62 protein-coding genes, 1 tRNA gene and 3 pseudogenes (2 of these 66 only partly in view) are annotated in these 55,284 nt (G+C 68.9%); 44 read left to right on the forward strand and 22 right to left on the reverse strand.

The genetic code is table 11. The annotated features are described in order from the left end of the window. From AB852_RS00690 to AB852_RS00710, 5 genes are all read right to left on the reverse strand, one after another. Positions 1–305, reverse strand: the start of a protein-coding gene (locus AB852_RS00690) for a phage tail tube protein (RefSeq protein WP_245876549.1). Its footprint begins 328 nt before the window's first position; only the first 305 of its 633 coding nucleotides appear in the window; it begins with the start codon at positions 303–305; the stop codon falls past the left edge of the window. 85 nt (positions 306–390) lie between these two features. Further along, complete coding sequence (locus tag AB852_RS39150) at positions 391–771, reverse strand: hypothetical protein (RefSeq protein WP_143201154.1); 381 nt, start codon at positions 769–771, stop codon at positions 391–393. A gap of 2 nt (positions 772–773) precedes the next feature. Next, on the reverse strand, positions 774–1,130 hold the full coding sequence (locus tag AB852_RS00700) for a hypothetical protein (protein ID WP_073782512.1): 357 nt from the start codon (positions 1,128–1,130) through the stop codon (positions 774–776). Then, positions 1,112–1,438 carry a hypothetical protein gene (locus AB852_RS00705; protein ID WP_079184202.1) on the reverse strand — a complete coding sequence of 109 codons (327 nt, stop codon included), beginning with the start codon at positions 1,436–1,438 and terminating at the stop codon, positions 1,112–1,114. The genes AB852_RS00700 and AB852_RS00705 overlap by 19 nt, the downstream gene beginning before the upstream one ends. 10 nt (positions 1,439–1,448) lie before the next feature. Further along, positions 1,449–2,000 (reverse strand): hypothetical protein, encoded by a 552-nt coding sequence (locus AB852_RS00710; RefSeq protein WP_073782514.1) that lies wholly within the window; start codon positions 1,998–2,000, stop codon positions 1,449–1,451. 210 nt (positions 2,001–2,210) lie between these two features. On the opposite strand from AB852_RS00710, the gene AB852_RS39155 reads away from it, so the two are divergent. Further along, positions 2,211–2,426, forward strand: a complete 216-nt coding sequence (locus tag AB852_RS39155) for a hypothetical protein (RefSeq protein WP_143201156.1) — start codon at positions 2,211–2,213, stop codon at positions 2,424–2,426. Between the two features lie 41 nt (positions 2,427–2,467). Here the strand turns inward: AB852_RS39155 and AB852_RS00715 are convergent, their stop codons facing one another. The 7 genes from AB852_RS00715 to AB852_RS41575 form a co-directional block, all read right to left on the reverse strand. After that, a complete protein-coding gene (locus AB852_RS00715; protein ID WP_073782516.1) occupies positions 2,468–3,559 on the reverse strand; it encodes a hypothetical protein in 1,092 nt (363 codons plus the stop codon). A gap of 70 nt (positions 3,560–3,629) precedes the next feature. After that, complete coding sequence (locus AB852_RS00720) at positions 3,630–4,151, reverse strand: hypothetical protein (RefSeq protein ID WP_073782519.1); 522 nt, start codon at positions 4,149–4,151, stop codon at positions 3,630–3,632. A 46-nt stretch (positions 4,152–4,197) separates the two neighbouring features. Then, a complete protein-coding gene (locus AB852_RS00725; protein WP_079184203.1) occupies positions 4,198–5,655 on the reverse strand; it encodes a phage portal protein in 1,458 nt (485 codons plus the stop codon). Positions 5,656–5,664: 9 nt separating this feature from the next. Then, on the reverse strand, positions 5,665–6,528 hold the full coding sequence (locus AB852_RS00730) for a phage terminase family protein (RefSeq protein WP_245876550.1): 864 nt from the start codon (positions 6,526–6,528) through the stop codon (positions 5,665–5,667). A 115-nt stretch (positions 6,529–6,643) separates the two neighbouring features. Next, the gene (locus AB852_RS00735; protein ID WP_073782521.1) at positions 6,644–7,279 is read right to left on the reverse strand and encodes a hypothetical protein; all 636 of its coding nucleotides are present in this window, start codon (positions 7,277–7,279) and stop codon (positions 6,644–6,646) included. 14 nt (positions 7,280–7,293) lie between these two features. Further along, positions 7,294–7,716, reverse strand: a complete 423-nt coding sequence (locus AB852_RS00740; protein ID WP_073782541.1) for a phage terminase small subunit — start codon at positions 7,714–7,716, stop codon at positions 7,294–7,296. A gap of 196 nt (positions 7,717–7,912) precedes the next feature. After that, complete coding sequence (locus tag AB852_RS41575) at positions 7,913–8,320, reverse strand: HNH endonuclease (protein ID WP_079184204.1); 408 nt, start codon at positions 8,318–8,320, stop codon at positions 7,913–7,915. A 271-nt stretch (positions 8,321–8,591) separates the two neighbouring features. On the opposite strand from AB852_RS41575, the gene AB852_RS00750 reads away from it, so the two are divergent. From AB852_RS00750 to AB852_RS00850, 23 genes and pseudogenes are all read left to right on the forward strand, one after another. Further along, the gene (locus AB852_RS00750) at positions 8,592–9,074 is read left to right on the forward strand and encodes a hypothetical protein (RefSeq protein ID WP_073782545.1); all 483 of its coding nucleotides are present in this window, start codon (positions 8,592–8,594) and stop codon (positions 9,072–9,074) included. Positions 9,075–9,460: 386 nt separating this feature from the next. After that, positions 9,461–9,661: a hypothetical protein gene (locus tag AB852_RS39160; RefSeq protein ID WP_143201157.1), complete on the forward strand. Its 201-nt coding sequence runs from the start codon at positions 9,461–9,463 to the stop codon at positions 9,659–9,661. Then, positions 9,658–10,455 (forward strand): PD-(D/E)XK nuclease family protein, encoded by a 798-nt coding sequence (locus AB852_RS00760; RefSeq protein WP_245876552.1) that lies wholly within the window; start codon positions 9,658–9,660, stop codon positions 10,453–10,455. Before AB852_RS39160 ends, AB852_RS00760 begins: the two co-directional genes overlap by 4 nt. Before the next feature lie 119 nt (positions 10,456–10,574). Continuing rightward, positions 10,575–11,009: a P-loop NTPase family protein gene (locus AB852_RS40355; RefSeq protein WP_245876553.1), complete on the forward strand. Its 435-nt coding sequence runs from the start codon at positions 10,575–10,577 to the stop codon at positions 11,007–11,009. Positions 11,010–11,019: 10 nt separating this feature from the next. After that, a complete protein-coding gene (locus tag AB852_RS40360) occupies positions 11,020–11,370 on the forward strand; it encodes a hypothetical protein (RefSeq protein ID WP_245876554.1) in 351 nt (116 codons plus the stop codon). 114 nt (positions 11,371–11,484) lie between these two features. Next, entirely contained in the window at positions 11,485–11,784 is a 300-nt protein-coding gene (locus AB852_RS00770; RefSeq protein ID WP_073782549.1) for a hypothetical protein, read from the forward strand. After that, positions 11,781–12,209, forward strand: coding sequence for an endonuclease VII domain-containing protein (locus AB852_RS41250; RefSeq protein WP_073782551.1), 429 nt, complete (start codon positions 11,781–11,783; stop codon positions 12,207–12,209). Before AB852_RS00770 ends, AB852_RS41250 begins: the two co-directional genes overlap by 4 nt. Further along, positions 12,206–12,355, forward strand: coding sequence for a hypothetical protein (locus tag AB852_RS39465; RefSeq protein ID WP_178390917.1), 150 nt, complete (start codon positions 12,206–12,208; stop codon positions 12,353–12,355). The genes AB852_RS41250 and AB852_RS39465 overlap by 4 nt, the downstream gene beginning before the upstream one ends. Continuing rightward, positions 12,327–12,524, forward strand: a pseudogene (locus AB852_RS41580) (CHC2 zinc finger domain-containing protein); the annotation flags it as partial. The gene AB852_RS39465 and the pseudogene AB852_RS41580, both read left to right, overlap by 29 nt. Positions 12,525–12,570: 46 nt before the next feature. Continuing rightward, positions 12,571–13,245: a toprim domain-containing protein gene (locus AB852_RS00785; RefSeq protein ID WP_245876556.1), complete on the forward strand. Its 675-nt coding sequence runs from the start codon at positions 12,571–12,573 to the stop codon at positions 13,243–13,245. A gap of 20 nt (positions 13,246–13,265) precedes the next feature. Then, positions 13,266–13,694 carry a DUF3310 domain-containing protein gene (locus tag AB852_RS40370; RefSeq protein WP_245876557.1) on the forward strand — a complete coding sequence of 143 codons (429 nt, stop codon included), beginning with the start codon at positions 13,266–13,268 and terminating at the stop codon, positions 13,692–13,694. Beyond that, the gene (locus AB852_RS00795) at positions 13,691–13,912 is read left to right on the forward strand and encodes a peptidoglycan binding domain-containing protein (RefSeq protein WP_073782559.1); all 222 of its coding nucleotides are present in this window, start codon (positions 13,691–13,693) and stop codon (positions 13,910–13,912) included. Before AB852_RS40370 ends, AB852_RS00795 begins: the two co-directional genes overlap by 4 nt. Next, the gene (locus AB852_RS00800; protein ID WP_073782561.1) at positions 13,909–14,721 is read left to right on the forward strand and encodes a metallophosphoesterase; all 813 of its coding nucleotides are present in this window, start codon (positions 13,909–13,911) and stop codon (positions 14,719–14,721) included. Before AB852_RS00795 ends, AB852_RS00800 begins: the two co-directional genes overlap by 4 nt. Next, complete coding sequence (locus tag AB852_RS00805; protein ID WP_245876558.1) at positions 14,718–15,275, forward strand: hypothetical protein; 558 nt, start codon at positions 14,718–14,720, stop codon at positions 15,273–15,275. The genes AB852_RS00800 and AB852_RS00805 overlap by 4 nt, the downstream gene beginning before the upstream one ends. Before the next feature lie 15 nt (positions 15,276–15,290). After that, positions 15,291–17,333, forward strand: a complete 2,043-nt coding sequence (gene nrdJ / locus AB852_RS00810) for a ribonucleoside-triphosphate reductase, adenosylcobalamin-dependent (RefSeq protein WP_073782562.1) — start codon at positions 15,291–15,293, stop codon at positions 17,331–17,333. A gap of 58 nt (positions 17,334–17,391) precedes the next feature. Further along, positions 17,392–17,895 (forward strand): hypothetical protein, encoded by a 504-nt coding sequence (locus AB852_RS00815; protein WP_073782564.1) that lies wholly within the window; start codon positions 17,392–17,394, stop codon positions 17,893–17,895. Between the two features lie 103 nt (positions 17,896–17,998). Next, positions 17,999–18,679: an FAD-dependent thymidylate synthase gene (thyX, locus tag AB852_RS00820; protein ID WP_425444145.1), complete on the forward strand. Its 681-nt coding sequence runs from the start codon at positions 17,999–18,001 to the stop codon at positions 18,677–18,679. Positions 18,680–18,865: 186 nt separating this feature from the next. Next, positions 18,866–19,051: a hypothetical protein gene (locus AB852_RS00825; protein ID WP_073782568.1), complete on the forward strand. Its 186-nt coding sequence runs from the start codon at positions 18,866–18,868 to the stop codon at positions 19,049–19,051. Then, a complete protein-coding gene (locus AB852_RS00830; RefSeq protein WP_073782570.1) occupies positions 19,044–19,262 on the forward strand; it encodes a hypothetical protein in 219 nt (72 codons plus the stop codon). Before AB852_RS00825 ends, AB852_RS00830 begins: the two co-directional genes overlap by 8 nt. An 8-nt stretch (positions 19,263–19,270) precedes the next feature. Then, on the forward strand, positions 19,271–21,109 hold the full coding sequence (locus AB852_RS00835) for a DNA polymerase (RefSeq protein WP_073782572.1): 1,839 nt from the start codon (positions 19,271–19,273) through the stop codon (positions 21,107–21,109). Between the two features lie 8 nt (positions 21,110–21,117). Continuing rightward, entirely contained in the window at positions 21,118–21,333 is a 216-nt protein-coding gene (locus AB852_RS00840; protein ID WP_073782574.1) for a hypothetical protein, read from the forward strand. A 21-nt stretch (positions 21,334–21,354) separates the two neighbouring features. Continuing rightward, on the forward strand, positions 21,355–21,600 hold the full coding sequence (locus AB852_RS00845; RefSeq protein WP_073782576.1) for a hypothetical protein: 246 nt from the start codon (positions 21,355–21,357) through the stop codon (positions 21,598–21,600). Next, positions 21,587–22,045 carry a deoxycytidylate deaminase gene (locus AB852_RS00850; RefSeq protein WP_073782578.1) on the forward strand — a complete coding sequence of 153 codons (459 nt, stop codon included), beginning with the start codon at positions 21,587–21,589 and terminating at the stop codon, positions 22,043–22,045. Before AB852_RS00845 ends, AB852_RS00850 begins: the two co-directional genes overlap by 14 nt. Positions 22,046–22,168: 123 nt before the next feature. Here AB852_RS00850 and AB852_RS00855 read toward each other — a convergent pair whose 3' ends face one another. Continuing rightward, entirely contained in the window at positions 22,169–23,791 is a 1,623-nt protein-coding gene (locus tag AB852_RS00855; RefSeq protein WP_073785209.1) for a recombinase family protein, read from the reverse strand. A 156-nt stretch (positions 23,792–23,947) separates the two neighbouring features. Here AB852_RS00855 and AB852_RS00860 point away from each other — a divergent pair. Continuing rightward, positions 23,948–24,301, forward strand: a pseudogene (locus AB852_RS00860) (MBL fold metallo-hydrolase); the annotation flags it as partial. An 8-nt stretch (positions 24,302–24,309) separates the two neighbouring features. Here the strand turns inward: AB852_RS00860 and AB852_RS00865 are convergent. Then, a pseudogene (locus AB852_RS00865) lies at positions 24,310–24,501 on the reverse strand (ABC transporter permease); the annotation flags it as partial. Between the two features lie 431 nt (positions 24,502–24,932). Continuing rightward, complete coding sequence (locus AB852_RS00870; RefSeq protein WP_073782580.1) at positions 24,933–25,268, reverse strand: trypco2 family protein; 336 nt, start codon at positions 25,266–25,268, stop codon at positions 24,933–24,935. 61 nt (positions 25,269–25,329) lie between these two features. Between AB852_RS00870 and AB852_RS00875 the strand changes: the two genes are divergently transcribed. The 15 genes from AB852_RS00875 (at position 25,330) to AB852_RS00945 (ending at position 45,040) form a co-directional block, all read left to right on the forward strand. Then, positions 25,330–29,448, forward strand: a complete 4,119-nt coding sequence (locus tag AB852_RS00875) for a tetratricopeptide repeat protein (RefSeq protein ID WP_073782582.1) — start codon at positions 25,330–25,332, stop codon at positions 29,446–29,448. Next, on the forward strand, positions 29,445–31,127 hold the full coding sequence (locus AB852_RS38255) for a hypothetical protein (RefSeq protein WP_073782584.1): 1,683 nt from the start codon (positions 29,445–29,447) through the stop codon (positions 31,125–31,127). The genes AB852_RS00875 and AB852_RS38255 overlap by 4 nt, the downstream gene beginning before the upstream one ends. After that, positions 31,124–32,404, forward strand: a complete 1,281-nt coding sequence (locus AB852_RS00885; RefSeq protein WP_073782586.1) for an ABC transporter substrate-binding protein — start codon at positions 31,124–31,126, stop codon at positions 32,402–32,404. Before AB852_RS38255 ends, AB852_RS00885 begins: the two co-directional genes overlap by 4 nt. A gap of 259 nt (positions 32,405–32,663) precedes the next feature. Beyond that, positions 32,664–35,384, forward strand: coding sequence for a sensor histidine kinase (locus tag AB852_RS40375; protein WP_073782588.1), 2,721 nt, complete (start codon positions 32,664–32,666; stop codon positions 35,382–35,384). A gap of 161 nt (positions 35,385–35,545) precedes the next feature. Further along, positions 35,546–35,986, forward strand: coding sequence for a roadblock/LC7 domain-containing protein (locus AB852_RS00895; RefSeq protein WP_073782590.1), 441 nt, complete (start codon positions 35,546–35,548; stop codon positions 35,984–35,986). 2 nt (positions 35,987–35,988) lie between these two features. After that, positions 35,989–36,360, forward strand: coding sequence for a DUF742 domain-containing protein (locus AB852_RS00900; protein WP_073782592.1), 372 nt, complete (start codon positions 35,989–35,991; stop codon positions 36,358–36,360). Beyond that, a complete protein-coding gene (locus tag AB852_RS00905) occupies positions 36,338–36,937 on the forward strand; it encodes a GTP-binding protein (RefSeq protein ID WP_073782594.1) in 600 nt (199 codons plus the stop codon). The genes AB852_RS00900 and AB852_RS00905 overlap by 23 nt, the downstream gene beginning before the upstream one ends. Beyond that, the gene (locus AB852_RS00910; RefSeq protein ID WP_073782596.1) at positions 36,934–37,515 is read left to right on the forward strand and encodes a GAF domain-containing protein; all 582 of its coding nucleotides are present in this window, start codon (positions 36,934–36,936) and stop codon (positions 37,513–37,515) included. Before AB852_RS00905 ends, AB852_RS00910 begins: the two co-directional genes overlap by 4 nt. Positions 37,516–37,825: 310 nt before the next feature. Continuing rightward, complete coding sequence (gene tdh / locus AB852_RS00915; RefSeq protein ID WP_073782598.1) at positions 37,826–38,854, forward strand: L-threonine 3-dehydrogenase; 1,029 nt, start codon at positions 37,826–37,828, stop codon at positions 38,852–38,854. A gap of 146 nt (positions 38,855–39,000) precedes the next feature. After that, a complete protein-coding gene (locus AB852_RS00920) occupies positions 39,001–40,230 on the forward strand; it encodes a glycine C-acetyltransferase (protein WP_073782600.1) in 1,230 nt (409 codons plus the stop codon). A 96-nt stretch (positions 40,231–40,326) separates the two neighbouring features. Further along, positions 40,327–41,244: a LysR family transcriptional regulator gene (locus AB852_RS00925; protein ID WP_073782602.1), complete on the forward strand. Its 918-nt coding sequence runs from the start codon at positions 40,327–40,329 to the stop codon at positions 41,242–41,244. Positions 41,245–41,531: 287 nt separating this feature from the next. After that, positions 41,532–42,173, forward strand: a complete 642-nt coding sequence (locus AB852_RS00930) for a helix-turn-helix domain-containing protein (protein ID WP_079184207.1) — start codon at positions 41,532–41,534, stop codon at positions 42,171–42,173. Beyond that, positions 42,170–42,841 carry a GNAT family N-acetyltransferase gene (locus AB852_RS00935; protein ID WP_079184208.1) on the forward strand — a complete coding sequence of 224 codons (672 nt, stop codon included), beginning with the start codon at positions 42,170–42,172 and terminating at the stop codon, positions 42,839–42,841. Before AB852_RS00930 ends, AB852_RS00935 begins: the two co-directional genes overlap by 4 nt. An 80-nt stretch (positions 42,842–42,921) precedes the next feature. Continuing rightward, positions 42,922–43,278 carry an MmcQ/YjbR family DNA-binding protein gene (locus AB852_RS00940; RefSeq protein ID WP_073782606.1) on the forward strand — a complete coding sequence of 119 codons (357 nt, stop codon included), beginning with the start codon at positions 42,922–42,924 and terminating at the stop codon, positions 43,276–43,278. A gap of 445 nt (positions 43,279–43,723) precedes the next feature. Continuing rightward, positions 43,724–45,040, forward strand: a complete 1,317-nt coding sequence (locus tag AB852_RS00945) for an MFS transporter (RefSeq protein WP_425444153.1) — start codon at positions 43,724–43,726, stop codon at positions 45,038–45,040. Positions 45,041–45,166: 126 nt separating this feature from the next. On the opposite strand, the gene AB852_RS00950 is transcribed toward AB852_RS00945, so the two are convergent. Both AB852_RS00950 and AB852_RS00955 read right to left on the reverse strand, forming a co-directional pair. Next, the gene (locus AB852_RS00950) at positions 45,167–46,123 is read right to left on the reverse strand and encodes a transketolase family protein (protein ID WP_073782608.1); all 957 of its coding nucleotides are present in this window, start codon (positions 46,121–46,123) and stop codon (positions 45,167–45,169) included. A gap of 20 nt (positions 46,124–46,143) precedes the next feature. Then, on the reverse strand, positions 46,144–46,866 hold the full coding sequence (locus tag AB852_RS00955) for a transketolase (RefSeq protein WP_073782610.1): 723 nt from the start codon (positions 46,864–46,866) through the stop codon (positions 46,144–46,146). 125 nt (positions 46,867–46,991) lie between these two features. Here AB852_RS00955 and AB852_RS00960 point away from each other — a divergent pair. From AB852_RS00960 to AB852_RS00970, 3 genes are all read left to right on the forward strand, one after another. Beyond that, positions 46,992–47,065: transfer RNA gene (locus AB852_RS00960), tRNA-Pro, on the forward strand. 417 nt (positions 47,066–47,482) lie between these two features. Beyond that, the gene (locus tag AB852_RS00965; RefSeq protein ID WP_073782612.1) at positions 47,483–48,721 is read left to right on the forward strand and encodes a cytochrome P450 family protein; all 1,239 of its coding nucleotides are present in this window, start codon (positions 47,483–47,485) and stop codon (positions 48,719–48,721) included. Between the two features lie 528 nt (positions 48,722–49,249). After that, on the forward strand, positions 49,250–50,461 hold the full coding sequence (locus AB852_RS00970; protein ID WP_073782613.1) for an MFS transporter: 1,212 nt from the start codon (positions 49,250–49,252) through the stop codon (positions 50,459–50,461). An 80-nt stretch (positions 50,462–50,541) separates the two neighbouring features. Here the strand turns inward: AB852_RS00970 and AB852_RS00975 are convergent, their stop codons facing one another. The 5 genes from AB852_RS00975 to AB852_RS00995 form a co-directional block, all read right to left on the reverse strand. Next, complete coding sequence (locus AB852_RS00975; protein WP_073782615.1) at positions 50,542–51,333, reverse strand: ABC transporter permease; 792 nt, start codon at positions 51,331–51,333, stop codon at positions 50,542–50,544. Further along, entirely contained in the window at positions 51,330–52,370 is a 1,041-nt protein-coding gene (locus AB852_RS00980; protein WP_178390918.1) for an ATP-binding cassette domain-containing protein, read from the reverse strand. Before AB852_RS00980 ends, AB852_RS00975 begins: the two co-directional genes overlap by 4 nt. 324 nt (positions 52,371–52,694) lie before the next feature. Then, entirely contained in the window at positions 52,695–53,024 is a 330-nt protein-coding gene (locus AB852_RS00985) for a DUF1048 domain-containing protein (protein WP_073782619.1), read from the reverse strand. 1 nt (position 53,025) lies between these two features. Beyond that, positions 53,026–53,382 (reverse strand): DUF1048 domain-containing protein, encoded by a 357-nt coding sequence (locus tag AB852_RS00990; protein WP_073782621.1) that lies wholly within the window; start codon positions 53,380–53,382, stop codon positions 53,026–53,028. Continuing rightward, complete coding sequence (locus tag AB852_RS00995; RefSeq protein ID WP_073782623.1) at positions 53,379–53,705, reverse strand: PadR family transcriptional regulator; 327 nt, start codon at positions 53,703–53,705, stop codon at positions 53,379–53,381. Before AB852_RS00995 ends, AB852_RS00990 begins: the two co-directional genes overlap by 4 nt. 670 nt (positions 53,706–54,375) lie before the next feature. Between AB852_RS00995 and AB852_RS39470 the strand changes: the two genes are divergently transcribed. Then, on the forward strand, positions 54,376–55,284 hold the 5' portion of the coding sequence (locus tag AB852_RS39470; RefSeq protein WP_073782625.1) for an NsdA family TPR-like regulatory protein. The gene runs 441 nt beyond the window's last position; 909 of the gene's 1,350 nt are visible here — the first part of the coding sequence; the start codon lies at positions 54,376–54,378; its stop codon lies beyond the right edge, outside the window.

Below are 55,284 nucleotides of genomic sequence, written 5' to 3' on the forward strand. Positions count from 1 at the left end.
AACAGCTCGGTCGTGAGCTGGTTGAACTCCATCAGCGTGGCCTTGATCTGGAAGGCCGCAGACTGGACGTTGTAGAGGACGGGCACCGCGGACTGCCACACATTGACCGGCTGGGTCTCGATCGAGGGCGTGATGGTCACACCGCCCTCGTCCACGTAACCCAGGGCCGTGTAACCGACCGGCGCGGTCTTGCCGTCGCCTACGTCAGTGGGGAGGGTCGTGGTCGACCCGGTCGTGCCGGGCGCTGGGGCCATGAACAGTCCACCATTGGGGGCGAACCGGATCTTCTTGGCGTCATTTGCCATAGATGAACTCCTTGGTGCGGAAACAAAAAAGGCCCCCAACGAGGGGGCCTTCGGGCCAAGGCATTTCTGACCTGGCAAGGGGGGCTTACGACTCCACGAAGAAGACGGAGACTTCTCCGCCGTACATGTGCTCGCGCGAAGTGCTGTCGGGGTAGTACCGAGGAGAGGTAATCTCCTCCACATCGAGCACTTCGGCAGGGCCGACCGTCAGACCGGGTAGATCCTCAAGGAACTTCTCCCGTACCAAGAGCGCCAGTTGGACGGCGCGTTCCCGGTCGGCGTGGTACACGTCGTACTCGATATCGAAGCGGTCCATCCGGTCCCGCACCATGCGGAATCCTCCGGAATGCTCCAGATAGATTGTGGTATCTCCGGCTTCACGGCCGGCCAGATCCCCGGTCGGTGCACGAGAGAGAATGTCAGGCTGGGAGCGGAGATACGAATTTAGGAAATCGACCGGGTCCACTTTCATTCAACCCTCGCCCTCAGCAGCGCACTCTTGATGTAGCGCCGCCCTGCGATGCGTCGGCCCTGAGCGGTGAAACCCCGCTCCTGCAACATGGCGTGCCGAACACGGGGATCGTCCTCGATCGTCACGTTGGCCCGCCACCCGTAGGAATCGGCTTCGACGTGCACCTCAATGTGCTTCCGGATCTCATTCCAGTAGCTCTTGGCCGTCCTCCGCTTGGGCGCGTTCTGACGAGCGCCGATAGCGATCCGTGACGCGTGGAGTGTCAACACGTCCCGGACTCCGCTCTGGTGGAACACCAGGCGTTCCCAATCCCGGGAGAAGGAAAAGTCAGCCTTCATCGCCTCACCCTCCATGCCCGCACCTGAATGTGGCCAAGAGAGCCGTGAGTCCACGGAAGGGGCTCGCCGTCGATGTCGTAGAACACGCCGCCGATGAGAATGCGGTCCGTCGCCTCGACTTGCGCACCCGGAGGCAGGTACACCACCTGCCGAATCTGGGAGGTCTCCCGCTCCGGGGACCGGTACTCAAAGGAGCGGTCGGGATGCACAGCGGCGCACCCCGACCACACCAGCGAGGCGTTCTCCCAGTCACGGCGGCTGGTGTAGGCACCCGCGATCATCTGCGCGCGGTGCACTTCCACCCGGTCCTTGAAATGGAGCACGGTCCCTCCTCTACGTTCGGCGGAGGGTGAGAGAACCTGCCCTGCGGCGGTACCGGCGCAGGGAGGCCATGGCGGCAGGTGAGAGGGCCTGGGTCACGGATGACGACCCGAACTCGATCTCAAGGTCGCCGACTCGTTCCGAGACAACTCCGGGGCTCACGGCCAGCCAGCGAATCACCTCCGCGCACACGATCGCCTTCACGGCAGCCGGGGGCTTGTCGTGCCCCCACGAACCGATGACGGAGACGGCCGATCCCTCGGCCCAGCCGCGCGCCCGCCAGAGCGAGGAGCCGTTCCGGGACCAGTCGGCCAAGGGCTTGCCGCGGTCGAAGCGCACGGCTCCGACCACGAGGTTGGGCAGGTATCGCGGCGGGATGACGAGCAGGGTCTCCGCAGTTGGCACCAGGACGAAGGTCTCGTCCTGGTGCTGGTTGAAGTCCCGACCGCAGTAGTCCTCCACGAAGGCCGAGACGTCCGTCAGAAAGGCTTCGATCCGCGGCCGTTCCTCAATGGTTGCCGGCCGTCCGAGCCGGGCGGCAACGTCATCGACGGTGGCGAGCATGGCGTCAACTCCTTGAGCGCACCGCGCACATCGTCGGCTTCGGTACACTGATTCGGCACCCTCCTGGTAGGCGCCAGGCGGGGACACACGTCATCACCAATTCGGAAGGGCTACTTGTGCGTTCTCACGAACCGCCACGACCTCGCTCAGAGGTCGAGCCTTGGCTAGGTCGGCTGGCGACCTGGCATGTCCTGGATTGGTCAATTTCCTATGAACACTGCACAGCAGGAATGCAGCAACAACCACCGCGTCTATGAGGTGGTGATCGTCTTCGAGGCGTCCGCCATTATCGGACTCCTTGCGGGCATCTTCATGGTGGCTCTCGGCATGGCGGCGCTGCCCGCTATGGCGGTTGGTGGTGGTACCGCGGTGGCCATCTTCACCGGAGGAATGACGGCCTTCGCCTATATCAACCGCCACCAGTAGGCCGCCTTGGGGCGGCTCGTGAGAGCCGCCCCAAGCGCAGGTCAGCCGGCAACGGGGGCCTTCTCGGTGATCGACACCTTCAGGCCACGCAGAAACGTTTCCCCAAGACCGACGCCGCGCACCGAGTACTCCGGGTCTTCCTTGACGGTGGCCAGGCCGTACATCGTGTCCAGCCCGATCGTGTCCGCCTTGAGGTTGTAGTCGTAGTCCACGAGCATCCGGGTGGCGATGCCGTTGATGTTCTGGATGCTGCCGTTCACCGCGCCCATCGGGATCGCGGGGCAGGCGGAGACCAGGAGCATCGCGCTCTTGTGAAAGAGGTACATCTCCAGCCCGAAGGAGTTGTGGACAACGATGTCAAAGCCGTAGATGCGACCGACGACCGCGCGGCGGAGTGCGCTGGTGTCACCGGAGTAGTCGACTGCAACGAACTCGGGGTCCTTGAGCAGGATCGCCTCGACCTCGGGACCCGCGATCAGGTAGCGCTCGGAGGCCGGCACGTTGGCGAGGTTCATTGCCATGCGTGCATCGACCAGGGCGGTGCGGAGGGCCAGGGCGCGGGCCGCCATGTTCGCCCCGGTCCCGTCAGCAGTGGGGATGGTGACCTCGATGTCGCCGCCGATCACCTTCTTCTGCGCGGGAGTCAGCGCGGAGCGGGTGATGTTCGCCTTGATGAAGTCCGCGGTGGTGTCATCGAAGTACTCGGCGAAGCCCCTCGTGAGCTTCGAGAGCACCTGAGAGCCGAACCGGCGCAGATCGAAGGCCACCTGCTCCATGGACAGCGTGGTCGCGTTCTGGGCGAGAACACTGAGCTGCACCGGGAAGCGCGACTCGCGAATGAAGCCGTTGGGCGCGCGGCGCGAAGCGGTCGGCAGCGGGCGGTCCGAGGACGCGGCGAGGGTGGTCTTGCTGCCCTTGATCGGGTTCTCGATCGGGGCCGAGATGCCGGCCGCCTGGACCGGGATGCCGCGGGACTCGCGGTTCACGTTGATCACGTCACCGAGGCCACCTGTGAAGGACAGCTCCGAGTATCGGGCCGGAATGCCGCCAAGGGTGAGCTGCCGGTCGAGGAGGCCGAGGGCCGCGATCGTGACCTGCTTGGGATCGAGATTAAAGTGGTGCGTGGTAGCCATAGACTTGCTCCGAGGGCATAAAAAAAGCCCCCCGGCAGTCAAGCCGGAGGGCTAATTCATAAATGATGGATCATATGAACCGCCCGTTCGCGATGATGTCCGCGAGTTCGGTAGGGTCCATGGTGGAAATATCGCCGCCACCGGACGAGTAATGCCCTGCACCCTTGAGGGGAGGGAATTCCGGCTCCGGGGCTGCTGGCTTGGGAAGAGAGGCGATGAAAGCAGTCACCTTGTCGCGGTCCGCACGGCCGTCCTCGGAGAGGAAGCGGCCCAGGTCGAGATAGTCGGTCGGCACCGAAATGCCTGCGGTCGCGGCCTGAGCGCGGATCTCCGCCTCGGCGAGAGATGTGCCGAACTCGGTGAGAGCCGAGCTACGGGCCTCCTCCCGGGCCTCGCTGATCGCACGCTCCTGGTCCGACATCTGCGACTCGCGGAGCTGGTCCAGCTCTCGGCTGGCAGCCTTCCACCGCTTTTCGTTCTCTCGGGAAAGCGCCTTCCACTTCTCTGCGTCTGAGTCATTGCCCGATGCGGACTGGATGGCCGGACCCTCCTGCTCGGAGGTGTCATTCTCGGCGCTCTGCGTCTCAATCATTAATGAATCCATTTCGGATGACGAGGCACACCCTTTCGGCGTGCCACTACTTCTGTTCGGCGAGCTTACGGTTCACGTTGCCGGAGTTTCCCTGGGGAAGTTTGCTGGCCATACGTGCGGCCTTGGCTTCCTGCGGTGTGTTCCCGACCCCGCTGATCCGTTCAGGCTGGGGGCCCAGACGCTGGACTTCCGCAGCAGCCAGCGCGTCTTCCTTCCGCATTTCACGGAAGGAGCTGATCTGGGCGGGGGTGTAGCCTGCATCGCTCCATAGCTGGACCTCGGGTACATTGAGTTGCTTGAGCTTGAGCAGGGCGTCAATGTGCTGTGCTTTGGTCCTGTATTCAGGGTCCCGCCATACGGTCTCCATCGAATATGCACGGGCTCGCTTATCACGCTTTACGGCGAAGCACAGCCTGATGACCTTTTCCCAGGACTCCCCGAAGTGCAGCATTCGCTCGTTCACCTTGGCGACCAGCCCGACTTCTGCGCTGGTAATGGACTCGCCCGAGGGTGCCGTTCCACCGTTGACGAGGAAATAGTGACTGGGGGTCCGGGATATGGAACTCATGTGCTGAAGGAGGAGGCCCACGAGGTCGCAATAGTTACTGAGGCTGGCGGCCTCGAATTGGCCGAAACGGGCTGCTGGGTCCTCGGCCTGGAGAAGCTTGTCCACAGCGACCTTAAAAGGCTCGACCGGATTCCCGTGATCGTCTTCCACGATCTCAAGGCCAGTCACATATCTCTGCGGCCAGGCAGCGAATTCCGAAGCCGTCAGCGCGTCCGAGACCGTCTTGTTGATCGCGTCCTGAATGGGGATCACGTTCGACAGGTCGGAGTGCGGGTTGCCCACCAGACGGGACCGGTTGTAGAAGGGGACCACCGGAACGACGCCCAGGGGGTTCTTCCGCCGTGTCCCCTTCTCCCAGTCCGTCTCGCCGCGCTTGGTCTCGTAGACGTACGCCTCGGTCCAGAGCGTGACCCACTGCTGTCCCCAGTCGTCCCGGTAGAAGCGGGCTGCGGCCTCCAGCTTCGTGCGGGAGCCGGGCTTGAACTGGACCACCATCTCCTCGGCGGAGACCGGTTGGATCGAGGGCTCACCGTCAGTGCCGGCCCACACCGTGACGTACGCACGGCCCTGGATCATGGCGTCCAGATGTACAGCGTTGGACAGGGCGTCCATGCTGCTGCGCTGCCAGAACTCCCGGGCCTCCGTGTCGGTGCCGGGGGAGTCGGGGAGCCGGAAGGCGTCCACCGTCATGCGCTCGGTCGCGGAGTCGATGATCAGGCCGCAGAAGTTGTCCCGCCAGTTTTCGAAAACTTCGCGGAACTCGGCCTTGAAGCGGGCCTGGGAGAAGGCGAGCCGCTGGTGCTCGCCCTCGTAGTACTCGCCGTAACGGCGCAGTTCAGGAAGCCTGCTGGTCAGCCGTCCATGAAGATATGCGAGCCAATCGGCCGGGGATTCAGGGGGGCCGACAGCGGCGTATCCATTCGGAGGGATGATCATTAAGCCTCGCTAAAAGCCGATCACGCGCCTCCTGCGGGCATTAAGACGGCCGTCAGCGATTGCATCTGCCCTGGCCTCGAACGCAAGAATGGCGCACACGGCCAGGTCGATCTTCTTTTTGGAACGCGGGGAGTCTTTCGTGATCAAGATTCCCTGCGGGACTTCTCGGGTTACGGCGTTGAGGACGTGACGGCTCAGGTCCGGATCGTTCTCATGCTTCAGGTCCTGCATGGCGACTGCGGAATGGAACCGTTCGGTCGCCTGGGCCATGCGGGTGGGGCGGTTGGTCCAGTACTCGAAGACGCGGTCTTCCCCGAACTCCATGGCCCACCGGCCCAGAGCCTCTTGCCAGTAGGGTGGATCGCCGTACATCCATTCCACCTTGTAGGTACGGAATGCGTTGTGCACCGCGGCCTCGACCGAAAGGACGTCCACTTCCCATTCGGGGTCCGTCCTCGGGTTTTCCCACAGGCCGAGTTTGAAGAGCTTCCCGTCCCGCAATCGGCAACCGATGATCCCCGACGAGTCTCCCCGCAAAGATCCATCGAACCCGATGGATATCTGTTCGCCGGGCTGGATCGGGTCTTCTTCGGAGAAGCAGAGTTCCCAGGAATCTTTGGTGACCCATCCGTCCGCGTTTTCCTGGATGTTGTTCAGGTAGAATCGATAAGCGACACCGGCTGGGGTGCGTGGGTCCTGGATGGCGTCAACGATGCCTTCGACGTCCACCCAGTGGGAATCGCCGTATGCGTCGCGGACGCCCCGGGTGATCGCGTCGCGGTCCTTGAGATCGAGGTCCGCAGTCGCCTCAACGCAGTCGTAGAGGATGCGGCCGGCCCCGGCCTCCGCCGCTTCGTGCGTCCTCTGCGCCACGCTGTTCTCCAGCGGATTGAACGCATTGGTGCTCTCAGCGAGCCGACTACCAGCGCCAGCCGTTTTCTGGACGTTCCGGTCCAGAGTCTCGAATACGTAGACCCCGTGGTTCGACTCAATCCAGTGGTGGGTCTCGTCGCAAACGACAAATATTAATCAACCGGGCCCCGGTGAAACGTTTCTGCAAACGGGTTCCCCGGGGCCGGCCAAAGGTGGGCCTCGCCCCCTCAAGGCCGCGAGAAGAGGACGTGACGGGCTCGATCCGGCCTGGCCTGCCGTCCTTGAACTGGATCAGGTTCTTGCCGATCTCAATCCCGTACTCGCCCTCGGCGGGGGACTCGGCAAGCATTCCCCGGACCATGTCCCTGGTGTTGGCCGTCTGGTCCATCGAGGTTGCGGCGATCTGGACCAACGGGAGCGCCACGCGCTTCCCCACAGGAAGCCCGCTGTCGTCAAAGTGGGAGAACCTGCAAGGTCCGATAAATTCAATAATGCACAGGGCTGCCAGCAAAGGCGTTTTGCCCCAGCCCTTTGCGCGTCGCAGGGCGACCGTCCGGTAGACCCATTTGCCCTGGGCGTCGATCGCGTACATCCACAGAATGAAGCGAAGCTGCTCCTCCGTGAACGTCCACGGGTCGCCAGCGTGCTCACCGTCCGGCTGGACGATGTACCGCTGCGCCCAGCGGATGATCTGGTACCCCAGGGTGCGGGTGGGGTGGGGTACCCCCTCGGGGAGGTTTCCAGTCTGCACCTGACTGCCCCCCTTCAGCCTCCGCTCAGCAGGCGGTACAGCTCCTCGTCCATGTCGGCCGCAACGGTCATCGCGTCCTGGTCCTGGTCGTCGTTCTCGGGCAGCTCCAGCGTCATCCGGAGCCGTGCTCGGTCCTCGACGGTGCCGCCCCATTTCGCGGTCCTCATGCGGATCTCGGAGGCGTGTCGGGTGTCCCCTTGGTAGAAGGCGTCCACGAGCTTCGTGGTGATCTCCAGCTCGGCCCAGTCGGTCTCGGCCCAGCCGGCCGTCTGCGGGGACGTGGCCCATGTCTTCCAGAAGCGGCGGGCGCCGCCCGTTGAGATACCCAGGGCCTTGGGCAGGACCCGCCCCTCTAGGGGGCTGTCCTGGAGCACCTGGGCGTGGTCGTGCGTGTTGCGGCGAACAGCGTTTGCCTTCGGCCTCGGCCCTCTGGTCACAGCCTCACCGAGCCTGGATCGATGCCGTACAGGTCCGCAAGGTCATCCATGTCTGCCTGGGCCTCCGCTCTCCAACTCCGCCTCGCCGCGGCGGCCGTGGACGGCTGGCCGGGGACGGCGGTCGGGAACCATGGCGAACAGGAGCACTCCTCGCAGTTGCTTGTGCAGTCGGCGGGCAAGATGTCTCCCAAAGGTGTTAACGGTCTTCGTAGTACGTCTTGCGGCGATGGCAACTGCGACACAGCACCCAGAGGTTGTCCAGCTCCCATGAGCCACCCCGGGCCACGGGGACGATGTGGTCCACCTCCAGCTCCTTGTGGGAGCTGCACCGCTGGCAGGCGAACCGGTCACGGGCCAGGACCCTCGCTCGTCGGGAATTCCAGTCCCCGGGCCTGCCGAGCGCACGGGAGGACTTGCGGTCCCAGCCACGACGGAGCTGGTGGTCCCCGCATCTACCGTCACGCAGTGTTCTCGCGGTACACCCCGCGACCAGGCATATGGATGTGGCCCTGGGCATGTCCCGCCCCTTAAAAAGACTGAGGCCCCGACCGGTTGCTTGTCTGGCAGCCGGGGCCGGCCTTCTCGGACCTCTACCTGGATGCATAAACAGGGGATCAACAAGAAGGAAGTTTGACTAATAATTTACTGGAATAAACACGGTGAGCTTCCTGTTGTTCATAGGTGGTACCCCCAGGAACCTCACTTCGTTCGGTCTCACTTAGTATGTAGATGTAAAGGCGCAGGGTGCTTACGGCCTCTCCTCAAAGTGAGATGTGGATCACGAGATATGAGGTAGAAAGATCGAAAGTTGACATGTCGTATGCCCTGGGCTACCCTCGCTCCCCAAGATCAACAATGAAGGAGCACGTTTTGCCATGACGAGCCTCCCCAGCAACATGGAACTGTCTCGGTTGCACCGCCAGGGTGTGACCGATGTGCAGATCGCCGCGAGGTATGGTGTGACGCGCCAGGCGGTGAACAAGCGGCTTAAGCTGCTCAAGCTGAGCAGCAAGCCCCCACTCACGGCGAAGGCCAACGCACTGGTGCCCTGGAACGTCCTTGCAGGTCAGGCGGGTGAGCCCACGCACCACACCGCGTACCCGCTGGAAGGTCTCAAGATGCTTCTCAGGCTGCGCATGGGGGACGACACGCTGTCACAGCGGCAGCGTGCCGATGGGGAGCGCTTCGAGCGGAGGCTTCGCAAGAACCCGAACCTCGTCCTCGACTACGACCGCGAGAGCGTGTCGGGGTTTTTTTGGCGTGAGCGCACTCCGGAGGACGGGAAATTGATTGTCGCCTGGCCCGCTGGCGTGGAAAGGCCGGTGGAAGACATAGCGCTTCTGGAGATGCCGTCCTAGGGGGGACGTAGATTCATGCCAAGGAAGAGTAAGAAATGCTCCCTGAGCAACTAGAACACGTACCGCCAAGCAGGGCCCCTCGAACCGAGGGGCCTTTTGCGTTGCGCAACATGGTTTTCGCATGTATTGCAATCGAACACCAGTGTGAATCACCTCACGTGGAATCTGGCCCCTTGCACGGCAAAACCACGTTTAGGCTCAAGCGTGAAGGAAATGAATGCGCAGCTTGTGGGAGGTCCGCAATGAAGCGGGGCGTTGGGGCGATCCCGACTTGCAACAACAGCAGGCTTGTTGTGGCGCTAGAGGGGCTTTCGGGGACGGAGCCCCTGACCACGGGCCAGATCATTGGCACCGGCCTGTCCATCATCCAGCAGTACGGAGCCAGCGTGGGCACCTTCTGGCTGGTCGTCGTCACGGACGTCATGTCCGAAGCCGACTGGGGCGAACTGGGGGATCTGTCTGACCGGATGGGCGCCCCCTGGGACGAGCGCATCGTGGCGCACTCCCGGCTGGACCAGGCTCATCCTCTGTTCCCCGGTTCCAGCCACTCCACCATCTACACCGTCCACCCGGAGGCACGTCCTTGAGCAGTATCGAGACCCAGCCGAGATCCGTGTCCCAGACGCAGCAGTATGAGGAGTGCTCCTGGCGTTTCTATCTTCAGCGTGTCGAGCGCGTGGTGCCGAGGCCGGCCGCCTGGAGCCATCACGGCACGGCCTTCCATGCCGTCGCGGAAGCCTTTGAGCTGTCCGGGCGGACCATGTCCGAGGAGGAGGCTGTGCAGCTCTTCTCCGACCGGTACAGCGCTCTGGTGAACAAGAGCCTGGAAGTCGAACCGGACACCGATCGCTGGCTGTCCGCAGGGCGAGTCGGCGGGGGCGAGGACATCGAGCGCCGCTACGCCCTGGGCCTGGAGCAGGTGAAGCACTACGTCACCGACTGGGCGGACGGACACCCGACGAACACCTGGAGCACACCCGACGGCAAGCCCGGCCTGGAGCTGTACTTCATGGTGGAACTGGGTGGCGTGAGGGTCCGCGGCTACATCGATCAACTCGTTGACGATGGGGACGGCTCGGTCCGGCCGAGGGACTGGAAGACCGGCTCCATGAAGTCGAAGTTCCAGCTCCAGACGTACGGCGTTGCCGTGCGCAAGCGCTACGGCGTCGAGGTGAACAAAGCGGACTGGTACCTGGCGAAGGATGGCCGGCTGTCGCGGCCGGTGAGGATGGACGGGGTGCGTGAAGAGGACGTGGCCGAGCGGTTCGCGGCCATGGACGCTGGCGTGAAGAGGGGCGACTTCCCGGCGAGCCCTGCCTTCCACTGCCGGTTCTGTGACGTGAGCCATGCCTGTTCATTTATTCAAAGAGTTGCTACGTAGGAAACTGTGGCGTAGAATCGGAACTGAGGGACGGCCCGCTTGGCGAGCTTGCTTTTTCCCTCGCAAGTTGCCTAGTAGGAAGACGATGGGTCATCTACTCCCTTGCGCAGTCCATACGTATGAAGGGGTCGGCGGGGGAGCCCATTCAGCACCCCTTCCGCGGACTTTCCAAGCTGGAGGTCGAGTTCCGGCGAGGCGAACTGTCCATCGTGGCGGCGGCGGCCGGCACGGGCAAGAGTCTGCTGGCGTCCAACCTGGCCGTCCGGTCCAACGTCCCCACGCTCTACTGGAGCGCTGACAGCAACGCGGCGACCCAGCTCACCAGGGCGACCGCGATTCTCACGGGTGGCGACATCCGGGACATCAAGCGCGCGCTCCGGGAGGACGCGTTCACTCCGTACGAGGACGCGGTGGCCCAGCGCTGGTGGCTGCGCTTCAACTACAACGCCAGGCCCTCCGCAGCCGACATGGAACGCGACCTGGAGGCGTACTTACCGCGAAGTCTTCGGCATGTACCCGCACTTGGCCGTTGCGGACAACCTTTCGGATCTTGACGGCGGAAACGTGCGGGATGCCGAGTCCTACACCTTCGGGCTCGAAGGGATGCTCTCCTATCTCAACGAGATGGCTAGGGAGACCGGGGCGCACGTCATGGCCATGCATCACGTGGTGGGGGAGTACGCGGATGGTCTCAAGCCGATCCCGCAGTCCGGCCTCAAGGGCAAGGTGTCACGGGTCCCCTCCCTCGTACTGACGATCCACAAGGAGATTGACGGCATGGACTCACGCATCCTGAACATCAGCCCCGTGAAGAACCGGGAAGGCTTCGAGGACTCCTCGGGCGAGACCTTCGCTTCGTTCGACTTCGATACGCGAACCATGCGGATCAGCGACGTGCAGGAAACTTTCATGTAGTAATTTCCGTGTCCCGGAAGTTGCTTAGTAGTAATTATTCATCTAGACTGGAACCAGAAGGGCAAGGCAATGGGGCGGGACGGTAGTGGCTGCAGAGTAAATGTGGCCTTCCGGATGGATGCCGAGGAGCGGTTTCCTCAACTTCGCCAGTGTGCAGAGGAGTTGGGCGGGCCACTGGATCTCGCCCTGGTGGTCGAGGTGACGAGAGGGCGCGGGATTCCCCTTCGCCGCATCGCCCAGGACATCAGCAGCCAGGCGAAAGGCGTGCGTGTGGCCGTGGTCGCGGCGCCACTGCGCGGGGGCCAGCAGGTGACGGTTCTCTCGACTGACCGGCTCCGGGCTCTGGCCGAGAAGTGCAGCGACATGAAGGACATGGCGCGTCTTGAGTCTGCGGTCCGGAAGGCCGGGCGGTGACCGAGCCTCGCAAGGGCTACCGGAGTTGCACGCGATGCGGGAAGACCCGCCAGGAGCGCTTCTACACCCCGCGTGGCCGAGTCTGCTCGACCTGCCGCACGGCGGCGAGAAGGGCCTCTTCCCGCAATGCGCGACTTGTCGCGACGTACGGGATCTCATCGGAGGACTACGCGGTGATCTTCGCTCACCAGGGCGGCCGTTGTGCCATCTGCCGGGAGACCCGCAGCAGGAATTTGGCCGTGGACCATTGCCACCGGACGGAGGCCATACGCGGCCTGCTGTGTCAGCGGTGCAACGGGCACCTCCTCGCCCGGGGGGCGCGGGACCGGCCGGAAGTACTCCGACGAGCCGCGGAGTACCTGGAGAACTACCCGGCCTGGGAAGTCCTGGGCCCTCGATACACGTACGGCAAGGATGCGAAGTGAGTGAGCACGAGACGCGCACGGTGGTCTCCAGCGCCCGTGAGTGGCGCGGCAACAACAAGCTCTGGATCGACTCCTACCGGAAGTACAACTTCCCCGTGACGGTTCGGAAGGTCGGAGATGGCTGTCCAGAAGCCCCCAATCGCTGACCTCTTCCAGCACTTCTACCCCGAGGTGCGTATCCCCGAGACCGGGCAGTGGCGAAGGATCTGCTGCCCGGTCCACCGGGAGAGCAATCCCAGCGCGAGTCTCAACGTCGTCCTCAACCGCTGGCGTTGCTTCGCCTGCGATCTGTCGGAGGACTCGTACGCCCTGATCATGAGAGAGAGATCGATTGGCTTCCGGGAAGCCCATGAATGGGCCGATGCCCGATTCGGTACCAGCAGCCAGGGAGTACTTCAACCAGTACGCGAACAGTCCGGCTCAGGCGTACATGGAGGCACGCGGGCTGGGCGCAACGGCCACCCAGTTCGGGATCGGCTACGTCGGTTCGGCGAGAACCGGGCATGAACGGCTTGCGGGGATGCTGTCCATCCCCTACTTCCGCCCCGCTGGCGGCGACTTCGCCGTGGCGACCATCCGCTTTCGCTGCATCGCTGACCGGTGTGTGAAGGACGCGGACGGCAACTACTTGGCCCCGAACGCCAAGGAGAACCACGTGGGGCACGGAAAATACAGGAGCCTCCCGGGCGACGGTCCCCGCCTCTACAACACAGCGGCCCTCATCCGGTCCACCCCGTACATCGCCCTCAGCGAGGGCGAGTTCGACACCCAGGCGTCCGAACTGGCCGAGGTGCCCTGTGCAGGCCGGCAGGGGACATCCGCCTGGAAGGACCACTTCGAACCGCCCTTCGCCGGTTATGAAGTCGTCTTCATCATCGCTGACGACGACGAAGCCGGGCTCGCCTCCGCCGATCGCCTCGCCGCAACGATGAGGAACGGGAAACCGATCATCCTCGGCGGCGGCCACGACATTAATTCATTCGTCCATACCCATGGCGCAGAGGCGTACAGGAAGAAGCTGGGACTGTGCAACTGAAGTTCTCGGTAGGAGACCGAGTGGTCGTAGCAGAGGCTGACGGCCACGAGCACCAGGCCGTGAGCAACGCCCTCCTGCGAGGGCGACGCGGCCAGGTCACCGCCACCAACCAGGGGTTCCCGTTCCCCTACACGGTCTCCTTCGTAGACGGAGACCCCTTCAGCTTCGCCGAACACGAACTGGAACTGGACCCCGCAGGGAGCCTTCCGTCTTCTGACGCTGCAAAAGTTGCTGAGACGGAAGCTGTGTCGCCCGCGCACTACACCAGTCACCCGAGCGGGATCGAGTGCATCGAGGTGACTCGGCACATGAACTTCCCACTCGGAAACGCCATCAAGTACATCTGGCGCGCTGGCCTGAAGGACACCAACCCCGTCCCTGACCTGGAAAAGGCCAGACGGTACATCGAGATCCAGATCGAGATCGAGCGAACCCGGGAGACCAAGTGAGCAGCACGTTCAACGCGTCCGTCATCTTCGACAACGGCCAGGTCATCCCCGAGGAGATCGGCTACAGCTTCAGCGCTGACGCCACCCTCAAGGAGGTGTCTCAGGCCCTCTACGAGCAGGTCGGCGACTTCGGTCTCTACGACGACACCGTCCCCGGCGAGACTCGCTACATCCCCCTCCACCGGATCTACAGCATCACCATCGAGGAGGCTGAGTGAAGCGGATCGTGGTCATCAGCGACACCCAGATCCCGTACGAGGACAAGCGGGCGCTGCGTAATGTCATCGGCTTCATCGGGGACTACCAGCCGGACGAGGTCGTTCAGATTGGCGACCTGATGGACTACCCGGCTCCGTCCCGCTGGACGGCCGGCACCCGTTACGAGTTCGCGGGTGGAGTGCACCGGGACTCGGAGTACGCGAAGCGGAACTTCATGGAGCCGCTGCGCGCCGCGTTCGACGGCCCCGTGAGGGTGCTCAAGGGCAACCATGACGAGCGGCCCGAGAAGTACTTGGAGAAGAACGCGCCCGCCCTGGCCGCAGACGATGTCCACTACCGCTTCGAGCAGCTTCTTGACTTCGACGGTTTCGGAGTCGAGCTGGTGGCGCCCTACTACCCGATCGCTCCGGGGTGGGTCGCCATTCACGGTCACGAGTCCAAGGGGCTGAACCAGATCGCTGGCCGCACCGCGGCCTCCAAGGCCAAGAAGGCGGGAGTGTCCGTCGTCATGGGCCACACCCACCGGCTCGCGATCTCCCCGGAGTCGACCGGTTACGGCGGCAAGCTCAGGACGCTGTACGGCTTCGAGGTCGGACACCTCATGGACGTACGCAAGGCGACCTACCTGAAGAACGGGCCCGCCAACTGGCAGCGCGGCTTCGGCCTGATCTACGCGGGCAAGTACGGGGCCACCCCCCACGCGATCCCCGTCGAGGACGACGGCTCGTTTGTGGTCGAGGGCGAGCGCTACGGCCGGATCTCCCGGACCACGGGAGGGCGCTTCGCCCCGAAGGGCAAGGCAGCGTGAACGAGCCCGTAGTCCTGGACTGGGGGTACCTGGCCGACCTGGCGGACAAGGTCGCCCGTTCGATCGCGGCGAGCTGGGCCATCGTGGAGAAGGACGATGTGAAGCAGGAGATCCTTCTGCACGCCTACGAGTGCCGGCCAGCGATCGAGGCGAACTACGCCAACGAGGACTTCCTCTGGAAGATATTCAAGAAGGCCGGAGTGCAGTACGCGTCCCGCGAGCGTGACTACAGGGACCTCATGGACGACCAGTACTACTACACCCCCGACGAAGCCAAAGCCGCCGTCAAGACTTTCCTCTACACCGACGAGGAGCTGGGGAAGCTCCTGGGCAGGCGGGACGACCTGCTGCGGTGCAGGGTCAGTGACGGGCTGATGTCGGCCCGGATGGATGCCCAGGCCGCGATGCCGCGCCTCAACCAGCGCCAACAGCAGCTCCTGCTGCGCCGCTACCTCTACGGCCTGCCCATCGAGACAGGCGCGGACGAGGTGGCCCTGTCCCGCGCTGTCGTCGCACTGGCCCGGCAGATGAACCGGGTTCTCCGCACCAAGTAACCGAAGGAAACGTACTTGCCTGACTTCAACACCGAGACCGCCGAGACGGTCTTCCGCCGCACCTACTCCCGGACCAAGCCGGACGGTACCCAGGAGGAGTGGCCCGAGACGGTTCGCCGGGTCGTGGACGGCAACCTCGCTCTGGTCCCTGAGCGCTACATCGAGAACGGCGAGCGCCAGGCCCTGATCGATCTCATCGGCACCTTCGCGATGCTCCCCGCAGGCCGCCACCTCAAGAGCAGCGGAGTCAACCCGTTCGCCCTGAACAACTGCTGGGCCGCAGGCTGGAACGCGGAAGACCCCGGCGAGCACTTCACCTTCACTCTGCTCAGGCTCGCGGAGGGAGGGGGAGTGGGCGCCAACTACAGCAGCCACTACTTCGAGGACTTCCCCCCGCTCAAGATCCCCGTGGTCGTCCACATCGTGTGCGACCCTGCCCACCAGGATCACGACGACCTCAAGGCCGCAGGGCTGCTCTCCCCGGACTACTCGTACGACTGGGCCGGTGCCTACCCGGTTGAGGACAGCCGGGAAGGCTGGGCCGACGCCGTGGGCGACCTGATCCGCACCGCGCACAACGGAGACACCCGGCACGTCCAGCGCGTGTTCGACGTGTCCCGCATCCGCCCGAAGGGTGCGCCGCTGCGGTCCTTCGGAGGCACCGCCAGTGGTCCGGCCCCGTTCGCCGAGATGCTGATCAACATCGGCAAGATCCTCGCCGACAAGGTCAGCCTGTCAAGCGTGCTGTCCCCGGTCTCCTACGTCCCCGGCCGCCTCGATGGCCTGGATGCGATGGAGATGGACCATGAGATCGCCCGCTGCATCGTCAGTGGTGGTGTCCGCCGCTCGGCACGGATGAGCATCATGCAGTGGGATGACCCGCTCATCAACGAGTTCATCGACGTGAAGCGGGACGGAGGCCACTGGACGACCAACATCAGTGTCGAGGTGGACGACCGGTTCCTTCAGCAGCTCGGCAAGCTCGACGGCTCCGCCTGGCCGGCCCTCATGCGCATCGCCACCGGAATGCTCCGCAACGGCGAGCCTGGGCTATGGAACTCGGCTCTCACAGCGGTGGGGGAGGTCGACGGCACCTACACCACCAACCCGTGCGGTGAGGCGACGCTGACACCTTGGGAGCCGTGCAACCTCGGCTCGATCAACCTGGGCGCCTTCGTCAGCGAGCTGGGCACCGTGGACAGGAAGGGGCTCCACCAGGCTCACAGGTTCATGGCCCGGTACCTGATCCGCGCCACGTTCGCGGAGGTCGCCGACGAGAAGTCCGAGGTGGCGATCCAGCGATACCGCAGGGTCGGAGTCGGGCACCTCGGGTTCGCGGACTATCTGGCCTTGCAGGGCATCCTCTACTCGGAGGCCGCTCGTACCGCCACTGTCCGCGAGGATCTGGCAGCCATGGCCGAGGCCGTGGAGAAGGCCGCGGTGCAGTACTCCAACGAGCTGCGCATCCCTACTCCGGTCAAGACGAGGGTCGTCGCACCGACCGGCACCATATCCAAGTTGGCCGGCGCATCCGGAGAGGGCATCCACGCCCCGTTCGCGGACTACTTCATCCGCAGGATTCGCTTCTCGTCCCTGGAGCCGACCGAGATCGAGAAGATCGAGGAGTTCAAGCAGGCCGGTTACCACGTCGAGCCCTGCGCCTACGCAGCGAACACGATGGTCGTCAGCATCCCGACGAAGGACCCGTTGGTGGACCGCGTTCAGACCCCGTCGGTCGTCCAGCACGCGGGAATGCTGACTATCGAGGACATGCTGTCCGTGCAGGCCCTCTACCAGGAGGTATGGGCGGACCAGGCCGTCTCGTACACCGTGAACGTGAGCCCAGAGGCATACGAGCCCCTGGACCTGGCGGAAGTCCTCGCGCTGTGGTTGCCCCTGCTGAAGGGAACCACGGTCTTCCCCGAGATGTCCTTCGTCCAGCCACCGTACGAGCGCATCGCGCGCGAGGAGTACGAGCGGCTGGCGGGTGAGTTGGGGATCGAGACCTCGGACACCTCATACGACGAGGCGTGCGCCTCCGGGGCCTGCCCCGTGTGACGTTCCGCTCTCGCGGAGCCCGGTAATAAACAATCCCCGAACCTGACGAGGAGAAGCCATGAGCTACCCCGATCCCTTCGAAGACAAGTCCCCGTGGGAGGAGACACCGGACACCCCCTCGGACACCCCCGCCCCCGCCACCCTGCCCCAGGAGAAGCCCATGACTGACGGAAACAAGGTCCGCGTGACGCTCAAGGGCGGCAGCGGCTACGACGCCCCCTGGGTCACCATCGACGGAACCAGCGTTGCCGATGCCCTCGCCCAGCTCAACAACAAGGACGTGGTGAAGGACCTGGTGGACGCGGCGGCGAAGGTGGGCCGCTACTTCGCCTCCACCGGCAAGCCCGCAGGCGGAGCGGCCCCGAAGAAGTTCGAGGGCGGGAAGGTCGTCAGCGCAGGCGACGGCGAACACCAGGGGGACACCACCTGCGTCCACGGCCAGCGCACGTACCGCTCAGGCTCCAACTGGGAGGCGATGTTCTGCCCGGCTCGTGAGAAGTCTGAGCAGTGCCCCCCGGCCTGGAAGGACAAGAAGTCCGGCCGGTTTGCCGTGAAGGACTGACCTGCGCATCCGCATGTCCTAGAAGTTGCTCAGTAGTAACTCGGGGGCCGGTCCGACCGGCCGGCCCCCGGCTTCGAGGAGACCCATGGAACTCCGGTCCGACATGACCGTGAAGCTGATGAAACACAATGCCCGAGACGCCGATGTCGCCACGGCGGCCCGCGTCTCCACCATCGGGGCCGAATCAATGGAACCCGGTAAGCCCGTCGAAGGGCTCATCAACTACCTGATGCGGGACCGCCACGGGAGCCCGTTCGAGCACAACTCGCTCACCTTCTACATCGAGGCCCCCGTGATGGTCGCGCGGGAGTTCATGCGCCACCGGGCTGGCTGGTCCTACAACGAGGAGTCCGGCCGGTACCGGGAACTCCAGCCCGTCTTCTACACCCCGGACCATTCCCGGCCCCTGGTCCAAGTCGGCAGGCCCGGAGCGTATCTCTTCGAGCCCGGCTCGCCAGCGCAGCAGAGGCTCGTCACCCGGGAGTTCCGGTCGGCCTACCTCTGGGCGTACGAGCACTACACCCTCATGCTCTCGCGCGGCATCGCCCGAGAAGTCGCCCGCAGTGTACTGCCGGTCGGCATCTACACCAGCTTCTACGCCACCTGCAACGCCCGCTCGCTGATGCACTTCCTTTCGCTTCGCACCAGAGACGAGAAATCCGCTTTCCCGTCCTTCCCGCAGCGGGAGATCGAGATGGTGGCTCAAGCTATGGAGAACAAATTCCGGACCCTGATGCCGATCACGCACGAAGCGTTCGCCCGGAACGGAAGGGTCGCTCCGTGAGCCAGAACCTCACCCGATTCGAAGTGAACGGACTGGAAAACGGAGGAGCCGACCTCTTCTGCCTTGACTGCGAAGAGTGGGTGGCAGGCGGGGGATGCGTCTGCTGTTCAGGCCAGGAAGTCAGACTCGCCCAACTCGTCAAGGCGGCACAAGACCATCTGTGCCCACCCCGAAAGGAAGCGGGGGATGGCTGACAAAATTCGCGTGACAGTGGTCATGGAATACGCCCCCATGAAAGAGCACTACCGAGGTGCATCCACGGTCGCCGAAATGGCGGCATTCGATGAGGACGTGAATCACTTCATCGAATTCCCAGGGGAATATCTCGATGATGTCGTGTCCGTCACCTATGAAGGGATCGCAGATGCCTAACTTCGAAACCAACTACGCAGCAATCTACGTCGAGGCCGCGGCTCGCCCCACAATCGACCCGGCCGGGCAGCCCACAGCGACCATCAATGCCGTATATATCGTCAGCGGCTACCGCGGAACGAACTCCTGGCAGGCGAGTCTTACCGCTGCTATCCACCTGCGGGACTCGCTGACCGAAGCCATCAACGTTCACACGGAAGCCGAGGTCTAGAGACATCCTTGAAGGTAATCGAATATGCCCTCAAGGGTGAACCGGTCACTGTCAATGTAGTAGAGACTCCGGAAGACCTTCCTGCATTCCGGGACTTTGTGGAGAGCAATCCTGTCCTCGGGTTCGACACGGAAACCACTGGGCTCGAATGGTGGAGCCCCGGCTTTCATTGCCGCCTCGCGCAGTTCGGAAACGCCACCGAGGCATTCGTCCTCCCCGTCGAACTCGGCCCCGACTACAGTGACGCAACCCGGTGGGCCCTGCGGAAGGCTCACCGCCTCATCGCTCACAACGGCACCTTCGACATGCACGTTTCCGAGCGCTGTGTGGACTCACCGCTCGAAGTGCTCGCACCGAGAATCCTGGACACCAAACTGCTCGCCCACCTCGTGGACCCTCGGGCAGTTCGGGAGGCCGGCCCCGGACTCAAGCTCGAAGAACTCATCAAGTTCTATGTGGACCCCAAGGCCGCAGAAGAGGTCAAGGGTTCCATAGCCGCCCTGGCGAAGAAGTACAAAGTGAAGAAGGAGGAGATATGGTCGAAAGTCGAATTGTTCGACCCGGACTATCTCCTCTACGCAGGAATGGACCCAGTGTGGGCATACCGACTCTTCCACATCCTTCTTCCCAAGGTGCCGGCCCGATCCCTCAAGTACGGACTCGTGAGCTGGGAACACCGGCTGGCACACATCATGGCCAAGACGGAGCGGACCGGATACCTGCTCGATGAGTCCTATGCCCGAGCCCGTATATCCGAGCTGCGGGCAGACCAACAGAAGTGGGAAACCGCAGCGGCGACCCACGGCGTCGAGAACGTCAACTCCAACCAACAGCTCATCGACACATTTACCGACCTCGGTGTCAAGCTGAAGAAGCGCACGAAACCCACACCCAACAATCCGCACGGGCAATTCGCTATGGACGACGACGTTCTGTCGTCCATAGGCCACCCACTCGCGGAAGCTGTCGTTAGAGCGAAGAAGGCTGGAAAATGGCGGAAGACCTGGTTCGAACGAGCAATCAAGGGACTGGACGAGAACGGACGGGTGCACGGAAGTGTTAACTCCTGCCAGGCAAGAACGGCGCGGATGACTGTCACTGGAGCTATCCCGGCGCTGACGTTCCCGGCAGGGGACGGTTACGTGCGGGGAATGTTTCTGGCCGACAAGGGCGAAGTCAGCGTCAGCATCGATTTCAGCAACATGGAGCTTCGGGTCATGGCCGCAGCCTCCGGTGATCCCGTCATGCTCGAAGCATTCAGAAAGAATGAAGACCTTCACAACCTGACCGCGATTGCCGCATTCGGCCCCATGCCACCCGGCGTCGAGAAGCACCCCATGCGCAAGGCTGGCAAGGGAACCAACTTCACCGTCTGCTTCGGGGGAGGGTGGAAGGCGGTATCCGACCAGTGGGGTATCTCCCCCGAGGACGCCAAAAAGGCAGTCAAGGCATTCTGGGGCACCTACACCGGAGTGAAACGGTTCGCGGACAAACTCCAGCGGGAAGCACGTCGTACCGGGTACATCTACACCGCGACCGGCCGCAGACTTCCCGTGGACCGGGACAGGGCATACGCCGCCCTGAACTACTACATCCAGAGCAGTGCACGGGACATCACAGCTCGGGCCGTCATCGAACTCGATAGGGCTGGGTATACCCCATGGATTCGCCTCGTGATTCACGACGAGATCGTCTTTAGCTTCCCTCGGGAGCGGGCAGCGGAGCTGACTGAGAAGGCGGCTCGAATCATGGAAATGACATTCAAGGGTCTGCTGATACCAGCAGACGGAGAGATCGGCGAACAGTCCTGGGGATCTGTTCTCGACCTTGAAAACTCTAAGCACTGAGGAACGCAATGGCTGACAACGAAGAACTCAAAGCGACGCTGGATGAGATCGCTCTCGGGGTGGCCAAAGGAGCCCTGCACAACGGAGTCGCTGTGACCCTCCTCTTCGTGGAGTCCGCAGGGGCCGTCCGTAAGGCCGCCCGCAGGGCTGGCTTCGACCGGGACACCGCACAGCAGATGGCCTACGACTTCTGGCACGCCGCCACCCACGGCCCGAGCAACTAGACCTGGAGTCAGGAGAACGCCATGGACGACTTCGAAAATCTCGTTGGAAGCCTGGAGACCAAGTTCAACGCGGCCCGGCTGGAGAAACACGGCATCGCCGCACTGACCACAGCCAAGATCGCCGGAGCCCTCTACCTGGAGGCCGTGACCGCTGGCGTACCACACGTCCTCGCCCAGGAGATGGCCCAGGACTTCTGGCACTCCGAGACCGGAGCGCCGGCCTACGTGGTCGTGGACGAAGAGGAAGCACCCGATGCCGACCACTGAGTACGACCTCGTCCACGGCACTCTCCGCAGCTACCCGCAACAGCAGCGGCCCGGATGGGACGAGTACTTCCTTGGCATCGCAACCGCTGTCGCAGCCCGCGGCGACTGCCTTCGCAGTCAGGTCGGAGCCGTCCTCGTCGGAGGCGACCACCGGATACGGGCGACCGGCTACAACGGCAGCGAGCCCGGAGGCCCGTCCTGCCTCCGAGGCGAGTGCGCCCGGTGTCAGTCGCAGGTACCGGCCGGGACGGCATACGACGAGTGCGTGGAAACCCACGCCGAGGCGAACGCCCTGTTGCACGCGGCCTGGTCGGACTGTCAAGGGGCGACCCTCTACATCACCCGGCCGCCCTGTCAGGGCTGCTCGAAGCTCATTCGCTCCGCTGGTATCGATCACGTCTTGTGGCCGCAAGGTGCGCTGAGCTTTACCCAAGAAGTTGCGTAGTAGGAGATTGTTGTGAAGGTGTACGTGTACAAGGTCAGCGCCACAGGGGCGCGTGAGCTGGTCAAGGTCGTCCAGCGCTAGACGAGAAGGACCCCGCCAGGTGGCGGGGTCCTTCTCGTTTCTCTACACCCTCTTCTTGAAGTAATCATCCTTCACGACGAGGCGTTGCTTCACGTCCTCCGGGATCAGCAGCTCAGCTCGATCCTCGTACATGACGAAGGTGATGCCAGCCCGGATGAGATCAGACTCCATCTGATGCAGGCCCTCCCGTTCCCAGTGCTGTTGGTACGTCACGCCCTTCGAGGCGTAGATCCACCTGTCTTCGAGAGACACCGGGTCGATCCTGGATAGCTGGTCACCGATTGAGGCCAGAGTCCTCCGGGCCTCACTCTCGATGAACCCACCCACTGAGTAGGACCCCCCGGGGGCCAGCTCCTTCATGTGGTACTTGATCGACGCTTCGAGTTCCTTCTTCTTCATCAGGTTCTCGGAACCTCGCGCGTACTCGCGGTGGATGACCTCCATGGCTCCGATTTGATCAAGGACTGTAGAGGTCAGCGCACCGTAGGTGTCCTCCGGATCGAAGGTGGGGCCGCCGCAGATGCCGAGCTTGGTGGCCGACTGGCAGCGCATCTTGTTCCCGGAGATGCGATACGTCCCGTCCTTGCGCTTCTTCTTGGTGATGTGCTGGTACATGTTCTCTACCGCCCCGCAGAAGCCGCACTTGATCACACCCAGGAACTTGGTCCGCTTGCTCCGGCCAGCCGTGGGCTTGCCCCCGGTGTTCTTGGCTCGAAGGCGAAGCAATTCCTGCACCTCGCTGAACTCGGCAGGAGTGAAGACGCCGGGTGCAACGCGGATCGGCTCGCCATCAGGGCCGTACAGGATGAAGGGAGGCTGGTTTGTTGGCATCCCCGGTTCGCGCCTGGTGCGGTAGCCCATCAGTGCCGGGTTGGTCAGGACGTTCTTCAGGTTTCCAGGAGCCCACTTCCCTCCCCCAGGGGAGGGGACCTGTGCCCGGTTCAGGATGATGCAGATGTTGTTGAGCGCCCTTCGGCGCTGGAGCATCGCCTTGATCCAGTGGAGGACCCGGTACTTGAACGAGTCAACAACCAGCCGCTTGCCATCCGGGGTGTCCTCCGAGGCGTAGCCGTAGATAATCCTGCCGATGACCCAGCGTTCGACAGTACGTGCGTACTGCCACAGGGATTCCAGGCGAATTCCAGTGTTGGCGGCCTCGATGCGGGCCATGCCCGCGATCATGGTGACCATCATTTCGCCCATGGGCGAGGACAGGTCGATGGGGTCCTTGACCGCAGCAAGATCCTTCTTGAAGGTCTTGCACCACTCGATCATCAGGTGCAGGTCTGAGATGCGACGGACGAAGCGGTCGAGCTTCCAGAACAAGATCACATCGAACTCAGGGGCGCGGTTCTGAATCCAGTCACCCAGAGCCTTGCGCTTCCACGGGGGCACCTTGGTTGCGCTGACGTTCAGGTCTCTCGCTACACCAGCAACCCGGCATCGCCTGTCCAGCGCCATACGCCGAAGGTCAAGCTCCTGGCGAACGGGGGAGGTGGTCTCCTCCGTGAGGACCGATAGGCGGATAGAGAGCAGAGCCCTCGGTGCGTCAGGTGGAAGGAGGTCTTCTCGGGCCTGGAGGTCTTCCAGTTCCTTGACCTCGGCCGCAGTCCATGTGACGCCAATGGCGGGCGGTATGGCTATCTCGGTGGTGGGGCGCGACATCACTGTCCAAATTCTATCAAGATCACTTAAACCGGACAGTTCAAGGACCTGAGTCAGGCGCCCCAAGGGGTATGGCCGCTGCGGCTACATTCCGTATAGATGTAGTCACACACCCAAACGGGGTGCAGTCACAGTCGGCGGCTACAGCGCCTGTGGTTCTGGCCCGACATCCATATGACCCCCGAGGAGGGTGTCCGGGCGCATCGCGACCTCCAGGGCGGCGACGCGGCGGCGGGCGTGATGCTCCCCATCCACTGGGCCACGTTCAACCTCGCCCCGCACCCCTGGGCCGAGCCGGGGGAGGACACCCTGGGTGCCGCCGCCCGTATCGGCGCACGGGTGGCGTCGCCCGCGCCCGGTGAGCCGTTCGAGCCGGGTGCGGCCGTGCCGGGGACCCCGTGGTGGCGCGCCTCGTCGCAGCGGCCCGCCGGGGACCCGACCGCTCCCACGACGGCCGACGGGAAGGTACGCGACGGCGAACTGATGCCGTCGATGGACGACGCCCAGTAGGTCAGCGGGCCGATCAGCAGCCCGCGCAGTGCGTCGACCTCGTAGCTCAGCGGGTTGGCCAGGCTCACCGCCTTGAGCCGGCCCGGCATCAGCGCGATCGGATAGAGGGCGTTGGACGCGTAGAACAAGGGCATCGTGAGTGCTTGCCCTATGCCCATCAACCGGTCACGGGTGAGCACGATGCCCGTGATGCCCGCAGACTCCGACGCCACCCGTAATCCGCTGGAAGTCGTACCGAGCGCGTCGGAGTGAGGACGGAGAATCCCGCCCGCCCCCGCCCCGAAGAACCGGCAGAACGCGCCCCAAAGGGGCGCGGGGAACTGCGCGAAAACGAGGGCGACCCCGCACCCGACCGACAACACCAGGCAGGCAGCGCCCCGACAGGGGCGCGGGGAACTGCGCGAACCCACCGAGCGACGGCACAGCGGCAAGTACGCCCGGCCCCGAGTACCCAGGGGCGCGAGGAACCGCGCACCCGACGAGCGACCCGCACAGGAACAAGTGCGCCCGGCACAGGAACCCGGAGGCGCAAGCGAAGGCGCCCCGCAGGGGCAACGACGCAAAGGCGAGGGCGTCCGTCAGGCCGCGAAGCAACAGCAGGAGGCAGCACCCAGGAACGGACGCCCAGGAACTACCTGCGGGGGCCACCCACGCTGATCCCCGGCCCTCCCGGGTCATCCCGGTCATGCGGCTTCAGCTCGATCTCGATCCGGTGGGTGGTCTCGTGCGAGGCCGCCGCCCCCGCCTCCGCCGTGACCACACCGATACTCAGCCCGCCCCGCCCGCTGCCCTCCCGGCGGACCTGCACCGCGAACTCGACGTTGACGCGTTCCACCAGGAACCGGAGCCTGCTCCGGGAACCCTCGTGCTGCGCCTGTTCGAGCTCGTCACGGATCTTCCCGATCACCTCCGCGAGCCCGGCCGTCTCCGCGCCGTCGGACTCGCCCCGGCCGCCAATTCGCCCCATCAGGGTCCTCCTTTGGTGGGACGGGGGTGGAATGCCCCCCTCCTGGCTATTGTCATGGAGCATGAGGGAGCCCGAGGGTACTTCCAACTCCGCTGTACACGAAGGTGGTTGGCGGGTACGACTGTTCCAGGAGGATGCTCCTGGGAGCCCGCCGCTGGGAGCGGGCGTACTCCTGGCCGGGGGCCATGTGCTCACCTGCGCCCATGTGGTGCTGCTGCCGCGCCTGCCGGCGGCACACGACGACCGGGACGACGACCCGGAACCCGCCGGGTACGAGTCGCTGGAACGGGTGGTGGCGGAGTTCCCCACCGCCTCCGGTGCGCCCGGACGGCTGCCGGCCCGGGTCCTCCTCCAGCATCTGAGGCCGCCCACCCCGGGCTACAGCGCCGACCTCGCCCTGCTGAAGCTGGAACGGGTGCCCGGCGCGGAGCCGTTGCGGGTGACGCCCGCCGTGCTGCACCGGCAGATCCCCGCCCGCAACGAACAGGTGCACGCCGTCGGCTATCCCGACTACCTCATCGGCGGGGAGTACGTCAACGCCCGGATCATGGGCCGTGGCGGTCCCGGCCTCTACCCCGAGTGGGTACAGCTCGACCCCGAGTCGTCCCCCTATGTGATCCGGCACGGCTTCAGCGGAAGCGGTGTGGTCCACAGCCGTACCGGCCGGGTCATCGGCATCCTGGTGCATCAGCACGGTACGGAGCGGGTGCCCGTCCCGCTGAGTCACGCGTACATGATCCCGACCGAGACCATCCTCCGGCATCTGCGCCCCGGCGAGCACGGGCTGAAGGTCCTGGGGCCCCGTGCCGTCTCCCGTGGGATCCGGGCCGACGCCACCCCGCCGGGCGCCCAGGAACGGGCCCTGGGGCTGCGGTACCTCATGACCCGGTGGCTCGGCGCGGGCGGGACCGTCGTCGGTTCCGGCCATGGCGGTGGCACGCATCAGGGGACGACGCTGACCTGGGGGAGCGCGACCGAGGGAAGCGCGTCGGCGTCCGGCCGGCCGGTCAGGGAGGCCGGCGCAGCGGCCGAGCCGGTGGAACTGGCGTTCGTCCACGACGACGAACCGGATGCCTGGGCCGCCGTCCGTTCGACGCTCGTCCGGGCCGACCGTGAGCGCTACCCGGACCCGGCGGACCCGGGCGGGCCGGTGGAGCCCCGCGCGGGGTCCATCGACATCGCCCTGGACGCGAAGGGCTGGACGGCCGCGGAACTCGTCGACCGCACCGCCGCCCGCGCCGGCCTGGACGACCTCGAACCGACCGCCTCCGACCCCGACCCCGTACCCGTACCCACCACGGGCCGCGCACCCGACGCCGACAGCGCACCCGACGCGGACGGCGACCGCCCACCCCCCGACGGACCGCCGAACGCCGACGGACCGTCCGAAGCCGAGCGGCCGCCGGACAGCGACCGCCCGTCCACCCGTACCGACCGCCTCCTCGCGCGTATCGCCGAGGAGGGCCCGCCGCTGTCCGCCGCCTTCCTGTCCGCCGACCGGGCCGCCCACCGGCCGGACGCGGTCCTGCCCCTGCTGCACGCGCTGCTGGAGCCCGGTCACAGCCGTGTCCTGCTCGTCCTGCGTGAACGCACCTCCCCGCTGCTGGCGCGCGTGGTGCGTGAGCTGCTCGACCCCGGGTGGGCCCAGCGGCACGCGGACGCCATCGCGGCCAGGCTGAACGCCCTCGGCGGACTGGAACGGCGGGTCCGCCACGTCCGGCGCACCGCCACGGCCCCGCCCGCGCCGGACAGCGCCGACCCCGCGCCGCAGAGCCCTGAACCTCCGGCGCCGCGCGGCGCCGATCCCGTACCGGAGGTTCCCGCCCCGGCGCCGGACGGCCCCGACCCCGTGTCGGTACGGCTGCGGGCGAGGCTCGACGCGTTGCGGCGGGGCGGCGTCCTGAGCAACACCGAGGACGTGGTGTACGAGCTGTTCCGGCTGCGCACCGAGGTCGAGGACGCCGTCCAGGCGCTGCGCCTGCCGTACCCGTCACGGCGGTACGTGGTGAAGCCTCCGACGGACGGACTCACCGACCTCCCGAACGTCGTCGTCGGGCGTCCGGACCGCCTCGTGGAGTCCGAACCGGGGGAGCCCGGCGACGGCGCGGCAGGCCCCGGGCTGTCCCGGGGGCAGGAACTGCATCAGCAGTACCTGGTGATCGGCAGACTCGGCCAGGGCACCTACGGCGAGGTGTACCTCGCCCACGACCGGATGCTGGAGGACCGGGCCGTCGCCCTCAAGGGGGTCCGTGACCCCGCCGACCCGGACGCCGAGAAGACCGCTTCCACGGAACGCGTGCGGCTGGTCAGCCTCAACCATCCCGCGATCATCAAGGTGTTCAACTACGCCAGACATCCGGACCCGGACAGCAACGCCAGGTTCATCGTGATGGAGTTCGCCAACGGCGCCCCTCTCGCCTGGGTCGCCGACCAGATCGGACGCCGTGTCGCGCCGTTCCACGACTACCGGGTGCACGAGTTCATCGCCGCGTACGGGCTGCGCATCCTGGACGCGCTCACCTATCTCCATGTGGAGCGGGAGTTCGTCTACGGCGACCTCTCCCTGACCAACGTCATCCACTGCGGCGAAGGCATCAAGCTGATCGATGTCGCCGGGGTACGGAAGATCGGCGACCCGGGCCCGGTGACCTACCGGGCACCCGAGACGGGCCTGTCCACCCGGGTGACGGTCGCGGCCGAACTGTACGCCGTCGGCAAGCTGCTGGAGAAGCTGCTGGACCGGGCCCCCGAGGACCCCGCCGGCCTCGGCGCGACCTCGCTGCGCGGGGTGCTGACGCGCGCCATGGCGCCGCTGCCCGCCGCACGGTTCGCCTCCGCGGAGGAGATGTCGGTCCAACTGCGCGGGGTGCTGCGGGAACTGCGTTCACTGCGGCTCGGCGCGGAGACGTTCGAGCCGTCCCCGCTCTTCGCCACCGCGCCCGCCGCCCTCGACGGCGCGCTCGGCAAGGCGCCGCCGCTCGACCAGTGGCGGCAGGGCGGCAACCGCAAGCGGAAGCTGTCGTCCACCCGGCCGACCCCGCCCGAGGTCGCCCTGGGGCTGCCCGTACCCCGGCCGGACGACTCCGACCGGAACCGGACGGAGCTGCAACGCACGTCGTACGACGACCCGGCCGGACTGCTCCAGCTCAGCGAGGTGTGGCGCGAGTCGCCCGAACGCGCCCTGCTGCGCTGCCGTCTCCATCTGGAGATCGCCCGTGACCACCCGGCGGAGGCCGCCCGTGAACTCCGGCGCGCCGAACGGGAGCTGGCCCTGGCGGCGACGGCCGTCGGCGAACCGGCCGCCCACGACTGGCGGCTCGACTGGCACCACGGACTGCTGTGGCTCTCCCGGGGCGAGGTGACCCCCGCACTGGAGTGCTTCACCCGGGTCAACGCCGCCATACCCGGCGAGTACGCCCCGAAGCTGGCGATGGGCTACTGCCAGGAGTTCGGGGACAACCCGAAGGAAGCCGTCCGGCTGTACGGGGCGGTGTGGCAGCGCAACCGCGCGCTCGGCGGTGCCGCCTTCGGGCTGGCCCGTATCCATGTCGGGCACGGCAAGCCGCAGCTCGCCCTCGACTGCCTGGAAGCCGTCCCGGCCGACTCCCGGCACCGCACCGCCGCGCGGACCGCCATGGTGCGCATCCTCGCGGACCCGCCCGACGGTGACGCCCGGCCGACCCCGCAGGCCGCCGCGCGGGCCTGGGTGGCCATGCACCGGCTGACCCTGAGGGAGGGCCTCACCGACCGGCACGCGCAGGAACGGCTGCGCGCCGATCTCCTGGAACTCCTGCTGCGGCTGGACCCCGCGGAGGACGGCACCGGGCAACGCGCCCGTGTGCGGGTCCGGCCGGGCGGGGCACGGGCGCCGCAGCCCGATCCCCTCCAGGCCCTCCACCAGGAGCTGGCGGGCGCCCCCGAGGCCGCCCGGCTGCCCCGTACCGTGCGCGATCTGCACGAGGAACTGGCGGCCTGCTATCTGAGGCTCGCCGAACAGGTGCCCCCCGCACCCCGGGACGCCTACCGGGAGCTGGCCGGGGCCCTGGTGGACAACGCGTACCTCACCCGGCCCGTCGGTCTCACCCACAACCGGGGCGAGCCGCGCCACCGGCTCCTGCGCCCCTGGACACGGGGCCCGGCCACGACGCAACCCACCCCCGCGGAGGAGGAGCGCCGATGAGCGGCACGACCGACCCGGGCCATCCGCCCACCGCCCCGGACCCCCGGCCCCCGGCCGCCGGGCAGGCGCCCCCGACGACGGCGACGCCCGGGGACGGTATACCTGACGGAGCGGAGCAGCAGGCCCCGGCCGTCGAGGACCCGGCCCCGCCCGGCCCGCGAACGGGCGGCACGCAGCCGTCCGGCACGCGGCCACGGGACACGGGGACGGTGCCCTCCCAGGCCGGCCCCCCGCCGGACGGCACCGCGCCCGAGACCCCCGGACCCGCGCCGAACGACCCCCTGCCCGAGTCGCCCGTCACCGCGCCCACCGCCCCGCGTGCCGCCGACGCGGGACTGGCCCCCGGACCCGAACCGACCCCCGACCCCGCACCCGAGGCCCCCGGACCCGGACCGGCCCCCGGCCACCGAACGGCCCCCGACCCCGCGCCGAACGACCCCCCGCCGAACGACCCCGCGCCCGAGTCGCCCGTAGCCGCGCACACCGCCCCGCGTGCCGCCGTGCCCGCGACCGGACCCACCGCCCCGCGAAGGCCGACCGGGCAGGCCCTGTGGTGGTGGTCGTCGGGGCGTCGCCCGTCACCCGACCCGGCGCCCGCCCCGAGAACCGGCTCAAGGGCCACGACCGTCTCGGTGTCCACGTCCACCCGCCGGTTCCTGCTCACCCGGATGCTGCTGCTGCCCGCCGTCGCGCTCACCGTCCTCGGCCTGGCGGCCACCTCGTACTTCACCCTGCACGACCGGACGGAACAGCTCCGCGAGCGCTACGCCCCCGCCCTCGTCGAACTGACCCACGCACGTGTCTCGCTGACCCTCGCGAGGGCCGAGGCCGAACGGCGGCTCGCGGCGAACGACGGCGAGCCGCTGCCCCAGACCGACCTCGTCGGCCTCGGGGAGCGCTATCCGTCCCTGATCACCGAGGCGTCGCAGAGCCTCAACAACGCCGCGCTGACCGGCGCCCTGCACCGCTCGCAGGAGCAGGAGGTCCGGGTGGTGTCGGGGCTCGTCGTCGCCTACGACGACTTCATCAACTGGGCCAACAGCCGTCACCACAGCAACACCGGGCTGCGCCGGGCCGGACTGGAGACCGCGGCGGGCCTGCTGGGCGACGGGCGGGGCGCCCCGGACTCCACCGCCGTGCTCGACCGCATCCGGACCCTGGAGGCGGAACTGCGCGCCGACGCACGGGAGCTGTCGGGATGGGGCGGACCGGCGGCGGGGGCGGCGTCGGCGGCCGTCCTGGCGGCGCTGTTCCTCGTGTTCCTGCTCGTCGGCACCCTGGACTTCGTCCATCGCAGGCTCCGGGTGCGCGGTGTCGTGCTGACCCTGCTCGCGACACCCGTCCTCCTGGTCCTGGTCGTGCTGGCGTTCGGCGCGGCCGGGCAGCACACCGCCCAGGCGTATGTCGGGCGCACCGTCGACCGGCTCGCGGCGATCGAGGTCGAGCGGGTCGCCGGCGGGGGCATCGGCGAGGAGATCGAACGCGAGACCCGTACCGGCGCCGCGATCGAGGACGAGGGGACACGGCTCGCCGCGCATCTGCGGCACACCCACCCCCAGGAACGGACCCTGATGGCCGTCCTGGCGCTGGCCCTCGGCACGGCCGGCACCCTCGCCTGCGGCTTCACGCTCTTCCACTACAACCGCAGACATCTGGAGATCCATTGGCGCACCGCATGAGGACCGTACGCGCCCTGCTCCGCGCCGTCCTGGCGGGCTGTCTGTTCGCCGGGCCGGTGCTCGGCACGGCGGGCTGCGCCGACCGGGAGGAGCCGACCCTGGTGGTCCTCGGCCCCTGGACGGACGGCGAGGAACGGTCCTTCGTCGCGATGCTCGCGAAGATCACCGAACGGACCGGGGTCCGCTACGTCTACGAGGGCACCCGCTCGCTGCGCGAGACGCTGGTGGCGCAGCTGCGCACGGACTCACCCCCCGATGTCGCGATCCTCAACGGCCAGGGCGAGCTCGCCGAGTACGCCCGTGACGGCGACGCGCACCCGCTGCCCGACGGGCTGGCGTCGGCGTCGTTCGGACCGTGGGGCCCCCGGATCACCGTACGGAACAAGGACGGTGAGCAGCGGCAGCACACGTACTGGGTGCCGGTCCGGGTCGATCTGAAGAGCATCGTGTGGCGCCGTGACGGCGGGGAGCAGGCCACCGGTCCGGCCCGCTGGTGTCTCGGTATGGCGTCGGGCGCCACCTCCGGCTGGCCGGGCACGGACTGGATCGAGGACCTGCTGCTCCAGCGGCAGGGCCCCGATGTGTACACCGACTGGGCCACCGGCGAACTGGCCTGGACCGACACGAAGGTGAAGCGGGCGTGGCAGGAGTGGCGCGAGCTGCTGGTGGCGGCCGGTCCGAAGGCGGGCCCGAAGGCGGTCTTCACCCCCTTCGAGAGCCTGGGCGACGGGCGGTGGGGCCTGCTCAACCGAGGTGACTGCGCGCTGGAGCACCAGGGTTCGTTCATCCGCCGCCACTACGGGGACGACGTCATGCCCGCCCCCACGCCGGACGTCGTCCCCGGACTGCCGGACCACCGCAAGGTCCACGAGGTGTCCGGTGACATGGCGGCCGTCTTCACCCCGAGCGACGCCGCCTGGGAGCTGCTGAGACAGTTCATCGACCGCAGGACGCGCGACGAATGGGCCGCCGCGGCCCTGCCCGTGGAGCGCCCCTTCTTCTCCGACGGCACGGCGGGGCCGGACCCGCTCACCCCCGGCACCAAGGCGGTCCTGCGACTGTTCCGCGAGGCGGACGAACTGTGCTTCGACGCCTCGGACGCGATGCCGTCCACCCTCCGGGGCGCCTTCCAGCGCGCCGTGCTGGAGTTCCTCACGGCGCCGCAGGACACCGAGCTGCTGGACCGTCTGCTGGGACAGCTCGACGCCGAACGCCGGTTGCAGATCCAGGCGGACGCGTTCGCCCTGGAGGACCTGTGCGGCAGGCCCGGCGACTGACGACGCGCCCGGCCCCGGCACCCCGCACCCGAACATCCGTCCACATCCGATTTCGGACGGCCATGCGAAGCCTCATACCAGAGCGGGACGTTGTCCGCCGGACTTCACGAACCATGCGACGCGTGGCCCGACTTGCCGACTACGGTGTGTGGTCGCCGGGTCACTTGCCGGAGCGTGCGACCCGGCCCGATCCGAACGGAACCGGCGACCGCGCTCCGCCACGCGCACGGCAGCCCAGACGGACACCTCAAGGACGCTGATGTCACACCTTCGCGCACCGGCCGTACGCGCAGACCGCCGTGAGGGCGGACGGCACGGCAGACCCGCCGGCGGCCCCGCCCGCCCGCTGCCCGAGTCGCACATACGCGCGCAACTGCTGCGGATCGCGGTGCTCCCCGCCGTCGCCGTGGCCCTCAGCGCCACCGCCGCCGTGCTGTTCACCGTACGGGCGTCCGCCGTGCCCGCCGGGCCGACGCTGTGGGCCGTGCTGGCCGGAGCCGTCGCGGTCACCGTCACCGGACTCGTCATCGCCGCGATCGCCGCCGACCGCGCCGCCGCCGCCCTCGGCGACCGGCTCGGTTCGCTGCGCCGCGCCAGCGCCCGCAACCGCGCCGAGATCCTTTCACTGGTCGAGGCCCTGCGCCGCGGTGAGGCCCCGCCCACGCGCACCGCCGCGCCACGCGGCATGGCGGACGGCGACGAGTTCGACCGGCTCGCCCGGGAACTGGCGCACACCCAGGACGCGTCCGTGCAGGCCGTCCACCGGGCCGCGCAGCTGTCCGGCCGGGCGGGCAGCGAACAGAAGGTGGAGGTCTTCGTCAACCTGGCCCGCCGCCTTCAGTCCCTGGTGCACCGCGAGATCTCGATCCTCGACGAACTGGAGAACGAGGTCGAGGACCCCGAACTCCTCAAGGGCCTGTTCCACGTCGACCACCTCGCCACCCGTATCCGCCGCCACGCCGAGAACCTCGCCGTCCTCGGCGGCGCTGTGTCCCGGCGCCAGTGGAGCACCCCCGTCTCCCTGCACGAGGTGCTGCGCTCCGCGATCGCCGAGGTCGAGCAGTACTCCCGGGTGCGGCTCGTCCCCCCGATCGAGGGCACCGTCCGCGGCCACGCCGTCGCCGATGTCGTCCACCTCATGGCCGAACTCGTCGAGAACGCGACGGTGTTCTCCGCCCCGCACACCCAGGTCCTGCTCCGGGTCGCGCCGGTGACCTCCGGGGTCGCCGTCGAGGTGGAGGACCGGGGCCTCGGGATGCCGCCGTCCGAACAGACACGGATGAACGCCCTGCTCGCCGCGCCCGACCAGGTCAATGTGGCGAGCCTGCTCCAGGACGGCCGGATCGGGCTGCTCGTCGTCTCCCAGCTCGCCCACCGGCACGGGATCGCGGTCCGTCTCCAGAGCAATATCTACGGAGGCGTGCAGGCCGTACTGGTCCTGCCCCAGGAACTCCTCGGCTCCGACGACGACGCCGGGTCCCGCACCCGCCCCGGCGGCGAGAACCCCCCGACCCTGCGGACCACCTCCGGCGGACCCGCCGCACCGGCCGGACAGCACCGCGCCGTGACCGCCCCCCGGCCCGCCGGTGACGCGGCCGTACGCGTGCCTCGGCCCGGAGGCGCTGACGCGGCCGTACGCGTGTCCCGGCCCGCGCAGGCCGGGCCGCGTTCCCTCCCCGCCGCCGACCATGGCGGCGGCGACCGGCCCCCGCGCCACGGTGACGCCGCTGCCGGCGCCGAGAGCTCCCCCGCCCCCGACGGCCCGCAGGCGGCGGGACACACCGTCACCCATCCGGGCACCCCGGCGGCCGACGCCTTCACCACCCCGCCGCCCCGCCCGCACGGATCGGGCCGCCCCGCGCCCCTCCCGGTCCGCGACACCCGCGCCGTACGGCCGGGCCCCGCCGAAGCCGTCCCGGGGCCCCGTCCCGGCGGAGCCACGCACACTCCCGAGGGCGTCGACCCGGACCGCGCGACGTATGTCCCCGAGGGCTTCCGGCCCGACCGCGCACCGACCGGTCCCGTAGCCGTCCGCCCCGAAGTCCCCCGCCCCGATCCCACCGCGTCCCCCTCCGGACACGTCCGCGCCGACCGTGCCGCGTATCCCGGCGACAACCTCCGCCCCCGCCCGGCGCACGCGGCACCCCCCGCCGACCACCGGACCGGAACGGGCGGCCCGGTCCCCGCGGCCTTCGGTACTGCCGCGGCCCTGGGCACCGGAGCCGGAGCCGGAGCCGGAGCCGGAGTCGGCGTCGGCGTTGGCCTCGGTGTCGGCGGTGGCGTCGGCCAGGGCGAGCCGTCCGTCGAGGGCGTCCAAGGCGTCGCGGGCGTTCAGGGCGGCGAGGGCGCCGGGGGCTTCGTCGAGGAGCGCCCCACCGCCCGCCTGGCCCCCCGTAGCGCCGCACGCGGTACGGAAGACCGCCCCAACCTCCCCAAACGGCGTGCGCAACAGCACCTCGCGCCCCAGCTCCGCGAAGCGCCCGGCCCCCGGCGCCCCGGCGCCGAACAACCTGCCGACCACGACCCGGGGCTGATGGCCGCCTTCCAGCGCGGCGTCGGTCTCGCCGAGGCGCAGCAGTCCACCCGGCACCAGGACCGGCCCCCCACGGCCGCCGTCGCCCCCGGCGCGTCACCCGGCACATCCGCCGCGCCGCACAGCCTCCCGGCCCCGCATCCGCTCCCCGCCCCGCACACCCTCCCGGCCGAGCCCACCCGGCCCGGCCCGCGGCGCCACGACGGGTCCGCCCCCACGGCATCCGCCGTCGGCTCCCGCCCCCGTACCGCACTCGACGTGCCCGCCCATGAGCTGCCCGCCGTCACCCGGACCCCCATCCACGACCTCACCGTGAGCGACTTCGCCACAGGCACGTTCACCGCCGCCCCCGGCACGCTCCCCGGCGCCCGCACCCCCGGCCGCCACCCCCACGATCCGCCCGCCCACGACCTCGCCGCCCGTCACGACCCCGCGCCCGGCGGCTGACCCCGGCCGCCCGGGTCCGCCCGGGACCCCCACCCCCGTCCCAGGACCCGCCCGCCCGGGCCGGATCCGTCCGGGTCTCCGCCCACGGCCCCGCCCGCCCCTCGCACGAGCCGCCCCCACCCCGTTCCGCCTTCCCCGCACCCCCAAGGAGTCCATCCACCATGGCGAGCGACGCGCACACCGGCCAGGCATCCGATCTCGACTGGCTGATGAGCGGTCTGGTCCAGCGTGTGCCCCACACCCGCAGCGCGGTCCTGCTGTCCTCCGACGGTCTGGTCAAGTCGGTGCACGGCCTCGACCCGGACGGCGCCGACCACATGGCCGCGCTGGCGTCCGGGCTCTACTCCCTCGGCCGCAGCGCCGGTGCCCGCTTCGGCGACGGCGGGGACGTACGGCAGGTGGTCGTCGAACTCGACGCCACCCTGCTGTTCGTGTCCACCGCCGGATCGGGCACCTGCCTCGCGGTCCTCGCCGGCCGGGAGGCGGACGCCGCCGTCCTCGGCTACGAGATGGCGATGCTGGTCAAGAGCGTCCGGCCCTATCTGGCGACCGCCCCCCGGCTGTCCTCCGTCCGCGTCGACTCCCCGGCGATGAGGCCGTGAGCGTGGTCGCGCCGAAGGACGGTCCATGGCTCGACGAGGCGGCGGGCCGCCTGGTCCGCCCCTACACGGTGAGCAACGGCCGCACCCGTCCCACGACGGCGCTGGACCTGATGTCGCAGGTGATGAGCACCGGCGCCACCCCCTTCGGCTACCTCGGCCCCGAACACGCCCAGGCACTCGCCCTGTGCGCGGGCCCCGTCTCCGTGGCGGAGGCCGCGGCCCAGCTCCGGCTGCCCGTGGCCGTGACCAAGGTGCTGCTCTCCGACCTGGTCGACTGCGGGGCGCTCACCATGAAACCGCCCGCCCTCTTCCACAACCCCACGGACCGGTCCCTTCTGGAGGCAGTGCTCGATGGACTACGACGACAGCTCTGACCCCTTCCCGACAGCGCTCAAGATCCTGGTCGCGGGAGGCTTCGGGGTCGGCAAGACGACCTTCGTGGGTGCCGTCAGCGAGATCGCGCCGCTGAGCACCGAGGAACTCCTCACCACGGTCAGCGCGGCGACCGACAGCCTGGAGGGGGTCGAGAACAAGACCCAGACGACCGTGGCCATGGACTTCGGCCGGATCACCCTGGACGCGGAACACGTCCTGTACCTGTTCGGCACCCCCGGCCAGGAACGCTTCTGGTTCATGTGGGACGAACTCTCCGAAGGCGCGCTCGGCGCGGTGATCCTCGCGGACACCCGCAGGCTGGAGGAGTGCTTCCCCGCCGTCGACTTCTTCGAACAGCGGGGGATGGCCTTCATCCTCGCCGTCAACGAGTTCGACGGCTCCCACCGCTACGACCCCGACGAGGTCCGCGCGGCCATCGACCTGGACCCCGAGGTGCCCGTCGTCCGCTGCGACGCGCGGATCTCCAGCTCCGGGGTCCAGACCCTGCTCACGCTCGTCCAGCACCTCATCGCCTACGCCCCGGCGCACCCGGCGGGGCACGAGGCACGTACATGAGGTACGAGCCGGCCGTCCGGCCGCTGCCCTTCCTGATGACCCCGGTCGACCGGGAGGCGCCCGAACGGGCCCGGCGGCTGCGGGCGCTGGGCCTCGGCAGCGCGCCCGACCCGGTGTTCGACCGGTTCGCGGACCGGCTCGCCGAGGTCACCGGGGCCCCGTTCGCGCTCGTCAACTTCATCGACGAGCACGAGCAGTTCCTGTCCGGGCTGCACACCCCCGACGGCCGCTCGTCCCGGGCGCTCGGGGCCGCGCCCGGCCCGGAGGGCTCGGCCCCGGGCCGCCGGATGTCGCGCGACCGCGGCTTCTGCCCGTACGTCGTCGTCCGGCGCAAGGCCCTCGTCCTCGGGGACGTCCGCGACTATCCCCGGTTCGCCGGGAACCCCGTGGTCGACGACACCGGGGTGCGCTCGTACCTGGGCGCCCCGCTCATCGACCGGACGGGGATCGCGCTCGGCACCGTGAGCGTGGCGGACACCGAACCCCGCCCCTGGGGACGGCCCGGACTGGAGACCATCAAGGCCATGGCCGCGGAACTGGCGGACGAGATCCGCCACCGGGAGGACGGCCTGCTGTGACCCGGGGCAGCCGGTCCCGCACCCCGTCGCCGCACGGCCCCCGGCAACCCCGTCTGAGCGGCTGCTCCGTCCCCCTGGCCTGGAGGGACTGTCCTTGAGGAGCCGGCCTGAAGGGACCGGCCTGAAGGAAACCTGCGAGGGCGCTTAAGAAATCCTCGATGGACCCCGGCCGCGCCGTACGGCAGATTCGTACCGTGTCGGCAGTCGAGGCCCGCAACCGCCCGCCCCTGCCGCCCCTCCACCCCGCACGGAACGGCGAAACCCCGCCGTGCCGTACCGGGGTGTGCGACGACGACAGGGAGCCGTGGCGATGAAGGCACTGGTCAAGGACCGGGCGGAACCGGGGCTGCGGCTCATGGACGTCCCCGAACCGGCCGTCGGTCCCGGCGATGTCCTCATCAAGGTCGAACGCACCGGGATCTGCGGCACCGACCTCCACATCCGGGCCTGGGACGGCTGGGCCCGGCGGACCATCAGCACCCCTCTCGTGCTCGGCCACGAGTTCGTCGGCGTGGTCGTACGGACCGGCCCCGACGTCCAGGACATCACCCCCGGCGACCGCGTCAGCGGCGAAGGACACCTCGTGTGCGGCAAGTGCCGCAACTGCCAGGCCGGTCGGCGCCATCTGTGCCGCGCCACGGTCGGCCTCGGGGTCGGCCGGGACGGCGCCTTCGCCGAGTACGTGGTCCTGCCCGCCGCGAACGTCTGGGTGCACCGGGTCCCCGTCGACCTCGATGTCGCCGCGATCTTCGACCCGTTCGGCAACGCCGTGCACACCGCCCTGTCGTTCCCGCTGGTCGGCGAGGACGTACTGATCACCGGGGCCGGACCCATCGGGCTGATGGCCGCCGCCGTCGCCCGGCACGCGGGCGCCCGCAATGTCGTCATCACCGACATCAGCGAGGAACGCCTCGAACTCGCCCGGAAGATCGGGGTCAGCCTCGCCCTGAACGTCGGCACGTCCACCATCGCCGACGGACAGCGGCAGCTCGGGCTGCGCGAGGGCTTCGACATCGGCCTGGAGATGTCCGGCCGCCCCGAGGCCATGCGCGACATGATCGCCAACATGACCCACGGCGGCCGGATCGCCATGCTCGGCCTGCCCGCCGAGGAGTTCGCGGTCGACTGGTCCCGGATCGTCACCTCGATGATCACGGTCAAGGGCATCTACGGCCGTGAGATGTTCGAGACCTGGTACGCCATGTCCGTCCTGCTCGAAGGCGGGCTCGACCTCGCCCCGGTGATCACCGGCCGCTACGGCTACCGCGACCACGAGGCGGCGTTCGAGGACGCCGCGAGCGGCCGCGGCGGCAAGATCATCCTCGACTGGACCGACTGAGCCCGCACCGCGCCCCCGCACCCTTCCCGCATCACCCCACCCCCACCCGCGCCCCCGCACCCGCTCACCCTCGAGCCGTCCCCGCGGCTTCCCCCGTACCCGAGCCATTGACCCGAGCTCACCGACCCGAAGGACTGGACCGGACCATGTTCGACTCCGTGCGTGACGACCTGCGTGCCACCCTCGACGAGATCCGCGCCGCCGGACTGCACAAGCCCGAACGCGTCATCGGCACCCCGCAGTCCGCGACGGTGGGCGTCGTCGCGGGCGCCCGGCCCGGCGAGGACACCCCCGCCGTCCGCGAGGTGCTGAACTTCTGCGCCAACAACTACCTGGGTCTCGCGGATCACCCCGATGTCGTCGCCGCCGCCCACCGCGCGCTCGACCGCTGGGGCTACGGCATGGCCTCGGTCCGCTTCATCTGCGGCACCCAGGAGGTCCACAAGGAACTGGAGGCCAGGCTGTCGGCGTTCCTCGGCCAGGAGGACACGGTCCTGTACTCCTCCTGCTTCGACGCCAACGGCGGCGTCTTCGAGACCCTGCTCGGCCCGGAGGACGCCGTCATCTCCGACGCCCTCAACCACGCCTCCATCATCGACGGCATCCGGCTCTCCAAGGCCCGCCGCTTCCGCTACGCCAACCGCGACCTCGCCGACCTGGAGCAGCAGCTCAAGGACGCGTCCGACGCCCGGCGCCGACTGATCGTCACCGACGGCGTGTTCTCCATGGACGGCTACGTGGCACCCCTGGACGCCATCTGCGACCTCGCCGACCGCTACGACGCCATGGTCATGGTCGACGACTCGCACGCCGTCGGCTTCACCGGACCCGGTGGCCGCGGCACCCCCGCCCTGCACGGTGTCTCCGACCGCGTCGACATCATCACCGGCACCCTCGGCAAGGCACTCGGCGGAGCCTCCGGCGGCTATGTCGCCGCACGCGCCGAGATCGTCGCCCTGCTGCGCCAGCGCTCCCGCCCGTACCTCTTCTCCAACACACTCGCCCCCGTCATCGCCGCCGCCTCCCTCACGGTCCTCGACCTGCTGGAGTCCGCCGACGACCTGCGGACCCGGCTCGCCGACAACACCGCCCTGTTCCGCTCGCGGATGACGGCCGAGGGCTTCGACATCCTCGCCGGGGACCACCCCATCGTGCCCGTCATGATCGGGGACGCCGCCGAGGCCGCCCGTATCGCGGAACTGCTGCTCGACCGGGGCGTGTACGTGATCGGCTTCTCGTACCCGGTTGTCCCCCAGGGCCGCGCCCGCATCCGGGTCCAGCTCTCCGCGGCGCACTCGACCGAGGACGTCGACCACGCGGTCGACGCGTTCGTGGCCGCCCGCGCGGAGCTGGCGCGGGAGCGTTCGGCGGTCTGAGCCGTCCGGCGCCTGCCCCGGCTGCCGGCTGAGCTGTCCGTCGTCCGGGCCGGCCCTCGCTCCTGCGAGAATCACCTGTATGAGCGAGGCACGGACATGATCGAGGCGCGGCGGCTGCACATCCTGCGCGCGGTGGCAGACCACCGGACGGTCACTGCCGCCGCGGCCGCGCTCTATCTGACCCCGTCCGCCGTGTCCCAGCAGCTCACCGCCCTGGAACAGGAGACCGGGCACCGGCTCGTCGACCGCGGCGCGCGGGGTGTCCGGCTCACCCCGGCGGGCGAGATCCTGCTGCGCCACACCCACGCCGTGCTCGCCCAGCTAGAACGCGCCGAGGCCGAACTCGCCGCGTACGGCTCGGGCGCGGCGGGCACGGTCACCGTCGCCGCCTTCGCCACGGGGATCGGTCTGGTGGTCGCCCCCGCCCTCACCCGGCTCGCGGTGCTGGCCCCGGGGATCGGGGTCCGGGTCCAGGACGCCGAGGGCGACGCCAGCCTCACGATGGTCCTGGACCGGCAGGTCGACATCGCGGTGGCCGTCGAGTACCGGGGCGCCCCGGGCGCGGACGACCCCCGGCTGACCCGGCTGCCCCTCTACGTGGAGCCCTTCGACGCCGTGGTGCCCCTGGCCCACCGGCTCGCCGGCGCAGGGCGGATTCCGCTCGCGGAGCTGGCCAAGGACCCGTGGATCGGCCCTTATCCGGGCAACCCCTGCCATGACGTGGTGGTCCTGGCCTGCGAGCACGCGGGGTTCCAGCCCCGCCTTGAGCACCAGTCCGACGACTTCCGCGCGGTGGTCGCCCTCGCGTCGGCGGGCGCCGGGGTCGCCCTCGTGCCCCGCTCGGCGCTGCGCGGGACGGACCTCGGTGAGGTGGCCGTACGCCCGGTCGACGGGGCGGCGCCCACCCGCCGGGTGTTCGCCGCGGTGCGCTGCGGCGCGGAGGAGCATCCGCTGATCCGTCCGGTCCTGGCGGCCCTGGGCAGCGCGGCACCGGTGGACGAGACAGCCGGGTAGGCGCGGCTGCGCGGCCGTATCGGTGACGGTGGCGGTGACGGAGCGGGGCGGGGGCGTGATCGGGATCGGCGGGCCGGTGCCGGGCGCGGCAGCGTGCGGGCTGGACGTGCGGCCTGGACACACGACCCGGACACACGACCCGGACACACGGGCTGGACGTGCGGCCTGGACACACGGGCTGGACGTGCGGGCCGGATCGGCTCACGTGGCAGGCGATGGGCCGGCCCATCGCCGGGTGAGGCGAAATCCGCTTTCCGGCGTCCCGCGTTCGGGATAAGATCCCGAATATGAAACAAGCGTCCGGGTCTGGCGACCCCCAGACCGCTCCCGGCGTCCCCGAGACGGAGAGCACCCCCGGCATCCCGGACGGCGCCGACGACGTGGACGCCCGGCTCGCGACCCGGCTGGCCGAGCTCCGCGCCGAGCGCGGCTGGTCGCTCGGAGAGCTCGCCGAGCGCACCGGGATCAGCCGCTCCACCCTCTCGCGCGCCGAACGCGCCGAGATCAGCCCCACCGCCGCCCTGCTGAACCGGCTCTGCGCCGTCCACGGCCGCACGATGTCCCAGCTCCTCGGCGAGGTTGAGGCGCTGGCCCCGCAACTCGTCCGCGCCGACGACCAGGCCGTGTGGACCGACCCGGACTCCGGCTTCGTACGGCGTTCCGTCTCACCGCCCCAGCCGGGTTTCCGTGCCGAACTGGTCGAAGGGCGCCTCGACCCCGGCGCCGACCTGCGCTACGACCGGCCGCCCGTGCCGGGGCTCGAACAGCATGTCTGGGTGCGGGAGGGAACGCTGGAGATCACCGTGCAGGGAACGGCCCACCGGCTGGGCCCGGGCGACTGTCTGCGGTTCCGGGTACGGGGAGCGACCCGCTTCACCTGCCCCGGACCGGGCGCCGCGCGCTACACGCTGGTGGTGGTGCTGCCATGACGGGTGGTCGTACCGCCGTGACCGCGGACGTGAGCCGGCTGCGCACCGGCGGCGAACTCCTCGCCGCCGCCGGTCCGCTCGCGGACCTCCTGCTGGACACCGTCCACGCGGGCGCCTCACTGGGCTTCCTGGAGTCGCTGGACCGTACGGACGCCGCCGAGTTCTGGCGCGACCAGGTGTCCGCCGTCGATTCCGGACTGCTCGCCGTCTGGATGGCCCGGGACGCCGGAGGGGTGACCGGCACGATCGGTGTCCGGTTCGGTGACAAACCCAACGGCCGACACCGTGCGGAGATCGTGAAACTGATGGTTCATCGCCGCGCCCGGGGCCAGGGCCTCGGCCGTGCGTTGCTCACAGCCGCGGAGGAGGGCGCCACTCGGCGCGGGACCCGGCTGCTCCACCTCGACACGGAGACCGGCAGCCCGGCCGAGCGCCTGTACCGCGCGGCGGGTTGGGAGCGCGCCGGCACCATCCCCGACTACGCGGCCGACCCGTACGGGAAGCTGCACCCGACGACGCTGTACTACAAGCGGACCGGCGCGGCGGGCGTGGGCGGGGGAGCGGAAGCGATCGCGGCATCAGCGGGGGCGGGGGCGGCCGTGGGTGGTACGGACCCCGGTGCACCGCGGGGAGGGTCCGGCGCACGGACGGGCGCTCCGTACGCGTAGCGTCCCCGCCCCGCACCGCGCCCGGCGGTCGGCCGACGCCCGGAGAGCGATTGTCAGTGCTGTTGGTTACGGTTCTTCGCATGCCGGACGCTGATGATGTACGCCGTATCGCCCTCTCCTTCCCGGACACCACGGAGAAGACCGCCTGGAGCATGCCCACGTTCCGGGTCGCGGGCAAGATGTTCGCCACCCTCCCGGAGAAGGAGACCTCCATGGCCGTGCGCTGCCCCAAGGCCGAGCGGGACGAACTGGTGCTGGCCGAGCCCGGGAAGTTCTGGGTCGCGGACCATGAGGCGTTCTCCGCCTGGGTCCGGGTGCGGCTGTCCGCCCTGGAGGACGACGGTGAACTGACGGACATCCTCGCCGACTCCTGGCGGCAGGCCGCTCCGCACCGCCTGCTGGAGGCCCACCCCGGTCTGGGCCTCGCCTCGCAGTGAGGGAAATCGCTTTCGGCGGGGCGGGTCCGGCTGCGATGATCGTGTGAGGGGGTCGGGGGGCTCCGCGTGTTGTCAGGGGACCGACGGATCGGGGGAGCCGGGCCGTGCCCATCGGGCAGGTCCGGGGGGAGGGGTGCGGGCAGCGATGTCCGGAGTATCTGCGGTAAGGCCCATGGGCGGTCGGGTGCCTCGGGCGTCATGGGTGTCACGGGCGGACGGCGACGGGACGGCCCGTCGGGGCCGAACCGGCGGCTCCCCAGGGCGGCTTGCCGGCGGTAGCCGGTCCGGTCGGCCACGACTGCTCGGCGGACGCGGCGCGGCCGGTGGCCCGGGACGCCGGGGCGGTCCGCTGTCCGGCAAGGGGCGCCACGGCGGCCCCAGCATCTGGTCCTTGAACTTCGGTCTGTTCTTCACCGCCCGTGCCGTCGCCAAACTCGGCGACACCATGCTTCCGGTCGCCCTCGCGGCCGGCCTCCTCCAGCACGGGTACGGCACGGGCGCGGTCGGGCTCGCGATGGGGTCGTCCGTCGGCTGCTTCGCCGCGCTGGTCATCTTCGGCGGGGTGTTCGCGGACCGTTTCAGCACCCGGCTGCTGATGATCGGCTCCGATGTCGTCCGTCTCGTCTCCCAGGCACTGGCAGCCGGCCTCTTCTTCGCCGGGCATGTCGTGCTCTGGCAGATATGTGTGATCGGCGCGGTGAACGGCGCCGCGTCCGCGATCTTCCAGCCCGGCGTCGCCAGTACGGTGCCCCGGCTGGCCTCCGACGTCCAGGCGGCGAACGGCGCGATCCGGGTCGCCGAGTCCGTGGCCCATCTCGCGGGCCCCGCCCTCGCGGGACTGCTCGTCGCGTTCTCCTCGGCGGGCGGTGTCTTCGTCGCGCACGCCGGGACCTACGCGCTCAGCGCGGCATGCCTGCTCCTCCTGCGGATACCGGGCCCCGATCCCGCCGACCGTGCCCGTACCTCGGGCTTCCGCAGCGATCTGGTCGAGGGCTGGCGGGAGTTCCGGGCCCGCACCTGGCTGTGGGGCGTCATCGCCATCTGGTGCGTCTACATGATCACCGTGGCGGGACCGGCCGTGCCCCTGGTGGCCACCGAGGTGATCCAGGACCACGGCCCCCGCGCGTACGGCCTGGTGAGCTCCGCCCTCGGCGCCGGAACGGTGATCGGCGGGCTGCTCGCCCTGCGGCTGCGGCCCCGGCACATGCTCCGGGCCGGAAGCATCGCGCTGTTCGCCTTCGCCGCCCACCCGGCGACGGTCGGCGCGAACCTCGGGGTCGGCGCCATGTGCGCCGGAGCCGTCGTCGCGGGCACGGGGCTGTCGTTCTGGGGCGTGATGTGGGCGACCAGCGTGCAGACCCAGGTCCAGCCCGATGTGCTGAACCGCATCCACGCGTACGACGTCGCCGGTTCCCTCGCCATGGTGCCCGTCGGGCAGGCCCTCGCCGGTCCCGCTGCCTCCGCCCAGGGCGGAGGAGCGGACGCGGTGCTGCTCTTCGGCGGAGGCATGGCCCTGCTCGTCCCCGTCGCGCTGCTGTCGGTACCCGCGATCCGCGGGCTGATACGCGCCGATCCGGCACCGGGTCCGGTCACCTCGGGCGGCCCGGTCGCCCCGCTGGGCCCGGTCGACCCCGCCGCGGCGGCCACCGGCACACCCGGCACGGCAACGGACCGGTCGGCCGCCGCGTGCGGGACGCCCGGGGGCGACAGCAAGTGGGACAAGAGCCCGGCGGACGGCTGCCCCCCGGACCGCGACCGATAAGCCCCGGACATGACCGGTAAGGCCCCGCACCGCGACCGGTCGGAGCCGGTCCAAGAGGCCGCCCCGCGCGGTACGAACCCGTACGACCCGTACGAAGCCGTACGACCTGTGCCCGGCGGCCGGATCTCAGTCCCGTACGGAATCTCCGCCGGAACCTTCACCGGACCCGCCGGTGCCGAGGAATCCGGAGATCCGCTCGCGCAGGGAGCGGGCGTCCAGCCCGTGCGCGGCCACATGCTCCTCGATCGTGCCGTAGCGGCGCAGCTCACGGCGGCCCACGCCCAGCCCGAGCACCCGGTGCGGCACCTCCACCAGGGCCTCGGCCACGGCGGCGGTCGAGGTTCCCGCCAGATACGGCTCCACGACCACGACGTCCGGGGTCCCCGTCCCACCGGTGGCGGCCAGCGCGGCCCGGTGCAGGGTCCGCGCGTCGAAGGGGCGCACGGTCGTGGCGTACAGCACCGTGACGTCCAGGCCCTCCGTGGCCGCCAGGACGTGGTCCAGCATGGTGCCGACGGCGAGCACCACACCCCGGCCGCCCTCCCGCACGAGGTGGAACCCCCGTCCGTCCACGGGGAACGCCGCCGCGTTGGACTGGACCGACAGCCGTACATAGACCTTGTCGTCGCCCGCGGCGACGGCGTGCCTGAGCAGGGTCTCGGCTTCGTCGGGGTGGCCGGGGACGTGCACGGTCCAGCCGTCGAGGGTGTCCATCAGCGCGACATCCCCGGGTGACATATGGGTGAACCCCCCGGACGGCCAGTCGAAGGAGCCCGCCGCGCTGACCAGCACGCCCCCCACACCCTGGTGCCCGAAGTCCAGCTTGACCTGCTCGAACGGCCGCTCCACCAGGAAGCTCGCGAAGGTGTGGACGACGGGCCGCAGCCCGGCCAGCGCCAGTCCCGCGCCCGTGCCGATGAGGAGCTGTTCGCGAATCCCGACGTCGATCACCCGGTCCGGGTGGCGGCGGGCGGCCTCCACGAAGCCGTCCACCCCGATCGCGGCGAGGACGACCGCGACCCTGGGGTCCTCGTCCAGCAGTGCGGAGACGACCGGGGCGAAGCGGTCACGCATCGTGTCCATCAGAATGATCCTTTCCGTGCTCAGCTGCGGGGGTCGACGCGGGCGATCACCGCGTGCGGGCGCCCGGGGTGCGGGGCGGTGAAAGCGGCGTACAGGGCCTCGTGATCACGGCCGTCGACGGTCACCGCCGACCACCCTCCGGCCTCGAAGCGGGCGGCGATCCCGCCGGGACGGCCGTACCTGGCGGACGCGTTGTCGATCACCACGGTGTGCAGCCGGTCGAGCCCGGCGGGGCCCGCGAAGGCGATCGCCTCGTGGTTGCTGCCCTCGTCCAGCTCCGCGTCCCCGACCAGTACCCAGACCGCGGGGTCCGTCAGCCCCCGTGCCCGCAGCCCGAGCGCGGTGCCCACCGCGAGCGGCAGGCCGTGCCCCAGTGATCCGCTGCCGATCTCGGCACCGGGCACCAGCATCCGGTCCGGATGATGGCCGAGCGGCGAGTCGTACGCGCCGAACCCGGGCAGCCACTCCACGGGCACGAACCCCTTCGCCGCCAGTACCGCGTAGTACGCCATGGGCCCGTGCCCCTTCGACAGCAGGAAGCGGTCCCGCTCCGGTGCGTCGGCGGTCGCGGGGGAGACCCGCAGCACCCGGTCGTACAGCACCCACAGGGCGTCCAGTGTGGAGGTGGCGGCCGGACCGTGCTTCTCGTCCCCGGTTTGCAGCCCCATGAGCCGGTCGAGGTCCCCGAATCCGTAACCGTCCCCGGCCGTGTCGCGCCCCTCGGCGCCCGTCGCAGTCGTCATACCGACACCATGCAACCTCAAGAGCGCTTGGGGTCAAGCGGAAAAGGAGTGCGCGACCACGCTCCGGAGTGCGGTATTGTTTCCCTGCGCGTTCAGCCAGGGGAAACCCCAGGTCAGACGAGCAGCGGGACGTGGCGCAGCTTGGTAGCGCACTTGACTGGGGGTCAAGGGGTCGCAGGTTCAAATCCTGTCGTCCCGACTTGCATCTACGCAGGTCGCAGGCGGTATCGGAGAAATCCGGTACCGCCTTTCCGCATGTCTTGGGGACCATTTGGGGGCCACGCGGTCCAGCGGCGTCTTCCGGGGGCGGGCCGGACGGCCGGGCTGAGGGGCTCGCCGCGTTGCCCGGAGACGGCTCCCGCACGTCGTCTCCGTGAACCGTGCCCAACGGTGGACGTGCAGACGGTCGAGCAATCCTGAAATCGGCTCAGAAACCAGACAAGAGGCCGATTTCCCTCTTTGCGACCCTGTGCGGGCGCAGCACAATCCCTGGTACCGATTCCCCGTCGCTGCCGCGAAGTATCCATCCACGCACCGGCGCGACCCGGCGCCCGGGAGACCGCGCCAGCGTGGCCGCTCCCGTCGACGGGCGCCCCCGCGTGACCGGAGGTGTCCCATGACCACCAGCCACGAGGCTGCCGTCCCGGTCCTCGACAGCGACGGAGGTGACCGGCTGTACGAGCAGATCGAGGAACTCCGCGCCACCGGGCCCGCCGTGCGGGTCCGGCTGCCCCAGAACGTCATCGCCTGGTCCGTCACGCGCGGCGATGTCGTCAGGCGGCTGGTCACCCATCCCGATGTCACCAGGGACGCCCGTGGCGCCTGGACCGGCTACCAGCCGGGCGCCGTCCCCTGGCTCTCCCCCTGGATCGACGTCCGCTCCATGGCCACCTCAGAGGGGGCCGAGCACACCCGGCTACGGAGGCTGATCGGCCCCGCTTTCACACCGCGGCGCATGGCGTCTCTGCGGCCCTCGATCGAGTCCGTCGTCACCGACCTCCTGGACGGTCTGGAGGCTCTGGAGGACGGCGCGGCAGTGGATCTGCGGGCGCACTTCGCGCACGGTGTGCCGACCCGTGTGATCTGCGATCTCTTCGGCGTTCCCGAGGACCAGCGCCCCGCCGTGCTCGCTGTCGCCGACGCGATCCTGGCCACCGATGTCCCCCAGGAGGAGTCGGAGCGCGTCGCGAGCGGGCTGATCACCGTCATGAGCCGTCTCGTGGAGGCGAAGCGGCGGGAGCCCGGCGATGACATGACCAGTCTGCTGCTCGCCGCCCATGAGGGTGACCGGCTCACCGAGACGGAGCTGATCTCCACCCTGCTTCTGATGATCGGCGCCGGGAGCCAGACCACGATCGCGCTGATCGGGAACGCGGTCCGGGCGCTTCTCACCCACCGCCGGCAGCTGAGCGCGATCCTGGCCGAGCCCGCCCGCTGGGCCGATGCCATCGAGGAGACCCTGCGGCTCCATCCGCCGGTCGTCCATCTTCCGCTGCGGTTCGCGCTCCGTGACATCGATCTCGGCGAGGGCGTCACCATAGCGGCCGGGGAGGCCATTCTCGTCGGGTTCGGGGCGCACGGCCGGGACCCGTCGTCCCACGACGCCGCGCACGGCTTCGGGATCGACCGTGCGGACAGGGACCATATGGCCTTCGGGCACGGCATCCACTACTGCCTCGGTGCCCCGCTCGCCCGGCTGGAGGCCGCCATCGCGCTGCCCGCCCTCTTCGACCGGTTCCCGGACATCGCGCTCGCGGACGAGGGGAACGCTCCGGACCCGCAGCCGTCGTTCATCGGTAACGATGTCCTTGCCCTGCCCGTTCTGCTGCGCCCCCCGGGCCGCGCGGCGCGGTGAGCCGACCCTCCCGGTGAACGCGGACCGTCCGTCCGTCCGAACGCCTCGATGTCCTCCGGGGACCGTCGCCGCACGGCTGCGACCGGTGCCGCACAAGGGCAGCCCTTGGACACCCCGGTCACCGTCCGCACCTCCGCACCTCTCGCTCTGAGCCCAGGCGACGAATCCGGCGTCTCCATCACCGGCTCCACCCGTTTCCACTCCGCGCCTAGCCCGCGCACTGCCTGAGACCCACCCGCACCCGGAGAACACCCCCTGGTGCCCCGCCCCTGACGGCGAGCGGGTCCTCGCTCGATGTGACGGCCGCTGGTGAGGTCACGGGCATGGCTTCTCCCGTGGGCGAGAAGACCACTGCCTGCTAACGTTTCCGGGTGCTCATCGTGATGTTCATCTGACGGTCCTGGATCTCTCCCGTCCAGGTTCTGATCCGTCGAGGGTGTTGCTCCCCCTGCCCTCCGGACTCTGCAAGCCGTCGGATTCCTGGCGGTCGCGCCCACGGCGGCGGCCGCACATCATTGGAGCTTCTCCGTGTTCGCAGTGCTTCTGCTTCCTGGTGCGCTTCGCGCCTTTCTCCCCGCCCTGATCGGCCGGTCCGCTCTCGCCATGGGCGGCCTCGCTCTCCTCCTCGCCGTCCAGGAAAGCACGGGTTCGTACACACAGGCCGGTTTCGCGACCGCGGCGTTCGGCATCGCCAACGTCGTCGCCGCTCCCTGGCGGGCCCGGGCCGTCGACCGGGCCGGTCAGCGCATCGCGCTCAACACGATGGCGACGGGCCAGGCTTCGGGCTTCACCGCTCTCGCGTTCCTCGCGCGGGCCGAGGGGGTCGCCGATGTCTGGTTCTCCGTTCTCAGTGCGGTGATCGGACTGACGTCGCCACCCCTGGGGGCGGCGATGCGGACGATCTGGGCGTCGATCACGACACCCGGAGACCAGCGGACCAAGGCGTTCAGCATCGACGCGGTGGCCGAGGACCTCCTCTTCGTCGGTGGTCCCGTCGTCATCACCGCGGTCATCGTGGTCAGCTCTCCCAGCACCGGGCTCTGGGTGACCGCGGCAGCGGTCTCCCTCGGCACCGCCGCGATGACGTCCAGCGCGTCGTCGGGGGCACTGCGTGGAACGGGCGGCAGTGTCGCGCGGGGGGACCGTCCGCTGCGCCGGCCCGGATTCGTCAGGGTGCTGGTCGTCATCCTCGGCGTCGGCGGTGTCCTGGGCGCCGCCGAGATCGCAGCCCCGGCCATCGCCGCGCAACACGACGCGGTCGCGGCCTCGGGCTGGCTCCTGGCGGCCTTCGCCGGCGGAAGCGCCCTCGGAGGTCTGCTGTACGGGCATCTGAACCTCAAAGGCGGAATCGGCGAGAGGCTGTTCGCCCTGTGCGTCAGCATGGGGCTCGCCTCGGTGCTCGTCTCCCGGCTGGACGCCCTGGTCCTCTTCGGCGCGTGCCTCGCCCTCGTCGGATTCTTCCTCGCCCCCTGCCTGATCACGGGGTACCTCATCGCCGACACCATCGTTCCGGAGACCAGCCGGACGGAAGCCTCGACATGGATCAACACGTCGCTGAACCTCGGTGCCTCGCTGGCAGCCGCAGGGGCAGGAATCATCATCGACCGATCGGGCGTGTGGCCGGCCCTGCTGCTCGTGGGAGTGATCGCACTCGCACTCGCCCCGGCGGTGCCGGTCACCCAGCTGCGCAAGGCCCGGGCACCTGCCGTCCACAGCCCCGATCACTGCGAGCAAGGCTGATCGACGGGGTTGCGGGGCGGAGCTGACGCCGCTCGGGCGAGGTCGAGGTGGGAGGAGAGGGCGCTACCGGCGTGGGCCGGCTACTTCGGGTCGCGGTTGAACTGTGCCGTCGACCAGCGGTGGCCGATCGCGATCAGGCCGACGCACCAGGCGATCGCGATCCAGCCGTTGTCGCCGATCCCGGTGCCGAGAAGGAGGCCGCGGAGGGTCTCGATGGCGGGGGTGAAGGGCTGGTACTCGGCGATCGGCCGGAACCAGCCCGGCATCGTACCGGCCGGGATGAACGCGCTGGAGACGAGCGGCAGGAGGATCAGCGGCATCGCCATGTTGCCGGCTGCCTCCGGGTTCGGACTGGCCGCGCCCATCCCGACCGCGATCCAGGTGAGCGCCAGGGCGAACAGCGTGATCAGCCCGAACGCCGCGATCCATTCCAGTGCCGTGGCGTCCGTGGACCGGAAGCCCATCGCCACCCCGACGGCGCCGACGAGGACCACGCTCATCATGCACTGCGACACGCCGCCGACGACATGCCCGACGAGCAGGGAGCTCCGGTGGATCGCCATCGTGCGGAATCGGGCGGTGAGGCCCTGGGTCATGTCCACGCAGACGGACACCGCGGCCCCGATCACGGTGCTGCCGACGGTCATCAGCAGCAGGCCGGGAACGATGTAGGCGATGTAGTCGGAGCGGTTCGCGCCGCCGCCGCCGATGCCGGCGCTCATCACGTCGCCGAAGATGTAGACGAAGAGCAGCAGCATCATGATCGGCGTGAGCAGCAGGTTCAGGGTTCCGGACGGGTAGCGCCATGCGTGCAGGAGGTTGCGGCGCAGCATCGTGTGCGAGTCGCGGACGGCGAGGGACAGGGAGCTCATCGGGTCTTCTCCGTCGGCTGGTCGGGGACGCCGGCCGGGCCCGTCAGGGCGAAGAACACGTCGTCGAGGTCGGGGGTATGGACGGTGAGCTCGTCCGCCTCGATGCCTGCGGAGTCGAGGCGGTCGAGAACGGAGCGCAGTTCGCGCTGGCTGCCGTCGCTGGGGATGGACAGCGACAGTGCCTCGTCGTCGGGGACGCCCCCTGGCGGGGCGGAGCCGAGAGCTCGGGGGAGGATGACCTCGCGCAGGGCGTCGGCGGCGGAACGGTACGCGGCCGGGTCGTTGAAGCGGAGGCGGATATGCCCGCCGGGTATGAGCCGCTTGAGCTCTTCGGCGGTGCCCTCGGCGGCGATCCTTCCGTCGTTCAGCACGGCGATGCGGTCGGCGAGTTCGTCCGCCTCGTCCAGGTACTGGGTGGTGAGCAGGACGGTGACGCCGTCGGCGACGAGGCCGCGGATGATGCCCCACATGTTGTGACGGGAGCGGGGGTCGAGGCCGGTGGTCGGCTCGTCGAGGAAGATGATCCGCGGGCTGCCGACCAGCGTCATGGCGAGGTCGAGCCGGCGCTTCATCCCGCCGGAGTAGGCCGAGGCGGGCCTCTTCGCGGCCTCTACCAGGTCGAAGCGCTCCAGGAGTTCGGCGGCCACCCGCCGTCCCTCGTTCTTGGACAGGTGGTGCAGGTCCGCCATGAGGAGCATGTTCTCCTCGCCGGTGATCAAGCCGTCCACGGCGGAGAACTGTCCGGTGACACCGATCGCGGCACGGACCGACTGGGGGTCGGCGGCCACGTCGTGACCGCCCACGCGCACATCACCGGCGTCGGCGGTGATGAGCGTGGACAGGATCTTGACGGTGGTCGTCTTCCCGGCGCCGTTCGGGCCGAGCAGCGCGAACACGGACCCGGCCGGGATGCGCAGATCGATACCGTCGAGGACGACCTTCTCACCGTACGACTTGCGCAGCCCGACGGCTCGGACGGCGGTCGGCGACGGACGGCCGTCACCCTTTCTGGGTGTGGGCATGACAGATGGAGGCATGAGGGCTTCCTTCCGGAGGTTGGAGACACAGGGGGAGTGGAGACGTGCGGAACCCGGATCGAGTGACTGCCGTACCGCACGTCAGTGGTGTTGTGGTGGGCGACGGGGTCGGGCGGCCCGGCGCCGGACACCTGCTCGCCAGGGGGTTGGGCAGGGCTGAGCCGGGTGTCGCCGCCCTGGTCGACCACCCCGGCGGACAGGGTCCGTGGCGACTTCCGGCGGCCGGTCGGCTCGTGCCTGGTCACGCCGCGCCGAGGCGGCCGCGTCGAGGTGAACGAACCCGCGCGTGCGGGCCGCTGCGCCCACTGCGTGCGGGGACGGGTGCTACTTCTCGGCCGTACCGGCGGGGTCCCTGCTGATGGACTCCTGGTGGATGTCCGCGTAGGTGCGTGAGTCCTTGACCAGGTCGTCGCAGAACGCGGCGACGTCGTTGCCGATGAGTTGCAGGACGCCCTTGCCCTCGGCGGTGCCTTCCTCGAAGAAGTCGACGATCCCGGGGAGCAGGGGCCCGTCGGGCAGGTCGACCGGTCCGACCTTGAACAGGTACTTCTGCATCTCCTTGTAGACGATCCGGTAGTCCGGCGGGAGCGCCTTGACCCGCGCCGTGTGTGCCCGCCACTGCTTCTTGCCCTCGATGATGTCCTGGATGCCCATGTCAGCCTCCCAGCCGGCTCAGTTTCCTGGCGACGTTCCTGTTCAACTGCTGGCGCCACCGGTCGCGATAGGTTCGAGCACCCTCTCCACCGGCCAGCGCCGCGCAGAAGCCCCGGATGTCGTCGCCGAGGACCTCATGGACGCTCTGCCCGTCCGCCGCCGTCTCTTCGAGCAGCCCCAGGGCGGCGTCGAGGATCGGCATCAGGTTGCGGCCGGTGAAGTCCCCATGGGGATGGAGGTGGCCCTTGATCTGTTCCCACGCGGCCCGGTAGTCGTCCGGCAGGGCCTCGGCCCGGGCCTCGAACGCCTGCCAGTCCCTGGTGAGATCACTGCCTGTGACGGTCTCCCAGAAGTTCATCTCCCGCCCTCCTTGAGCCTGTCGATGCGTGATGAGACGTACTGCCATTTCGCCCAGAACTTCGCGAGCTCCTCGCGTCCGGCGTCGTTGAGCGCGTAGAACTTGCGCGGCGGACCCACCCCGGACGGCCGTTTCGTCACCTGGACGAGTTTGTTCCGCTCCAGCCGCAGCAGGATGGTGTACACCGTCCCCTCGACGACGTCCGCGAAGCCGAGCTCGTTCAGCTGACGGGTGATGGCGTACCCGTAGGTCTCCTCGCCGCCGATGATTTCGAGCACGCACCCTTCGAGCGTGCCTTTCAGCATCTCCGTCAGGTCGTCCATCGCGAGTCCTCCCCGGGTCCTAGCGGTACTGCGTAGCACCGAGTACCACTACACGGTACCACCGAGTAGTGGTGATGTCGGCACGGAGGCCCTGCCTTCTTCGGGCTGGAGGCCGCCTCCACCGCGACGCGCTGAACTCGGGGTGGACTCGCGGGGAGGGGCCCGGTCCTCCCGAGGTGGTACGAGTGTCGGCGGGCGCGGGCTCAGGCGGGCGCCGGGAGTCGGCTCTCGTCGTCCGGCGGGGCGGGGCGCTCATCGCGCGTCAAGGCGCACGCGGTCCCTGCCGCTGAGGGTGCACTGGCGAACTGGACTTCGGGACATGCCCTGGGGGGTTCGCTGGACGAGGGGGCGCGTGGATCGCCGGATCGCCCGAAAGCCAGTCCGTACATGAAGGGATCGTTCATGTACCGGATGCCTGCCCACGTCGGCGGAACCCGGCACAGGCCCACCGGCGGGCCACTCTCCTGGACGTGGGCACACGTGGGGCGCGCGCTCGCCCACCGGCACCAGATCCTTCGGGAGGGCGCAGACCGGGAGTGCGCCGGAAGGCGAGGGGAGAGCCCTCGTTTGCCCGCCAGGGGCAGGGGAACATCTGTCCGTATCAGTGGAATCGGGTCCGGTCCGGGACCGTGGCCGATGCCTGAACCCAACGGGTCCGTGGAGGATGGCGTTGGCGAGTGAACGCGTCCCCAATGACAGGCTGCGAGCTCTGCTGGCCGAGGCCGCATGGACCTCGGCGGCATTCGCGCGCGCTGTCAACGGCGCGGGCGCGGAAATCGGCCGGACACTGTCGTACGACCGGACCTCGGTCGCCCATTGGCTGGCGGGGGCACGGCCACGTCATCCGGTGCCCGACCTGGTGGCCGAAGTGCTCTCCCGCAAGCTCGGCCGGAGCATCACCGCGGCGGTGGCGGGCTTCCCCGACGGCAGCGCGCGGCGGGCCGGGCTCATCGGCCCCCGCGGCCGGGCCGGGGCAGTCGCCCGTCTCGCCGAACTGACGAGCACGGACGCCGACCCCGTGTACCGCCTGCCCCTTCAGCAGTCTCCCTATCTGGCGGCCGACCATGGCAAGCCTCGATGGCGGGAGTCCGCGGCGCGCCGGACGGGACCCGGCGTGCGTACCGCCGGGCCGCCGGCGGGGCGCGCGGAAGTCGCCTCGCTCAGGACCGCCGTGCGGGTGTTCGCGACGGGGCTGGACCTGCACGGCGGCGGCCATGCCGACGCCGCCCTCGCGGCCTTCCTCGCCGATGATCTCGTGCCCTGGCTGAACAGGCCCGCCAAGGAGAAGGTCCGAAGGGAACTGCTCACCGAGGCGGCCCACTTGGTGTTCGTGCGAGCGCGTATCCACAGCGACAGCGGATTCCACGGAGCGGCACAGCTCTTCTACGTCGCGGCGCTCCGGCTCGCCGACGAAGCCGACGATGTCTGCACCTGGGCGGTGATCCTGCGCGCGATGAGCAGCCAGGCACTGGCCCTCAACCACCGGCAGAAGGCCGTGCGGTACGGCGAGAACGCTTATGCCGCGCTGCCCGCGCGGTGCCCACCGGCGACCAGAGCGTTCGTCGCGGCACAGCTCGCG

It is taken from the genome of Streptomyces uncialis (assembly GCF_001905345.1).
In the GTDB taxonomy this organism is placed as follows: domain Bacteria; phylum Actinomycetota; class Actinomycetes; order Streptomycetales; family Streptomycetaceae; genus Streptomyces; species Streptomyces uncialis.

What these genes read in the sequence shown, in the direction of transcription:
- AB852_RS00700 (WP_073782512.1), bottom strand. Translation starts at nt 1,130, where the DNA reads ATGGAGGGTGAGGCGATGAAGGCTGACTTTTCCTTCTCCCGGGATTGG.
- AB852_RS00710 (WP_073782514.1), bottom strand. Translation starts at nt 2,000, where the DNA reads ATGCTCGCCACCGTCGATGACGTTGCCGCCCGGCTCGGACGGCCGGCA.
- AB852_RS39155 (WP_143201156.1), top strand. Translation starts at nt 2,211, where the DNA reads ATGAACACTGCACAGCAGGAATGCAGCAACAACCACCGCGTCTATGAG.
- AB852_RS00715 (WP_073782516.1), bottom strand. Translation starts at nt 3,559, where the DNA reads ATGGCTACCACGCACCACTTTAATCTCGATCCCAAGCAGGTCACGATC.
- AB852_RS00720 (WP_073782519.1), bottom strand. Translation starts at nt 4,151, where the DNA reads ATGATTGAGACGCAGAGCGCCGAGAATGACACCTCCGAGCAGGAGGGT.
- AB852_RS00725 (WP_079184203.1), bottom strand. Translation starts at nt 5,655, where the DNA reads ATGATCATCCCTCCGAATGGATACGCCGCTGTCGGCCCCCCTGAATCC.
- AB852_RS41575 (WP_079184204.1), bottom strand. Translation starts at nt 8,320, where the DNA reads ATGCATCCAGGTAGAGGTCCGAGAAGGCCGGCCCCGGCTGCCAGACAA.
- AB852_RS00750 (WP_073782545.1), top strand. Translation starts at nt 8,592, where the DNA reads ATGACGAGCCTCCCCAGCAACATGGAACTGTCTCGGTTGCACCGCCAG.
- AB852_RS40355 (WP_245876553.1), top strand. Translation starts at nt 10,575, where the DNA reads ATGAAGGGGTCGGCGGGGGAGCCCATTCAGCACCCCTTCCGCGGACTT.
- AB852_RS00770 (WP_073782549.1), top strand. Translation starts at nt 11,485, where the DNA reads ATGGATGCCGAGGAGCGGTTTCCTCAACTTCGCCAGTGTGCAGAGGAG.
- AB852_RS00785 (WP_245876556.1), top strand. Translation starts at nt 12,571, where the DNA reads ATGCCCGATTCGGTACCAGCAGCCAGGGAGTACTTCAACCAGTACGCG.
- AB852_RS00815 (WP_073782564.1), top strand. Translation starts at nt 17,392, where the DNA reads ATGAGCTACCCCGATCCCTTCGAAGACAAGTCCCCGTGGGAGGAGACA.
- thyX (WP_425444145.1), top strand. Translation starts at nt 17,999, where the DNA reads ATGACCGTGAAGCTGATGAAACACAATGCCCGAGACGCCGATGTCGCC.
- AB852_RS00825 (WP_073782568.1), top strand. Translation starts at nt 18,866, where the DNA reads ATGGCTGACAAAATTCGCGTGACAGTGGTCATGGAATACGCCCCCATG.
- AB852_RS00830 (WP_073782570.1), top strand. Translation starts at nt 19,044, where the DNA reads ATGCCTAACTTCGAAACCAACTACGCAGCAATCTACGTCGAGGCCGCG.
- AB852_RS00840 (WP_073782574.1), top strand. Translation starts at nt 21,118, where the DNA reads ATGGCTGACAACGAAGAACTCAAAGCGACGCTGGATGAGATCGCTCTC.
- AB852_RS00845 (WP_073782576.1), top strand. Translation starts at nt 21,355, where the DNA reads ATGGACGACTTCGAAAATCTCGTTGGAAGCCTGGAGACCAAGTTCAAC.
- AB852_RS00850 (WP_073782578.1), top strand. Translation starts at nt 21,587, where the DNA reads ATGCCGACCACTGAGTACGACCTCGTCCACGGCACTCTCCGCAGCTAC.
- AB852_RS00855 (WP_073785209.1), bottom strand. Translation starts at nt 23,791, where the DNA reads ATGTCGCGCCCCACCACCGAGATAGCCATACCGCCCGCCATTGGCGTC.
- AB852_RS00870 (WP_073782580.1), bottom strand. Translation starts at nt 25,268, where the DNA reads ATGGGGCGAATTGGCGGCCGGGGCGAGTCCGACGGCGCGGAGACGGCC.
- AB852_RS00875 (WP_073782582.1), top strand. Translation starts at nt 25,330, where the DNA reads ATGAGGGAGCCCGAGGGTACTTCCAACTCCGCTGTACACGAAGGTGGT.
- AB852_RS38255 (WP_073782584.1), top strand. Translation starts at nt 29,445, where the DNA reads ATGAGCGGCACGACCGACCCGGGCCATCCGCCCACCGCCCCGGACCCC.
- AB852_RS00885 (WP_073782586.1), top strand. Translation starts at nt 31,124, where the DNA reads ATGAGGACCGTACGCGCCCTGCTCCGCGCCGTCCTGGCGGGCTGTCTG.
- AB852_RS40375 (WP_073782588.1), top strand. Translation starts at nt 32,664, where the DNA reads ATGTCACACCTTCGCGCACCGGCCGTACGCGCAGACCGCCGTGAGGGC.
- AB852_RS00895 (WP_073782590.1), top strand. Translation starts at nt 35,546, where the DNA reads ATGGCGAGCGACGCGCACACCGGCCAGGCATCCGATCTCGACTGGCTG.
- AB852_RS00905 (WP_073782594.1), top strand. Translation starts at nt 36,338, where the DNA reads ATGGACTACGACGACAGCTCTGACCCCTTCCCGACAGCGCTCAAGATC.
- AB852_RS00910 (WP_073782596.1), top strand. Translation starts at nt 36,934, where the DNA reads ATGAGGTACGAGCCGGCCGTCCGGCCGCTGCCCTTCCTGATGACCCCG.
- tdh (WP_073782598.1), top strand. Translation starts at nt 37,826, where the DNA reads ATGAAGGCACTGGTCAAGGACCGGGCGGAACCGGGGCTGCGGCTCATG.
- AB852_RS00920 (WP_073782600.1), top strand. Translation starts at nt 39,001, where the DNA reads ATGTTCGACTCCGTGCGTGACGACCTGCGTGCCACCCTCGACGAGATC.
- AB852_RS00925 (WP_073782602.1), top strand. Translation starts at nt 40,327, where the DNA reads ATGATCGAGGCGCGGCGGCTGCACATCCTGCGCGCGGTGGCAGACCAC.
- AB852_RS00930 (WP_079184207.1), top strand. Translation starts at nt 41,532, where the DNA reads ATGAAACAAGCGTCCGGGTCTGGCGACCCCCAGACCGCTCCCGGCGTC.
- AB852_RS00935 (WP_079184208.1), top strand. Translation starts at nt 42,170, where the DNA reads ATGACGGGTGGTCGTACCGCCGTGACCGCGGACGTGAGCCGGCTGCGC.
- AB852_RS00940 (WP_073782606.1), top strand. Translation starts at nt 42,922, where the DNA reads ATGCCGGACGCTGATGATGTACGCCGTATCGCCCTCTCCTTCCCGGAC.
- AB852_RS00945 (WP_425444153.1), top strand. Translation starts at nt 43,724, where the DNA reads ATGCTTCCGGTCGCCCTCGCGGCCGGCCTCCTCCAGCACGGGTACGGC.
- AB852_RS00950 (WP_073782608.1), bottom strand. Translation starts at nt 46,123, where the DNA reads ATGGACACGATGCGTGACCGCTTCGCCCCGGTCGTCTCCGCACTGCTG.
- AB852_RS00955 (WP_073782610.1), bottom strand. Translation starts at nt 46,866, where the DNA reads ATGACGACTGCGACGGGCGCCGAGGGGCGCGACACGGCCGGGGACGGT.
- AB852_RS00965 (WP_073782612.1), top strand. Translation starts at nt 47,483, where the DNA reads ATGACCACCAGCCACGAGGCTGCCGTCCCGGTCCTCGACAGCGACGGA.
- AB852_RS00975 (WP_073782615.1), bottom strand. Translation starts at nt 51,333, where the DNA reads ATGAGCTCCCTGTCCCTCGCCGTCCGCGACTCGCACACGATGCTGCGC.
- AB852_RS00980 (WP_178390918.1), bottom strand. Translation starts at nt 52,370, where the DNA reads ATGCCTCCATCTGTCATGCCCACACCCAGAAAGGGTGACGGCCGTCCG.
- AB852_RS00985 (WP_073782619.1), bottom strand. Translation starts at nt 53,024, where the DNA reads ATGGGCATCCAGGACATCATCGAGGGCAAGAAGCAGTGGCGGGCACAC.
- AB852_RS00990 (WP_073782621.1), bottom strand. Translation starts at nt 53,382, where the DNA reads ATGAACTTCTGGGAGACCGTCACAGGCAGTGATCTCACCAGGGACTGG.
- AB852_RS00995 (WP_073782623.1), bottom strand. Translation starts at nt 53,705, where the DNA reads ATGGACGACCTGACGGAGATGCTGAAAGGCACGCTCGAAGGGTGCGTG.